This window comes from Povalibacter sp. (assembly GCF_036520495.1).
Taxonomy (GTDB): domain Bacteria; phylum Pseudomonadota; class Gammaproteobacteria; order Steroidobacterales; family Steroidobacteraceae; genus Steroidobacter.
Window position 1 is genome coordinate 1 of sequence record NZ_DATDJO010000004.1, and the last position, 57,671, is coordinate 57,671.

The window sequence follows — 57,671 nt, forward strand, 5'->3', positions numbered from 1 at the left end:
AACATCAACGATGGCAAGGTACGATCAGCGCGGGAGTGGAAGTTGGCGATGAACCAGTTCGCTGTGCTGTACGGAGATCGCTTCGTCAGACCCGCGAACTAAATGCAAACCGCCTCGAACACAGAAAATCTGACACGTCCCAGCGCGAGGCTCGCGCTATCCACTTTCAACTATCAATGATCAACTTCCCTCAGACCTGCACTTCCGCCTCGTACACGATCACCGCATCGCCGGTGATGCGCACGCTCTGCGCGACCTTGCCCGAGGACTCGACTTCGACCTGGACCAGACCCGGTCGGCGCACCCAGTGTCCCTGGCGTCCTTCGAACACGACGCGTCCATCCTGCGGCAGCAGCAGGCCCTGGTTGACGAGGTAGACACCGAGCATGCCGTGGGCATTGCCGCTCACGGGATCTTCCGGAATGCCCAGCGCCGGGCAGAACATGCGCGACTCTGTTCCATAGCCTTTGTCGTTCGGGCTCAGCGCGAACACGAAGTAGCCCTCCGCGCCGACATGCGGCGTGAGGCGGGTCAGTTCCTCGAAGTCCGGCTTGAGTGAGTTGAGCAGGTCGGGGGAGCGCAGGCCGATCAGCAGTCGCGATGTGCCCTTGCTCATGATCTGCAGCGGGCAGTCGTTGTGCAGGCTCGGGCTGGAAATGCCGAGCGCATCGAGCACCTGACGTCGATGGTGATCCGGAATCACCGGCCCCAGCGACGGCGGGTTCTGGGTAATCGCCACGCGCAGATCGTCGTCGACTTCCGTCACTTCGATCTCGACCACGCCGGCGCCCGTGAGCTGCCGCACCTTGCCGGTCGTCTTGCCCTCGACCGTGGCGCGCACGTACTGCGCAGCAATGGTCACGTGTCCGACGAAGGACGCCGAATGGCGCGGGGTGAAATAGCGCACCTGCATGTCATGGTCGCCGCTCTCGGACTCGAGCACGAAGCCCGTCTCGCAATTCACCTCGGTCGCGATCGTCTGCATCTCCTGCTCGGAGAGATGATCGCCGTCGAGCACCACGATGGCGGGATTCCCGCAAAAACGCTGCCGCGTGAATGCATCGACATGAAACAGCCGGCACCGGCGATTCGCCATGGAAATGAGAGCCTCGTTCGAATGAATTCCCCGCCGTTCTTATGGCGGAAGGGGCAAAAAAGAGCAAGCGGGGCACTGGCATGCGGCCAACTGGCCAACCGGCTAACCGGCTAACCGGCTAACCGGCTAACCGGCTAACCGGCTAACCGGCGCACTGGCCAACGGCTGGCTGGATCAGTGAGTCGATGCCTGGCTCCACTCTGGCCAGTCGGCCAGTCGGCCAGTGAGCCGGTTAGCCAGTTAGCCAGCCCCCAGTTGGCCAGTGGCGACGATTGTGTGACAATCGCCGCCGCCTTGGGGTGGCCCTGAATTGGGCCTGAGATGCCGAACCGCGAATGACCTTCGCTCATCGGTGGACCCGTTGAACCTGATCCGGTTAATACCGGCGTAGGGAGCAGGTCTTGCGATTGCGGAGAAGGTCCGCCTCGCACAAGCATTACGCTTCAGTCGTCCTCTGCTTCTCAGCGCCGTTTGCCGGATCTTCACTGAGGAGGATCTGAAGCATGCGTGCGTCTGTGTTGTTGCTGTTGGGGTTGTCGGCGCCGACGGCCCATGTGGTCGCTGCCAACGACATCGTGGAAGAAGTCATTGTGACCGCGACCTTGCGCAAGCAGGCGCTGGTCGATGCACCCATCAGCGTCACGGTCATGGATCAGACGATGCTGCGTGATGCGGGGCAACAGCACCTGGAAGACGTCCTGACCTCGGTGCCGAATCTTCATTGGGCTGGCGGCACGTCGCGTCCGCGCTATTTCCAGCTGCGTGGTATCGGCGAGCGCGAACAATACGAGGGCGCGCCCAATCCGTCGGTCGGATTCCTCATCGACGACATCGACTTCAGCGGCATTGGCATGGCCGCAACGCTGTTCGACGTGGACCGTGTCGAAGTACTGCGGGGACCGCAAGGCATGCGTTACGGCGCCAATGCGCTCGCGGGCCTGATCGTCATGCGCAGCGTGGATCCCGGCAACCAGTACGGATTTTCGACGGAGGCCTCCGTCGCCGACTACGGCACGCAATCCCTGGGAGCGGTCGCGACCGGGCCGGTCGAATCGCTCAACTCCGCCTGGCGCGTAGGTGTGCAGCGATATCGCAGCGATGGCTTTCGCGACGACGTCTACCTGAATCGCGACGACACCAACGATCGCGACGAACTCACGGCGCGGGCCAAGTGGCGCTGGCAGCCATCGGCAACGACGACCGTGGATCTCACCTGGCTGCACGCCGATCTCGACAATGGTTACGACGGCTGGTCGATCGACAACTCGCGACGCTCGCAGGCTGACCGACCGGGCAAGGATACGCAGCAGGCAGACGGTGGCTCGCTGCGTGTCGAGACTCAGGCGGGATCGCTCGGATCGCTGACTGTCATCGCCGCTCTATCGGATTCGCAAGGCGTATCCAGCTTCGATGGTGACTGGGGTAACGCGCATAGCTGGGCGCCGTACACCTACGACTATTTCTACGAGGCGCGCAGCAAGCGGCGCGCGCGCAGTTTCGAAGTCCGGCTCGCTTCGCCGGATTCGAATGAGGGCATTGCGTGGCTGGTCGGTGCCTACACGCTCGATCTCGATGAACGCATCGATGAAATCAGTGTCGGCGAGTACATCGATCCGTTCTCTCCCGAGTATTCGGGTTCGTCCGACGATTCACTGCAGAGCCGTTACGACGCGCGCAACGTTGCGGTCTTCGGGCAGCTCGATGGCGCAATCGGCAGCCGCTGGGGATGGTCGTTCGGTGTGCGCGCCGAGCAGCGCGAAGCGGACTATCGCGATAGCGGCATCCAGAGCGGACTGCCGCGGCTGACGGATACGGGCGAGAAAGACACGATGTGGGGCGGACAGGCCACGCTGCATGTCGATGCCAGCGACAACACACGCCTGTTCGCAACCCTGTCGCGAGGCTACAAAGCGGGCGGGTTCAACCTCGGTCGCGGGGCCGCGATCAAGGAGCGCTTCGAACCCGAGTACCTGTGGAGCCTGGATGTGGGCGCGAAGGGCGAGTGGCTGGATCGTCGCCTGTACGCCGACATCACGGCGTTCTACATGCGCCGCGAAGACATGCAGGTGGCCACCGGCGTCCAGCTCGATCCCATCGGCGATCCAAACAGCTACCTGTTCTTTACCGACAACGCATCCGGCGGTCGCAACGTCGGTATCGAATCGAGCGCGCGCTGGCGCATCAACGGGCAGTTCGAACTGGGCGGCTCGCTGGGCCTGTTGCACACGCGCTATTCAGGTTATCGCCCCGAAGGTATCGATCTGAGCGATCGCGATCAGGCGCATGCGCCGGAATACACCGCCTCCGTGAATGCCACCTGGCGCTCGCCGCTCGGCTGGATGGCGCGCGTCGATGTCTCGGCCATCGACGATTTCTACTTCGATGTGCCGCCGAACGACCAGCGCGCCGGCGCCTACTCGCTGACGAACCTCAAGGCCGGCTATGAAGCGCAGACCTGGAGTGCTTATCTGTGGGCGCGCAACGTGTTCGACGAGGACTACGTGGTGCGCGGCTTCTACTTCGGCAACGAGCCGCCAAACTTCGACAACAAGCGCTACACGCAGCTCGGTGAGCCGCGCCAGGTCGGCGTGAGTGTGAGGTGGTCGCTGCGATAGCAGCGACCGGCCAACTGGCGAACTGGCCAATTGGTCCGCTGGCCAGAATCAGAGCCGAATTTGAGGTGTGACTTTTCTTTTCTTCATTCTGGCCAGCGGACCAGTTAGCCCGTTGGCCAGTTAGCCGCGCCGGAGGCGCTTCCCCATGCGTACTGCCATCGAAATCAGTCTCTATCCGCTCGACGCCGATTACATTCCGCCGATCAAGTCGTTCATCGAGCGGCTCAATACGTACCCTGACATCCAGGTGACGACCAATGCCCTGAGCACGCAGATCGCAGGAGAGCATGCGCGCTTGTTCGAAATCCTGGCCAAGGAGACCGCGACGACATTCGCGGAAGCCGGGCGTAGGGTGTTCGTGATGAAGATCATTGGCGGAGCGGCTGCTGCGTCGTCATGAATGAACTGCTGGCGCAACTGCGCGCGACCTCGCCGGCGGAGGCCATTGGCGCTGCCATCGGTCTTGCCTACCTGCTGCTCGCGGTAAGGCGCAATCTGCTGTGCTGGCTGTGCGCCTTTGCCAGCACGGCGATCTACCTGGTGCTGTTCGTCCGCATCAACCTGTACATGCAGTCGGTGTTGCAGGTGTTCTACCTGGTCATGGCCGTGGTGGGTTTCATCGACTGGCGCAGGGGCCGGACGGAGGCCGGTGACGTGCGTATACGCACGTGGACGTTGTCGCAGCACCTTGCGGCGGCAGCGTTGGTCGTCGTCGCGACAGCGATCAATGGCTGGCTGCTGTCGGGCACGGATGCCGTGGCACCGTACGTGGATTCCTTCGTCACCTGGGGCAGCATCGTCACGACGTGGATGGTCGCGCGCCGTGTGATCGAGAACTGGTTGTACTGGATCGTCGTCGATGGCGTCGCCGCCTGGCTCTATTTCTCACAGGGCCTGCTGGTGACGACCCTGCTGTTCGTGATCTATCTCGGCATCGTCGTGCGCGGCTATCTCGTGTGGCGGCGCGACCTCGCGGTGCAGCGGGCGGAGGCGGTTCAGCATGCTGCCGCCTGACGTTCAGGACGCATTGAGAGGGATCGATCTCGGACGCATCGACAGCGTCGAGCGCATCAAGCATGGACTGACGAACGACAGCTGGCTCGTACGCAGCGACGCAGGGTCGTTCGTCGTCAGGAACAGCAATACGTCAGAGGACTCGCTGCAGATCAATCGACGCAGCGAGGCGCTGATCCTGGAGGCGGTTGCACGAGCCGGCATCGGCCCCGAAGTGATTTGCTGCGATCCCGCGCGACATCTGCTGGTGACGCGCTATGCGGGCACGACCTGGACCGAGGCGCACGCGCTCGACCAGGCCAACATCGGGCGTGTCGCAGCGCTGTTGCGGCGCCTGCATGCCGTGAAGCCGCCTCCTGGGATTCAGATCGTCGACCTCGGCAGCGTCGTGCATGGCTATCTGCGGACACTGGATGAGCATGGCAGGACGATGGAGTCGGATCATTCGCAGCTGCGCGCGCGTGCCGATCAGATTGCGTCCTTCCTGCGCGCCGAACCCGAACTGCGCCTGTGCCACAACGACATCCACGCGCTCAATATCGTGGACGACGGCACGTTGCGCCTGATCGATTGGGAATATGCCGGCCTGGGCGAACGCATGTTCGACCTGGCGTCGATCTGCGTGTATCACCGTTACTCGAAGCTGCAGCGCGAACAGATACTCGACGGCTATCTCGACGCACCGGACCCACTGGCGTGGCACCGGCTCGAACTGTGCTGCTGGCTGTTCGACTACGTCCGCGACCTGTGGACTGCAGTCAGGGAACTGGACGTTTCAGCGTAGGAAGAAGCGGGTACACAAAGGCGCACAGAAGAAACACGAAGGACCACAGAGTTACAGGCCAAAGGATCTTTGGATTCCCAGCCTTTATGCTCTTTGGTGCTGCGTATTTGTGCTCCTTTGCGTACCCGCCTCTACGGTGCCTATTTCTTTGCTTCGGCCTGACGAGCGACAGCTTCGGCCGCAGCCTTGATGGCTTCGGGGTCGCCGAGGAAGCGACGTGAGATGGCCTGCAGATCCTGGTCGAGTTCGTAGTGGATCGGCACGCCCGTCGGGATGTTGAACTCGACGATATCGTCGGTCGACATGTTGTCGAGCATCTTCACCAGTGCGCGCAGGCTGTTGCCGTGCGCGACGATCAGCACGTTGCGGCCGGCTTTGAGTTCGGGCGCGATCCGGCTGTTCCAGAACGGCAGGACGCGATCGAGCGTGGTCTTCAGCGATTCGGTGGCGGGCAGCTCTTCCGGTTTCAGCGCGGCATAACGACGGTCGAAACGCGGATGACGCTTGTCATCGAGCGCCAGCGCGGGCGGCGGAATGTCATAGCTGCGGCGCCAGATCTTGACCTGGTCGGCGCCGTGCTTCGCCACGGTCTGGGCCTTGTCCAGACCCTGCAGTGCGCCGTAGTGGCGTTCGTTGAGGCGCCAGCTGCGTTCGACCGGCAGCCACATCAGATCCATTTCATCCAGCGCGATCCACAGCGTGCGGATCGCGCGCTTCAGCACCGACGTGAAAGCGACATCGAACTCGAAGCCTTCCGCCTTGAGCAGCCGGCCCGCTTCGCGTGCTTCGTTGCGGCCCTGCTCGGTCAGGTCGACATCGACCCAGCCGGTGAACAGATTTTCGAGATTCCAGGTGCTTTGTCCGTGGCGGACGAGAACGAGTTTGCCGGGCATGGTGAGCAATTAATAATTCACAATTGACAATGTAGAGAGCGCCGAAGCCGAGCGGAAGCATACCAGCGCTGCTGGGCGGGAGTCCGGCAGCATGCGAGCGCCAAGCCCTCCCGCATTGTTAATTGTTACTTGTTAATTATCAATTCTCTTCATTCCGCCATCGACCGTACCGCCTGCAGCGCCACCGACAGTGTCGCGAAATCCATTTGCGGCAGGGCGCGCATGTCGTTGATTGTCTGGCGAACATGCGCGATCGCAGTGGATTTCTTCGCGAGCCATGCATCGACCGTTGCGTGCGACGGGGCCTTGGACGACTTGCCGAGGACCTGCAGGCACAGCTTGCGTTGCAGGTCGTAGATGTTGTCGCGCAGGGTCGAGCGCGCGACGGCCTGCCAGTGGCCTTCGACGCCCAGCGATTCGATCTGTTCGCGCAGCCAGTCGAGTGACAGTGACGTGCCGAGGTAGAAGTAGATCGCTGCCGCCGCTTCGATGGGCACGCGGGTCTGCTCGGAAATGTCGACCAGATCAGGTCCGGAGCGCAGTGCGGCCAGGCTCGCCATGCGCTTGCTCAGCACTTCCGGAACCTTCGCGGTGCGATAGGTCTCCAGCCGACGCTGGAACACATGCTGGTCCGATCCCGACAGGACTCGCGGCAGTGCCGCATCGAGCCGGGTCAATGCGGTTCGCAGACGACCGACCTGCTGTTCGATCTGCAGCGCGCCCGAGTGGCGATGGATCAGCCAGTGCGTGCAGAAACGCAGCAGCCGCGTCGTTTCGAACATCATCTCGTACTGCATGCTCGCGTCGATCCTGGCGTCGAGCGCCTCGATCGCGCTCCAGGTGTCGCGCATGCCGAACGACTCGCGTGCAATCGCGTACGCGCGAACCACGGTGGCCGCGCTTGCGCCTGTGTCTTCCTGAGTGCGACGCGCGAAAGATGCTCCCATGCGATTGACCATGCTGTTGGTCGTCGCCGTGGCAATGATTTCGCGTCGCAGCCGGTGCTGCTGGAAATAGCGGCCGAGACGCTGCTGCATTTTCGCGGGGAAGTAGCGTTCCAGCTCCAGGCCGAGGTACGGGTCTTCCGGGACGTCCGAATCCACCAGCAGCGTGTACAGCGCCATCTTGGCGTAGGCGAGCAGGATGGCGAGTTCCGGGCGCGTCAGGCCACGGCCTGCCTTGCGACGTTCCTCGATGTCCTCGCCGCTGGGCAGGAATTCGAGCGCACGATCCAGCAGCCCCGTCAGTTCGAGCGAGCGGATCGTATGCACGTGCTCGAGCAGGTCCTTCACCGAGCGTGCCTGCAGCATCGACAGCGCCTGGCTTTGCAGGTAGTTGTCGCGCAGTACGAGCGCTCCTACCTCTTCGGTCATCGACACCAGCAGCTTGTTGCGCTTTGCCAGCGTCAGGCCGGCGCGTTTTGGCAGCGAGTTGAGCAGGATCTTGATGTTCACTTCATGGTCGGAGCAGTCGACGCCGGCCGAGTTGTCGACGAAATCCGTGTTGATGCGGCCGCCATGCAGTGCGTACTCGATGCGGCCGCGTTGCGATACGCCGAGATTGCCGCCTTCGCCGACTACCTTGCAGCGCAGATCGCGTCCATTGACGCGCACGGCGTCGTTGGCGCGGTCGCCCACGTCCAGATTGGTTTCTCCGCTCGCCTTGACGTACGTGCCGATGCCGCCGTTCCACAGCAGGTCCACGGGCATGCAGAGGATGGCGCGAATGAGTTCCTGCGGCGTGAGCGTGTCGCGGTCCAGTCCGAGCATCGTCTGCGCGGGCGTTGAGATGCGAATGGACTTGGCGCTGCGCGGATAGATGCCGCCGCCCGCGGACAGCAGTTTGCGGTTGTAGTCCTCCCACGACGAGCGCGGCAACTCGAACAGGCGCTTGCGCTCGGCGAAGGAAGTTGCGACATCGGGATTCGGGTCGAGAAAAATGTGCTGGTGATTGAACGCAGCGACCAGGCGGATGTGTCGTGACAGCAGCATGCCGTTGCCGAACACGTCGCCGGCCATGTCGCCGATGCCGGCGACCGTGAAGCCATAGGACTGGATGTCGACGCCGATCTCGCGGAAGTGTCGCTTCACGCATTCCCAGGCGCCGCGTGCCGTGATGCCCATCTTCTTGTGGTCGTAACCGGCGGAGCCGCCCGAAGCGAAGGCGTCGCCCAGCCAGAATCCGTAGTCGATGGCGATGCGATTGGCGGTATCGGAGAACGTCGCCGTTCCCTTGTCCGCGGCCACGACGAGATACGTATCGTCACCGTCACGACGCACCACCCGGGCAGGCGGCACGACCTTGCCATCGACGAAGTTGTCCGTCACGTCGAGCAGCGCGTGAATGAATGTGCGATAGCACTCGATGCCTTCGCGCTGCGTATCTTCGCGGCTGGCATTTGCCGGCAGGCGCTTGGGCACGAATCCGCCTTTCGCGCCGACCGGCACGATCAGCGTGTTCTTGACGTTCTGCGCCTTCATGAGTCCCAGCACTTCCGTGCGGAAATCCTCGCGCCGGTCGGACCAGCGCAGACCACCGCGCGCCACTGCGCCCATGCGCAGATGCACGCCTTCGACGCGCGGCGAGTACACGAAGATCTCGAATGCCGGCCGCGGCTGCGGCAGGTCGGCAATACTGCGTGAATCCAGTTTGAGCGAGAGATAGGTCTTGTCGATGCTGCCGTCGGAATGCGGATGCGCGGCATCGGTCTGGTAGTGATTGGTGCGCAGGGTTGCTGCGATGGCGCTCGCGTAACGGCGCAGGATGCGGTCTTCGTCGAGGCTGGTGACACTGTCGAGCTGCTTCGCCAATTGCTTCCGCAGGCGCGTGAGATCGGCGTTGCGGCGTTGGGACGAGTGCGCCGGATCGAACTGGGTCTCGAAGATCGCGGACAACGTGGCGGTGATGTCGGGGTTCGAGACCAGCACCTGCTCCATGTACGCCTGGCTGAACGTCGTTCCCGCCTGCAGCAGGAAGCGGCAGTACGCGCGCAGCACCATCGCCTGGCGCCACGTCAGTCCGGCGCTGACGATCAGTCGATTGAAACCGTCGTTCTCCGCGCGACCACTCCAGATCACCACGAATGCCTGCGTGAAGCGAGCCTCCAGCTCGGCGGGATCGTTTTTGCCGCTCTCGCGACGCTGCATTTCGAAATCCTGCAGCCAGATTTCGCGGCTCGGTCCCGTGGCATGAGGCGGCGTGATGCTGTAGGGGCGTTCGCTGAGTACCGTGAAACCGAGATTTTCGAGGATCGGCAGCGCGCGCGAGAGCGGAATGGGCGAGGCCGTGCGCAGCAGGCGCAGATGGATTGCCTGATTCTCGCCGCGCGTCAGACGCATGACGATCCGTTCGGGATTGCGCAGCACTTCGTCGATCTGCGCGACATCGGCGACCGCTGTGGCAGCAGCGACGTCCTCGGTGTAAGCCGCCGGGAATGCGCCGACGAGCCGATCGGCCAGGGCGAACCCCTCGACCTCGCCGTGTTCGAGCGCCAGCGCCTCGCGCAACCGATCGTCCCACGTGCGCACGGTCTCGGTGATCTGCTGCTCCAGCGCGTCGACATCGACGCGCGGCCCACCGCCGGCGGGCAGACGCACGATCATGTGCACCCGTGCCAGCGCGGACTCCGAGAGCTGCACCTGCGATTCGATGGCGGTCGCATGCATGCGTTGGCGCACCAGCGCTTCGATGCGATTGCGAACCTGTGTGTTGTAGCGATCACGCGGCACGAAAATCATGCCCGAGTAGAAGCGGTTGAAGGAGTCGCGGCGCATGAAGACGCGTACGCGATGCCGCTCATAGAGATTCACGATACCGCGCACGATGCGGATGATGTCGGCGACGCTGGCCTGGAACAGTTCGTCGCGCGGATAGGTTTCCAGGACGTGCATGACCGCCTTGCCGTCGTGGCTGGCGGGATCGAGTCCGAAGTGATCCACGACGCGTTCGATCTTGTGGCGCAGCAACGGAATCTCGCGCGGACTGCGGCTGTACACGCCGGAGGTGAACAGGCCGAGGAAACGGCGTTCACCCGTGACCCGCCCGCTCTTGTCGAAGACCTTGAGGCCGACATAGTCGAGGTAGGTAGCGCGATGGACCGTCGACACCGAGTTGGCCTTGGTGATGATCAGCAGTTCGGCTTCGCGCGCATGTTCGCGCGATTCGCCGGTCAGTCGTGTCGGTTGCAGGCGCTGACCGCGGCGCTGACGAAGAATGCCGAGGCCGGACTCGGTAATCGGCACCAGCAGGTCTTCGGAGCGGCCGCGCTGCAACTTGTACTCGCGATAGCCAAGAAACGTGAAGTGATTGGCTTCCATCCATTCGAGCAGAGCGGCCACTTCGCGCGCCTCGTTTGCCGGCACGACGGATGAACTGATGTCCATCTCTTTCGCGATCGCGAGTGCCTGCTTGCGCATTGCCTGCCAGTCCTCGACAGCAAAGCGGACGTCTTCGATGACGCGCAGGATCTTCTGTTCGAGCTGTTGCAGGCGCTGCGGATCGCCGATGTGGTCGATCTCGATGTGTTGCCAGGATTCCCCCTGGAACTTGCCGTCCGGCGCGCTGCTGTCATCGATGTCACGCAGACGTCCCGCTGCATCCCTGCTGACGCGGATGATCGGGTGGATCATCAGTTGACTGGTGAGACCCGCCTGGCTCAGCACCATGCTGATGGAGTCGACCAGGAAGGGCATGTCCTCGACCACCACTTCGACGATCGTGTGGGTGGAGGTCCAGCCGTCGCGTGCAGGATCGCAGTTGAATACGCGCACTGCCGCGCGGTTGCGTTTACGCGTGGCCGCGAAGCGCATGTGACCGAGCGCGAGCGCGGCCAGGTCGCCGCGGGGGTAGGCCGCCATGTCCTCCTCCGCAACGCCGCGATAGTACTGGCGGATGAAGCGCGCCGCGTTCACGGCATCGCCGCGCTTCTGTGCGTGGCGGGCGGACGCGGCTATCTGTTCGATGAGCTTCTTGCGAGCAGCGGGAATAGTGCCGTGCATGGAAGTTTTTTCGACTCGTTGTTGTGGTGGTGGAGTGTGTAGGTGAGGATCGATGCGACTGCAATTCGTAGTCACCTCGGCCACCGCGTCCGCGGCAGCCGATTCTCAGGTTCCTGCCCGATTCCCTGGGCGGCGGAGAGAACGAGGCGGAGTCAATTCAGTCAGGGCTGGCGAGATCCCCGATGACGGCTCCAAGGAACCGGCAGGCCTCGCCTCCTGTAATGCAACGATGATCGAACGTCAGGGACAGCGGCAGACGCATGTGGATCTCGGGGCTCGATTTACCCGCCACGACATCGCGTTGCAGGCGTCCGGCGCCGAGAATCGCCACCGTCGGCGGCACCACGAGCGGCGTGGCGTAGCGACCTGCCAGCGTCCCGAAGTTCGACAGCGTGAATGTGTAGTCACGCATCTGCTCCGGGGTCACCGTGCGATTGCGTGTGCTTTCCTTCAGTTCGTTCAGCGCGGCACGTAGCTGCTCCGGCGTTTGTGAATCGATGTCCCGCAGCACCGGGACGAGCAGGCCCTCGCTGGTGTCGACGGCGATGGCGAGGTGTATCTGATCCATGATCCTGCGGGCCGGGACCGAGGGATCGAACAGTGCATTGAGGCCCGGTTCCGCGCGGACGCCGGCGGCGATGGCGCGAATCAGTCGGGCAGTGATGTCCGCACGGCCATACCACGCCTCGATGTCGGCATCGTCGAAGATCGTGCACATCGCCACCTGATCGCGCGACAGCGACATGCTGGCCGACATTGCTTTGCGCGGGCCCCGCAGCCGGTCCGCATCCGTGAGTCCGGCAACCGCTGGCGATGTGGCAGAACCAATACCGACATTGGCTCGCGCCAGGACATCGTCGACGCTGATCAGGCCATGACGCCCCGTGGGTCGGCAGGCAGCGAGATCGACCCTCAGGCGTTTCGCGAGCATGCGCACAGCAGGAGCGGCGCGGACCCGTCCGCCCGTCGAGCGCTGCGTGCGACGAATGATGGCGGTGTCGACGAACTCCCTGTCGCTCGCGGCCATGTGGCCCACGACCATGCCTTCGGCGGCGGAGCCGCCCGCTGACGGTTGACTGGCAGCTGGTGACTGGCCAGCAAGGGCAGTGGCAATCTCGAAATCCACCAGCGGTTTGCCCGTTTGCACCGTGTCCCCGGGCTTCGCGTGCAGGCGCACGATTTTCCCCGCATAGGGACTCGGCACTTCGACGACCGCCTTTGCGGTCTCGACGGAGAGCATCGGCTGATCGAGTTCGATCCGGTCGCCCTCGTGCACGAGCCACGATACGATCTCGGCTTCCGGCAAGCCCTCGCCCAGATCCGGCAGGTTGAATGTGGTCAGGCGCATTGTCATTGAGGCTCCAGCGTCGCCTTCACGGCATCGACGATGCGCGGAATGCTCGGAATGTTTTCGTTCTCCAGCCGGTACAGCGGCACGACGGTGTCATAGCCAGTCACGCGCTTGATCGGCGCAACCAGATCGAACAGGCCTTCTTCAGCCACGATCGCGGCGATCTCCGCGCCCACGCCGCAGTTGCGCGCCGCTTCGTGAACGATGACCAGTCGTCCCGTGCGCGCGACCGATTCGAGGATGGTTGCCGAATCGATGGGACTCACGGTGACGAGATCGAGCACTTCGGCGCTGATGCCCTGAGCCGCCAGCTGCTCGGCCGCGTGCAGAACTTCCACCGTCATGGCGCCCCAGGTCACGATGGTGACGTCGTCCCCTTCGCGCAGCACGTAACACACATCGAGCGGCAGGGCTGCGCCGTCGTCCGTGACTTCCTGTTTCACGTAGCGATAGATGCGCGTGGGTTCGAGAAACAGGACGGGATCGGGATCGCGGATCGCAGCGAGCAGCAGGCCATAGGCGCGCGCCGGAGAAGAGGGGCAGACGACGCGAATGCCGGGCACATGCGCAATCATGGATTCGACCGCTTCAGAGTGATGTTCGGGAGCGTGAATGCCGCCGCCATGCGGCATGCGCATGACGACCGGGCAACTCAGTCGGCCGCGCGTGCGATGGCGCATGCGACTCATGTGATTCACGATCTGGTCGATCGCCGGATACAGAAAACCCATGAACTGAATCTCGGCGACGGGCTTCATCCCCTGCGCGGCCATGCCGACGCACATGCCGGCGATCATGTTCTCGGCGAGCGGTGTGTCCTGGACGCGATCCGGACCGAAGCGTTCGAGGAGTCCGACTGTCGCGCGGAAGACGCCACCGCTGCGGCCCACGTCCTCGCCCAGCACCACGACGCTCGGGTCGTGCTCGAGTTCCCACGCCTGCGCCATCGTGATGGCTTCGATCATCGTTATTTTTGGCATGGTCGACGCGGCCTAATGCGATGGTCGGCCGGTGCCCGCATAGCGGCGGGCCAGGGCTTTCTGCGCCTCCACGTAAGGCGGCGGATTGGCGTACAGGTGATCGAACATCGAGTCCGTCGACTGTCTGGATGTGCCCAGATATTCCTGTACCGCGGCTTCGATCTCGCGCGCGAACTGCGCCTTGAGTGCTTGCTCGTGGGTTTCGTCCAGCGCGCCGCGCGCAATCAGCAGCTTGCGCAGCCGGATCATGGGTTCGATTTCCCACGCGGCGGCGACTTCGGCCGCGTCGCGATAACGGGTCGCATCATCGGCCGTCGTGTGATCGCTGAGCCGATAGCTCATGGCCTCGATCACGGTCGGGCCGCCGCTGCTGCGGGCTTCGGCGAGAGCCTGCTCGACACAGGCCCTCACGGCGATGACATCGTTGCCGTCGACCTGGACGCCCGGAATGCCGGCGGCGATCGCTTTCTGCGCGAGGGTCTGCGCGGCCGTCTGCTCTTCGATGGGCACCGAGATGGCCCATCTGTTGTTCACGATCACGAAGACGACGGGTAAGCGTCGTGCGCCAGCGAGATTGATGGCTTCATAAAAGGAACCTTCGGAGGTGCCGCCGTCGCCGATATAGGCGAGAGCGCAGCGGGGTTCCTTGCGAATCTTGAATGCCATGGCGGCGCCGGCGGCGTGCAGGGTCTGGGTCGCAATGGGTACGCACCACGGAAAATCATGGGCGGGACCGCCGAAATCGTTGCCGCGTTCATCGCCGCCCCAGTACAGCAGGACGTCCGTCATGCGCACACCGCGCCAGTAAAGCGTGCCGATCTCGCGGTAGACGATCGCCAGGCAGTCTTCCGGTCGCATGGCGGCGCCGACGCCGACGTGCGTGGCTTCCTGTCCCAGGCACGACGCATACGTTCCGAGTTTGCCAGTGCGCTGCAGGTTGACGGCCTTGGTGTCGAACATCCGCGCCCGCAGCATGGCCGCGTACATCTTCAGTAGTTCCGCGTCGTCGCTGGCAAAGGCCGGCAGGTCGCCTGTCGTGTTGCCCTGTGCGTCGAGGTGCTGCAGGTACTGAATACTGAACTCGGCAACCGTTCTCACCCGGTCGTCTCCTCTTACGTCCGTTGCAATTGATCGAAGTATAGCCAAGTCGACTGCGGTTTGATTCGCCGCGGACCGGGCTGATGATGATCTTGCAACAGGACTGCGTCAGGCCATCAGCCCGGCACGCGTCGACAGTTGTGTGATCAGTCGATCGAGCGCCTGTCGATCCGCCGGACTGAGTGTCGCCAGCAGTTTTTTTTCGTACGCCAGAGCCAGTGGGGCCACTCGTGTGTATACAGATTGGCCGCTGGTCGACAATCGCAGCACTGAGCGGCGTCGATCCTCGCTGTCATAGGTGCGCACGAGACGGCGCGCGTTCAACAGGCTCTGTACGGCGCGACTGACCGCAACCTTGTCCATGGCGGTGCGTTCGGCGACCTCCACGGCAGACAGCTGCGGATATCTCGCCAGCACCGCCAGCACGCGCCATTCCGGGATGGACAGGTCGAATTCCCGCGCATATGCGCGTGCGATGTTGATGCTCACGAGGTTGGAGAGCACCGACAGCCGAAAGGGAATGAACTGCTCCAGGTGCAGTTTGTCGGCAGTCCGCCTGCCCGAAGTTTTTTTAATGGTCACGTGCCGTCATGTCCGCTTATCGGCGTGGCTGCCGAATGGTTGCAATTGTAACTTGTTGCTGCAATATGACCGGCATATCTTCCCCTTTGTCCTCGCAGCGCGTCATCGCGGTATGCAATCTGCGCGTTGCGACGTTCACGTCAGGTGATCCAATGAGTCCGCAACAAAGCCCCCAGGTCTTCGACAATCCCATGGGTACCGACGGTTTCGAGTTCGTCGAGTACACGGCGCCCGATCCCGAGCTGCTTCGCACTTTGTTCGAACAGTTGGGTTTTCCGGCGACTGCGCGTCATCGCAGCAAGAACGTGACCCTGCACGCCCAGGGCGACATCAACTTCATCATCAACGCGGAGCCCGGCAGCTTCGGCCAGCGGTTCGCTCAGCAACATGGTCCATCGGCATGCGCGATGGGGTTTCGCGTCAAGGATGCATCGTTCGCGTTCCGGCGCTGCGTCGAGCTCGGTGCGAAACCGATGGAAACGCGCGTGGGCCCCATGGAGCTGCAGATTCCCGCGATCGAGGGGATCGGCGGCAGTCTGATCTACCTGGTCGATCGTTACGGCGATCGCACCATCTATGACGTCGACTTCGTTCCCATCGGCTCGGCCACGTCGACGCCATCGGCGGGCCTTTCCTACATCGATCATCTCACCCACAACGTCGCGCGCGGCAACATGAACAAGTGGTCGGGCTTCTACGAACGCCTGTTCAACTTCCGTGAGATCCGCTACTTCGATATCGAAGGCAAGAAAACCGGTCTTTTCAGTCGAGCGATGACGAGCCCCTGCGGCAAGATCCGCATTCCCATCAACGAATCGCAGGACGACAAATCGCAGATCGAGGAATATCTGCGCGAGTATCAGGGCGAGGGGATTCAGCACATCGCCCTCGGCACCAGCAACATCTTCCAGACCGTGGACGTGCTACGCGGTCGGGGCGTCCTGTTCCAGGATACGCCGGACACTTATTACGAAGGTGTGGAGGCGAGGGTGCCGGGCCACGGCGAGAACCTCGAAGAGCTGAAGCAGCGACGCATTCTGATCGACGGCAATCCGGCGCGGCAGGAAGGTGTGTTGCTGCAGATCTTCACTCAGAACGTCATCGGGCCGATCTTCTTCGAGATCATTCAGCGCAAGGGCAACGAGGGCTTCGGCGAAGGCAACTTCAAGGCGCTGTTCGAATCGATCGAACTGGACCAGATGAGGAGAGGGGTGATTTGAGCGGTCGCTGGCTGACTGGCCAACTGGTCTGCTGGCCAGAACAGGATTCTTCCGATCTTGCCAGCAGCCCAGAGCCCAGTACCCCGTCTTACTGCGGCGGCTCGGCGCCGGGGGCGCCGTCTTCCATCGGGTAGGTGGTGAACGCGCCTTCCTGCGCGGGCTGAGCCTGCGTGGTTGTCGGCGTCTGCGAGGGGGCGGTCGCTGGGGTCGCGGCCACGGGAGTTCCTGCCGAACGTTCGACTGCGGCGACTAAGTTCTGCGCGGCGGGCGGGGCCGCAGGTGCATCGCTGCGAATGATGTCGCTGGCAAGAATTCCCGAACGACCGTAGAAGGCTTCGTTTGAACGGTTGTCGATCGTCATGGCGGAGCCGTCGAGGGCGACGCCCGCGAACAGCCCGCTGGAGCGCGAATACGAATACACCTGCGCGGTCAGGCCGATGTCCGTGGCTGCAGAGCTCTGACGTCCCACCGGGCCGGCGGCCACGGCGGCGTCGGCACCGAGTGTGATCTTGCCGCCGACGATGCCTTCGATGCTCTGGCGCGATGTGAACACCAGCACGACATCGGTGGACTGGACGCCCACCTGGAAGCCGAAGCTGCCGCCGGTGAGATTGATGAATACGGGATTGCTCCATGCGCCGCTGTCGCGCCGCACGACCAGAACGCCCTTGCCGCGGCGGCCGCCGATACCGAGGCCAACCTTGATCACATCGGGCACGACTGCAACTGCATAGGCGCGCTGCATCAGCCAGCTGGGAATGTTCTGCTCAGGCATCATGAGCAGCTCTTCCATCACCTGCGTGGAAGTCAGCAGCCTTGCGCTCTGTCGCTCGTCTGCGACCGACATGGTGCTGACCAGCAGTGCCGCGGCAACGATCATCCACTGAGCCAGGGTCGTATGTGCTCGCATCGTCTCTAGATACCTCGATTCATGAATCCAATACGTAACGCCCAACGTGGGGCGTATAGCGCGGGTTCCGGCGCAACGCCTTACGTGCTCAGACTGTAGCAGATCGGAATTCGTTCAGCGGCCATGCCGGAAAACGGCCGCGGCACGCTTCAGTTGGGTTTGGCTGCGTCGGGAGCTGCATTGCGCAGTTCCAGAGACAGCGCTTCCATTTTCTGTCGTTGGCCACTCTCTTCGTAGAAGCGAGAGAGGCGATCGTGTGCCCGCTGGCGTGTGACGTTGTCGACGCCGCTTTCGGCGGTGAGTTCGCGATAACCGATGACCAGATATTTCTCGGCTTCGCGCAGGTGGCCTTCGCGATGCAGTGCCTCACCGAGTGCGCTGGCCGAACGGGCCGAACGCCACCCCGGAGCATCGGTGCGCTTCCAGCGATTCATCGAGGCCGTCAGCATGGCCTCGGCGTCCGGCAGCCGGTTGGTCGCCAGAAGCACCTCACCGAGCACGTACTCCGCCGCCGCGACGTACTGGTGATCGGGCGGCAGCGTACGAGCGTAGAGATCGAGTGCCGCGCGCACCGGCGTCTCCGCTTCTGCGAAACGGCCCTGTCGCATCAGGATCTGCGCGAGCGACGTCTGCAGGTAGCCGTTCATGTAATAGTTTTCGCCGCGCGCTGCCATATTGGTGTCGATGGCCTCGCGAGTGAGCTTTTCTGCTTCCTTGGTTTTATTCTCGGCCAGGCGTACCTGCGCCAGCGAGTCGAGCGAATCCGCGACCTGGCTGCTGTTGGGGCCGTACAGAACACGCTGCGCGTTCAGCGCGCTCTCGTAGAGCGGGCCCGCTTCGCTGACCTGGCCCTTGAGGAGCAGCACTTCCGCCATTCTGATATTGGCGATTACGCGGTCGGGGTGTTGTTCGTGAGTGGTGTTGCGATAAATGGCGAGGCTCTCGCGTGCGGCCCGTTCGGCGCCATCCAGGTCATCGCGCCATGCCAGGATATTGGTCAGGTCGAGCTGGATCGCTGCGACATCGACACTCGAGGGGCCGGCTACCTTGCGGGCGATGTCGAGGGCCTCCGACAGATACTTGTACGCCTGGTCGATATTGCTGCGCAGGAGTTCCAGTCGGCCCAGATCGACTAGCAGCCGGGAGTGCACGAGCGAGTCGTCGTCGCTCTGCGCCGATATGCGTAACGCCGTGCGGAATGCCTGATCGGATTCATCGAAACGGCCCGCATTGCGCAGCGCGATCGCCAGTTCCGTAAAGGCCTGGCCGGTTGGTGCGTCCTCGGGCAAGCCTGCCTGGCGACGAATGCGCAGGGACTCCTCGAGGTACGTCACTGCGCGCACAGGCTGGCTTTGACGGCGGAATGCGCGACCGATCGCCTCGAGCAGGCGCGCGCGCACTTCCGGCTGTTCGTTCAGTTCGCCCTGAATCGTTCCTGCGGCTCGCTCGAGCAATTCAGTGGCGGTGACCTGCTGGCCATTGTTCTCAAACGGGTCGGCTGCCGTGAACACGCGGAGCATGAATTCGGAGACGCGCTCGGCTCGCTGTCCTTCCAGCGTCGCCCGGTCACGTTCCTCCGCAATGTGCTGCCGCTGGACCGACATGACGATGCCGAAAGTGACGAGGAACGTGATGAACACGCCAGCGGCGCTCACGGCAACGGCGTTGCGACGCGCAAAGCGCTGCGAGTAGTAGATCCAGTTGCCCTGACGCGCCTGAACCGGTTCGCGGTTCAGATAACGACGGATGTCTTCGGCGAATTGCTCGACCGTGCGATACCGCGTCTCCGGTTCCTTGCGCAGCGCGCGCATGACGATGGCGTCGAGATCGCCCATCAGTCGCTGCTTCAGGCGCTCCGGCGTGAGGTGTCGTGCCCTGGCGATCTCTTCGATCGACGGTGCATTGGCTGCGTCATTCGCCTCGCCGACCCGCTGTACCGCGGCGCTGGGCCGCAGCGGGTCGGTGAAGCAGATCAGCTTCTCGAGGTCGAGCTGAGTGGCCTGTGCAGGCACGACGTAAGGCCGCAGGCCGGTCAGGAGTTCATAAAGCACCACACCGAGTGCGTAGACATCGCTCGCGGTCGTGACGGTGCGACCGAGGATCTGCTCCGGGCTGGCGTATTCGGGTGTCAGGACGCGATCGTTGAGACGCGTCATCGCCGCGGGCAGATCGGCCTTCTTGTCCTCCAGCATCTTGGCGATGCCGAAATCGAGCAGTTTGGGCTCACCTGCCTTCGTGACCAGGATGTTGGCGGGCTTGAGATCGCGATGTACCACCAGGTTCTGGTGGGCGTACTGGACGGCTGCGCATATCTCCACGAACAGTTCCAGGCGGCGCCGCAGGTCCAACTGCACCGTCGGATCGTCGCAGAAGCGATCGACTGGCTGGCCATGGATGTATTCCATGACCATGTAGGGCCGCCCGTCCTCGATTTCGCCGGCATCGAGCAGTCGAGCGATGTTCGGATGATTGAGGTTGGCGAGGATCTGCCGTTCGGATTTGACGCGCTGGCCGAGGCCGTAGGGTTGCGCGCCGCCTTCGATGATCTTGACCGCGACCTGGGCCGAATACTGCCGGTCGGAGCGTTCGGCGAGATACACGGTACCGGTGCCGCCGTAGCCAATCACCTTGGTCAGGCGATAGTTGGCCACGACGCGCCCGATCAGCGCCCGGCGTCGGTCGCGGGTGGTGAGATCGATGGCGGCGCCCAGTGCATTGGTCAGGGGAGAAGTGCCGTGTCCAGGGTCGTGGGCGAGGAGGTCGAGCACCTCGTCGTAAAGCTCCTGGTCATCGCCGGCTTCCCGCTGCAGGAAGGCCTGCTGTTCCGCTGGGGGCAGGTCCTTGGCAGCGTCGAAAAGATCCTGCAGGCGCACCCAGCGCGAACTGATGGTAGCGCCCGGCGGATCAGGCTCTGACGGCATCGTCCCTGAAGGCGTGCTCATGGACTTTCCGGCGCGCGGCTTTCCGGCCCGCGACTCCTGGAAGGGCGAATCTGGCGCAGGATCCAGGCTTTGGCCAGGCGCAGATCGCGATCGATCGTGGCTTCGGACACTTTGAGTGTTTCGGCCAGTTCCTGGTACGTCAGGCCACCGAAGTAGTGCAGTTCGACGATTTCCGCGAGCCGCATGTTATGGGTCGCGAGGCGCTGCAGCGCTTCGTCGATTTCCAGCACGTCGATTTCGCCGGACGTAATTGGCCCGCCCAGGAAATCGTCGTCGGGGAGCAGGTTTTCGACCGGAGCGGTGGTTGTCGATAGCCCGCCCCGCTTGCTGCGGAATCGTGCCTTGGCGTGGTCGACCAGGATGCGGCGCATCTGCCGGGCCGCCACGTTGAAGAAGTGGAAGCGGTCCTGCCACGGCACGCTCATTTCCACGAGCTTCACGAACGCTTCGTGCACCACGGCGGTGGCCTGGAGCGTATGCCCCGGCCGCTCGTTCTTCATGTAACGCCGCGCCCGCTCGCGCAGTTCTTCGTAAATGAGCGGGGTCAGCCTTTCCAGCGCGCGCACGTCCCCGGACTGCCACGCCGACAAAAGCCGCGTGACGGCCTGCTGCCGGTCAGCCGCCGGGATCGCCGCTGCAATCGTATTGCTCAGAGAACGCTCCGCTCCGTGCCCGTCCGGGAAGGTCCGGATATCCAGGTCGATTCTAGATTGAACTGACCGCCGGAAGGGGTCTCGGGCGCAATTCTCGCATGGACCTTCCCTCCCGGCCGCGTGCCGGTTCCCGCAATCCGTCTACGACAGTCCCCGAGGCGTCGAATTGGCGCGTTAGGGGATTTTCCCTATACAGGCGTGAGAGAGCGCCTGATTGTTGACGAATCCACCCTGAAGGACGGTTGCAGCGTGACGGCTTTCACGTTTGGCCGTCGCTTATGCCGGTGAACCGTCACAAAAATGAAGACGGGCTTATTACATATTCCATTCAGGTTTTTCGGCTCTCACTAGAGGTTCATGTCATGCGTAAGGTCATTGGTGCGTCGCTTATGTTCGCCACAGTCATCGCCGCTGGATCGGTTTGCGCAAGTAACGCACTCGATAGTCGCGTGTTGCAGCTCGCCGATGGTGCGATCAGCGTGAAGCGTCCTCAGATGCAGTTGGCTGACGGTGCGATCAGCGTGAAGCGTCCTCAGCTCGCCGATGGTGCGATCAGCGTGAAGCGTCCGCAGATGCAGTTGGCCGATGGTGCCATCAGTGTGAAGCGTCCGCAGATGCAGTTGGCTGATGGTGCCATCAGCGTGAAGCGCCCCCAGATGCAGTTGGCTGACGGCGCGATCAGCGTGAAGCGTCCCCAGATGCAGTTGGCTGATGGTGCGATCAGCGTGAAGCGTCCGCAGATGCAGTTGGCTGACGGTGCCATCAGTGTGAAGCGTCCGCAGATGCAGTTGGCTGACGGTGCCATCAGCGTGAAGCGTCCCCAGATGCAGTTGGCTGACGGTGCCATCAGCGTGAAGCGTCCCCAGATCCAGTTGGCTGACGGTGCCATCAGCGTGAAGCGTCCGCAGATGCAGTTGGCTGACGGTGCCATCAGCGTGAAGCGTCCGCAGATGCAGTTGGCCGATGGCGCGATCAGCGTGAAGCGTCCCCAGATGCAGTTGGCCGATGGTGCAATCAGCGTGAAGCGTCCTCAGCTCGCTGACGGCGCAATCAGCGTGAAGCGTCCGCAGATCGTTGCCTGATTACGCGTAAAGAATTCAAGCAATCTGACTATTCAAGAGATCAAGTAATGAAAACCCGAATTGCATTTGTTGGTACCGGCATGCTTCTGACCCTCGGCTCGGCAGTGGCCGGTTCGGTCATGTTCGCCCAGGGCAAGGGTGATGTTGCCGCCCCCGTCGCGGTTGTCGCTCAGCAGACTGTGTCTGCGGAAACGATTGCGATGTGGAAAGCCACGTCGGCGTCGACCGACTACATCGCCCCGCGCGTTCCGCTCTGATCCGCGGAGCGGGGCAGCGATCGAAATCGACGCTGAAGGCAGCAGAAGCTGTCTGCAGACACAGACAACGAAGCGAAGTGTGCGGAGAGTCACACGTCGTCGCAAATTTGCGCCGCTGACATCACACTTCGTTCGTTGACACATTTACGCGCCGTTTGGCACCCTAACTGCGCGCCATCAAGTGGCAGCCGCGACGTTCGCGAGGCTGCCCGCGCGAAGGCAAACTCACTGAAAGGTGAGGACGCAAAGCCACCGGTCTAAGGGAATTCCTACGACAGCGGGGTTGCCAGCGTTTCCGGAGGCAGTCTCCGGAACAAGTCTGTCAGCCTTGTGTCACGATCCGGCGGTCCTGCGTTTGCGGGCTGCAATTTCCTAACGTGATCGGGCGCGACCTCCAATCGATGCTGCACCAGATTCCGACTCGTGATGAGCGACCGTGCGCCAGCGCGCGTCGCGGTTACGCAATGCGTAGCCGCGCTGCAGTTCGTGCGCTGATTGCCGCGGCGCTGCTGGTGGTTGCTTCGCCGTCGCCCGCCGCCGATCTCCAAGGCCAGCCGGCTCCCGATTTCGCATTGCGCTCGCTCGAGGGCCAGAACCTGCGGTTGTCTGAACACCTGGGCGGTGTCGTCCTGATCAATTTCTGGGCGAGCTGGTGCGGGCCGTGTCGTCAGGAAATGCCGCTGCTCGATGAGCTGCACGTGAAGTACAAACTCGCCGGGTTGACGGTGCTTGGCGTCAACATCGACGACAGTACCGAGCGCGCCGCCGAGATGGCAAAAACTCTCAAGGTGTCCTATCCGGTGCTGTTCGACGAGCGCAAGGACGTCAGTCGCTCCTACGCAGTGAGCGCCATGCCGTTCACGGTACTCGTCGATCGCGAAGGCGTCGTGCGCTACGTGTCCGACGGCTTCAAGCCCGGCTACGAAAAGCGCTATGCCGAGCAGCTGCGTGAGCTTCTCAATGATGAGTAAACGGATCGGCGGTCTTTCCATGCTTCCTCTTACCTGCATTGCCCGGGTGCGCGTCATGCTTCGTCACGTCAGTCTGTTGTTGCTGTCGGTCCTGGCTCTGAGCGGTGCCGCTCATGCGCAGGAGGCCTCGGCGCCTGTCGCTGCTGCAGGCGACTTCAAGAGTCTCGATCAGGAGGTGCAGGCGCTGAAGAAGGAAGTGCTCGACCTGAATCGCGAGTTGTTCGTGCTGGAAGAAGAACTGCTGTTCCCCGCCAACACGCAGGTGGCGGTGTTCGTGTCGATGGATGTGGGCGAGTTCTTCGCGGTGGATTCGGTGACACTCAAGCTCGATAACAAGGAAGTGGCGAATTATCTCTACACCGAGCGCGAGGCTCAGGCCTTGCTCAAGGGCGGCGTGCATCGCGTGTATCTCGGCAATCTGAAGGCCGGTGATCACGAGCTGATCGCGCTGTTCACCGGTCAGGGCCCGCACGTGCGCGACTATCGCCGCGGCGCCACCATCAACCTGACCAAGGGCGTCGGCGCCAAGTACGTCGAACTCAAGATCAGCGACCGCGCCAGCAAGGCGCAGCCGGAATTCGTCGTCAAGGAATGGGAGTGAGGATGGCGTCGTCAGCCGGCCTGACGAAAGCTCTCGCGCTGCAATGTTGAACGTCCCATTCATTCGCATCGCATCGGCAGCTCTGGCGCTCGTCGTGGTGACGGCGCAGCCGGCTGCTGCGCGCGACGCAGTTGCCGACGAGAAACCTCTGATCGGCACGCCCCAGGTCGTGAAGGATCTGCACTGGGGCGATGTGCTGTTCTATTTCTATCAGGGCGACTACATGCAGTCGCTCACGCGGCTCGGTGCATCGCAGGATTTCAATCGCATCGGCAATCACGGCGTGGAGGCCGAGTTGCTGAAGGGCGGGTTGTATCTGTCGCTCGGGCAGCACGAAGAAGCCGGGCGCATCTTTCAGGCGCTGCTCAACGACAACGTGCCGCTGGACGTGCGCAATCGTGCCTGGTTCTACCTCGCCAAGGTCTGGTACCAGCGCAACTATCTGCAGGAAGCGGAAAGAGCATTGAGTTCCATCCACGGCGCATTGCCCGGTGAACTCGAGCCGGAGCGTCACCTGCTGCATGCGCAGGTACTCATGTATCTCGACAGGTACGACGACGCGATCGTGTCGCTGGAGCGCTGGCAGCCGGTCGGTAATGGCTCGGATGCCTGGTCGGCCTATGCCCGTTTCAATATCGGTGTGGCGCTGGTGCGCAAGGACCGGCTGGACGATGCGGCGAAGCTGCTGGATCGCGTTGGCCAGATGGCGGCGCCGAGCGAAGAGCTGGCGGCGTTGCGCGACAAGGCGAACCTGGCACTCGGATTTGCCTGGCTGAAGGCAGAGCGGCCAATGGACGCGAAGCGCGTCCTGCAGCGTGTGCGCCTCGAAGGGCCTCAGTCGAACAAGGCGCTGCTGGGCGTCGGCTGGGCAGACTCGGCCGACCAGCAGTTTACGAAGGCGCTGGTGCCGTGGCTGGAGCTGCGCGATCGCAACATGCTCGACGCAGCCGTGCAGGAATCGTATCTCGCCATTCCCTATGCCTACGCGCAGCTCGAGGCCAACAAGCAGGCGGTGGAGCAGTACTCACTCGCCGTGACGGCATTCGGCGAGGAGGCGTCGCGCATCGATGAGTCGATTGCGGCGATCCGCAGCGGCCGGTTGCTCGAAGCCATCGCCGACAATGACAAAGCGGACAAGGCGGGATGGTTCTGGCAGTTGCAGGAACTCCCGGACGCGCCGGAAACGCGTTACCTGTATCACCTGCTGGCGTCCAACGAATTCCAGGAAGGTCTCAAGAACTACCGCGACCTGCGGCTCATGCAGCGCAACCTTGCGACCTGGCAGCTCAGCGTCGCAGCCTTCGGCGACATGGTCGATACCCGTCGCCAGGCGTTCGAGCAGCGCCTGCCGTCCCTGCAGAAGACGCTCGACACCGTTGATCTCGATGCCATGGATGCGCGACGCACCGAACTCGAGTCGCGCGTCGCGGCCATCGAGCGCGACGGCGACGCGCCCGGCTTTGCGACAGGTCGCGAACTCGAGCAATGGCGCAAGGTGCAGCAGATCGAGCGGATCCTCGCGCGCGCGGACGCCTCTGATCCGATGGTGCAGGAGATGCGCGAGAAAGTGCGCCTGCTGCGCGGCCGGCTGACGTGGGATTTTTCGTCCAGCTACAAGGCCCGCCTGTGGAAGGCGCGCAAGGAATTGCGCGAACTCGATGTCGCCTACAAGGAGGCGCGTCGCCGCTGGGTACTGATCGAGCGGGCCCGCGAGGAGTACCCGGCGCGCACCGAAGAATTCGCAAGGCGTGTCGCCGGATTGCAGCCACGCATCGACGGTCTCATGACCCGTCTGGCTTCGGTGGCCACATCGCAGAACCAGTACCTGGCAGCGATTGCAGTGCGTGAACTCGAGTCGCAGAAGGAGCGGCTGGCGGCGTATTCGCTGCAGGCACGCTTCGCGCTCGCTTCGATCTATGACCGGGCCGCGAGTGGGACGGGTGGTCCCGCCGGCAGCCAGGGAGGCGGGCAGTGAACACGCGCGCCATCCCCGTAAGAATTCTGATTGCGGCGACGCTTGCGATCGCGTCCGTCGGCATCTCTGTCGCCGTCGCCGCGGAGAAGAAGCCGAAGCCGACCGGCACGATCAAGGATCTCGAGAATCGCACGATCCAGATCGATCGCGATCCGCCGACCAACGTCCAGCCGCAGCAGGCCATCGAGCAATACAAACGCTTTCTGGAGCTGCAGTCCGACAACGAGCAGATGCGTTCGGAGGCGATGCGCCGCCTGGGCGATCTGCAGGTGGAAGTCGACGAGGCCGCACGAGCTGCGGGTGGCGCCGACTTTACGGGACTGGAGAACAAGGAAGCGATCAAGCTCTACGAATCCTTGCTTGCGAAGTATCCGAAGTACGAACGCAACGACGCTGTCATGTATCAGTTGTCGCGGGCGTACGAGTCGGAAGGCCAGCCCGAGAAATCGCTGGCGGTGCTCGACAAGCTCGTCACGCAGTATCCGGACAGCAAGTGGATCACCGAAGCGCAGTTCCGCCGCGGTGAAATCCTCTTCAGTGCCACTCGCTACAAGGATGCTGAAGGCGCTTACGCGGCTGTCGTGGCGGCTGGTCCGCAGAGCGGCTACTACGATCAGGGTCTGTACAAGCACGGCTGGTCGTTGCTCAAGCAGTCGCGCGGCGAGGAGAGCGTAGGCTCGTTCCTCAAGCTGATCGACCGCGTGATGATCGAAAATGGCAGGTTGCGCGATCGCGATGCGCTGGATCGTCCGTCCCGCGAACTGTCCGACGACGCCTTCCGCGCCGTTGCAATCACGTTCTACGATCTGGACGGTCCGGAGTCGCTGGATGCATTTCTCAAACAGCGCGGCGATCCCGTGTATGCGCACCTGCTGTACGAGAATCTCGGCAATCTCTATATAGAGAAGGAGCGCTACCAGGATGCGGCGCTCGCGTACGAAGCATTCGCGAAGCGTCGCCCGGACGATCGTTTCGCGCCGTCGCTGCAGATGCGCACCATCGAGGCGTATCAGAAGGGTGGCTTCGCATCGCTCGTCCTCGAAGGCAAGCAGTCCTTCGTCGAACGCTATGCCTTCGGTTCCGCCTTCTGGGCGAATCGGACCGTCCAGGACGCTCCGGAAGTTGCGGCGCAGTTGAAGGCCAACCAGAAGGATCTGGCCGAGTACTATCACGCGCAGGCGCAGAAATCGAAGAAGGTCGAGGACTATTCCATCGCCGCGCGTTGGTATCGCGCGATGCTGGACTCATTCCCGCAGGACGCGGAGGCGCCCGCAACGCGCTACCTGCTGGGCGAAGTGTTGTTCGAATCCGGGCGCTTCGCCGAGGCGGCGAAGGAATACGAACGCACCGCGTATGACTATCCTGCGCATCCGAAATCGGCGGCCGCAGGTTATGCAGCGCTGGTCGCCTACACGAAGCATGAAGCGACCATCAGCGGCGAGTCGAAGGCGCTGTGGCATCGCCAGGGTATCGAGAGTCAGGTCATGTTCGCGACGAGCTTCCCGGAGCATCCGGAATCCGCTCGCGTGCTGACCAAGGCCGACGAGGAATTGTTCGCCCTCAACGATTTCGATCGCGTGATCGAAGTGTCGCAGCAGATTCTCGAACGCAAGCCCGCCGTCGAGCCCAGGTACCAGCGCACGGCATCGACGTTGCTGGCGCACTCGTTGTTCGATCGCGGTCGCTTCCAGGAAGCGGAAATCGCCTATATCCGTGTGCAGGGCTTCCTGCCGGCGGGCGATCCGGATCGTCCGGCGATCGAAGAGCGCATCGCTGCTTCCGTTTACAAGCAGGCCGAAGCCAGGCAGGCCGCCGGCGACGCGGCGGGTGCGGTCGATGACTTCCTGCGCGTTGCGGTCCTGGCGCCGAACGCCAAGGTCAGTGCGAACGCGGAGTACGACGCCGCCAGCATCCTGCTGCGCGACAAGCAGTGGGATCGCGCCTCGAAGGTGCTCGAAGGCTTCCGTCGCAAGTACCCGAGTCACGAGTTGCAACCGGAAGTCACGCGTTCGCTTGCGGTGGCCTATCTCGAGACCGGTCGGGCGGGCGAATCCGCAGCGGAGTTCGAGCGCATCGCCGCGCGGGCCGAGGAACCTGCGGATGTGCGCCGCGAAGCGTTGTGGCAGGCGGCGACGCTGTATGAAAAGGACGGTTCGCTGCCGAATTCAGCGCGCGTCTATGCGAACTACGTGAAGCAATTCCCGGCGCCGCTCGATCCGGCACAGAACGCGCGCCAGCGCCTCGCCGACATGGCCAAAGCGCAGAACGATGTGCGTGGTCGTTCGCAATGGATCAACGAGATCATCGTCGCCGACAAGTCGGCGGGTAGCGCGCGCACCGATCGCAGCAAGTACCTGGCGGCGCAAGCCACGCTCGAAACTGCCGAGCCGCAGGTGGCGATGTACAACTCCATCAAGCTGCTGGTGCCGCTCGACAAGTCGCTCAAGGCCAAGCGCAGTGCCATGGAGCGGGTACTGACGACGTACGGCCAGGCGCTCGACTACGGTGTTGCGGAAGTGACCACGGCCGCAAACTACGGCATGGCGGAGCTGTATCGCACGCTGGCGTCCGACCTCATGACATCCGAGCGGCCCAAAGGCCTGGATGACGAATCGCGCGAGCAATACGACGTGCTGCTCGAAGAGCAGGCGTTCCCGTTCGAAGAGAAAGCGATCGAGCTGCATGAAACGAACGCCAGCCGCACGGGCGACGGTGTCTACGACGAGTGGGTGCAGCGCAGCTTCGATGTGCTCGCGAAACTCAAGCCGGCGCGCTATGCGAAGGCCGAGATCGGTGAAGAGTATGTACAGACGATTCGCTAGCGTGGGCCACGGTGCGCTTAGTGCGGCCTTGCTGCTGACGCTCGCCGCATGCGGGTCGTCGCCACAGAAAGAACCAGCAGCGCCAGCAGTTGCCGCGGCACTGCCTCCAGTGACAACAGCTGCGGTTGCCCCGGTCGCGAATGTAACTGCTCAACCCGTGGCGGCGAATGCAGCGAAGTCCAAATCCGCTCTTGCCGATGCGGCGACCGCCGCTGCTACGGTCGAAGCGCCAATTCCTCCCGAAGCGCAGCAACGGTTCGACAGTGCAGTCGCCGCAATGAGCGCCGGCAATCTTGCCGGAGCCGAACAGACTTTCCGCGCGCTCGGCGATCAGTATCCGGCGTATGCCGGACCGCTGCTGAATCTCGGAATTCTGCAGGCGAAGGCCGGCAAGTTCGAGGCAGCCGGGCAGACGCTGAATGCCGCCATCGAGCGCAACCCGGCCAGCGCGGCGGCGTTCAATCAGCTTGGCATCGTCTATCGCCGGCTCGGCCGCTTCAAGGATGCCGACGAGGCCTATCAGCGCGCGATTCAGGTCGACCCAGGATACGCGCTGGCATACCTGAATCTGGGCGTGCTGTGCGATCTGTATTTGCAGCAGCCGCAGCGCGCGCTCGATGCCTATCAGCGCTATCTGGAACTGGCGGCGAGCCCGGATGCCAAGGTGGCGAACTGGGTGACCGAACTGAAGACGCGGCTGGGCAACCAGCAACGCAGCGCGAGGGCGGGATGATGCAAACGCCAACGATGGCTTTGATGCTTGTTCTCGTTGCGACGAGCACCGCCTTCGCAGCGGAGCCCGCTGCGCAAGCCGAAGACAGGCCGCTCTCCGAGACCGCTGCGCCGCGTGCGGCTACCTCTGAGCAGAAGCCGGCTGCCAGCAGCGCCGCGCCGGCCACAGCGGGACGCCGCGGCGATCGGCTCGATCTCGATACGACGATCGTGACCGGCAATCGCGAGCTGCCGAAGGTGCTTTACATCGTGCCGTGGAAGAAAGCCGATATCGGCGATCTGCCAGCGCAGCCGTTCAACACGCTCCTCGATGAGGCATTGACGCCGGTGGATCGTGACGTTTTTCGTCGGGAAGTGACGTACTACGGTGCAATGTCGTCGGGCGCGGACAGTGCGAATCCCGCATCCGCTGCGCCTGCTGCGGGTCCTGAGAAGTAGGTCGCAGCGCACGTTTTGACCTAAGGCGATAAATCGCCACAGGCACGCTCGATCGCAGGTCGACAGTCGCATGCGCGCAATGCAGGGCGCATGACACTCGCGGACGGTACTGCAGTCAGGCAACAGGTTTTCATTTCATCGCGCATCGCCTCACGGCAGCGCGGCACGGCACAGCAGAGGAGTCGAGCAATGAGCTTCATGGATTACGTGGTGGCCTTCTTCAAGGAAGGCGGACCATTCCTGTACATGCTCGCCGCCATTTTCGTGGTCGGCGTGGCCATCGCGATCGAACGGTTCATCTACCTGACCAAGGAAACGGTGACCAATCGTCGCGTCTGGGCTCAGGTCGTGCCGCTGATCAATCAGGGTAATTTCCGCCAGGTGATCGCGATCACGCAGAAGTCGAATGCCGCGATCGCCACGGCCCTCAACTACGGCATTGCCCGCCTTGCCAGCGCGCGTCGTCGCGATGACGTCGAGAAGGCCATGGACGAAAGCCTGCTCGAGATCATCCCCAAGATCGAGAAGCGCACGCACTATCTCTCTGCGCTCGCCAATATCGGCATGCTCACCGGTCTGCTCGGTACGGTGATCGGCCTGATCGCGGCGTTCGCCTCGATCGCCACCGCGAATCCGGCGGAGAAGGCCAGCCTGCTCGCGGCCAGCATCTCGGTCGCCATGAACAACACCGCGTCCGGTCTGTTCGTCGCCATCACGCTGCTGCTCGCACACATGTTCCTCGAAGCCAAGACCACCAAGCTGATCGACAGTCTGGAGATCGCGAACGTCAAGTTCCTCAATTCCGTGGTCGAACGCCGTCAGGACTCCGACGCCGATGACGCGCCGGCGCCCGCACCGCGTGGCCGTGCCTCGGCGCACGGCTAAGAGTCGCAAGCTCAACACGCTACGGAGACGGCCATGGCGCAGTCGAAAGTCGCGGGACGCGTGCGGCGCAACCACGCGCGTTATCGCGGACGACATGACATCAATGTCGTGCCGATGATCGACATGATGATCATCCTGGTGTTCTTCCTGATCTTCACCGCGGTGTTCACCAAGACGAATGTCCTGGAACTCAATCTGCCGGGCGCCGACAGTGCCGTGCCGGATCTGCCGAAGGGATTGAACCTGGAAGTCATCGTGCGCAAGGAGATCATCGAGGTTGCCGATCGTGGCACCGGCGTGCTGCGCACCGTGCCGCGGGCCGGTGATCACCATGACCTGAAGGGGCTCTCGGAATACCTGATGATGGTGAAGTCCAAGTATCCCGACACACTGAATGCAACGATCCTGCTGGAGCAGGACATCGAATACGACACGCTGGTGCAGGTGATGGACACGGTGCGCGTCTTCCAGGTGCCGGGCTCGCAGTGGGATCTGGCGGAGCTGTTCCCTGACGTTTCCGTGGGGGACGCGCCGACATGACTCCGTATCGCATCAAACGCCACCGCAAGCGTGGCCACAGCGGCAGCGCCGACGGCGGGGGGCACATGACCCTCGTGCCGTTCATCGACATGCTGATGATCCTGGTGGTCTTCCTGCTGGTGCACACCTCCGACGTCGACGTGCTGCCGAACTCGAAGAACATTTCGATCCCCGAATCGATTTCCGACAAGAAGCCGGACCCGAGTGTCGTGGTCATGATCACGAAGGACGATCTGCTGGTCGACGGCAGACTCGTCGCCAAGGTCGCCGACGTGATCGCGGCCAAGGACCCGGTGATTGCACCGTTGAAGCAGGCGCTGATGTCGGTCGCCGACTCGGTACTCGCCGATGCGGCGAAGCAGGATATCGCCGACCGCCAGGTGACGATCCTCGGCGATCGACACACGCCTTATGCAGTGCTGCGCAAGGTGATGGCGACCTGCACCGATGCCGACTACGGCAAGGTGTCGCTCGCCGTGGTGGAGCGGGAGTTCAACACGGGCCGCACGGCGTCGCTGACCGCGGCGAGCCGCAATTGATGGGGCGCAGCACATGAGCACGGCCATTGCCCCGTATTACCGTCTGTATGAGTTGCCCTGGTCGCCGACCGAGGCCGTCGAGAAACGCTTTCGCAACATTCTGCGCAATGCGTTCATCCTCGTCGGACTGCTGGCGCTGCTGATCACCTTCCTGCCGATGCCCGAGAAGACGCTGGTGAAGGCGCCGGAGATTCCGGATCGCATCGTCAAGCTGGTGATCGAGAAAAAAATTCCGCCGCCTCCGCCGCCACCTCCCAAGGTCGAGCCGAAGGAAACACCCAAGCCGATCGAAAAGATCGAGCCGAAGCCGCAGCCGCCGAAGCCGGATGCGCGCGAGAAGGCGCAGAACTCGGGCCTGCTGAAGCTGCAGGATCAGCTCGCGGATCTGCGCGACAACTCGGTGCTCGACAAGGCGGCGATGACCAGGAACCTGTCCGGCAAGGTCGGTGAAACGACCAGCTCGGAACGCTCCCTCATCACGTCGAAGATCGGTTCGAACAGCGGCGGAATCAATACGTCAGCGCTGAGCCGCGGTTACGGCAGTGGTGCAGGTTCGTTGACCGGTCATACGACGACGCAGGTGACGTCGTCGACGCTGGCGGCGCAGGCCGACGACGGAGTGAAGCGTGGCAGCGGCAGCACCAAGGCCGCCCGCAGTCGCGAAGAAATCGAACTGGTCTTCGATCGCAACAAGGGTGCGATCTATGCGCTCTACAGTCGTGCGCTGCGCGACAAACCGGATCTGAAAGGCAAGGTGGTGCTCGAACTCACGATTGCGTCGAGCGGCGAGATCACGCAGTGCCGCGTCGTGTCGAGCGAACTGGCTGATCCTGATCTGGAGCGCAAGCTGGTCGCGCGCGTGAAGTCGTTCCGCTTCGAAGCCCGCGACGTCGAGACGATCACGACGACCAAACCGATCGACTTCTTCCCGGCATAGCCGGGGAAGGGCTCTGGGTACTGGGCTCTGGGCTGCTGGCCGGAGCCCGGATCACGCTGGAGCGATATGCCAGATCGAGCGACCTGTCATATTCCGGTCGCCTTTTCTGGCCAGCGGCTCTCTTGCACCGCCTGTCGCAGTTACGGGACCGTCCGCCGTCCTGTCTTGCGCTTGTTCGCGGCCTCAGCAGATGATCCGGCAAAGCGAGGTCCCATGAACATCGACTCGGAAGTTCGCCATTTCGTCGACCTGTCAGCCAACGACAAGGCGCGATTCCTGTCGCGGTTCATGTACGAGCTCACGCTCGAAGCGCGCAATTATTACGGACCCGGCGGCAGCCAGGACATCGACGCCAACAAGCTGCGTTTCATCAACGAGATCCAGCACCGGCTGACGCGTTTCCTCGAACAGATCCTGATCGACGACCCGGCTCGTTCGACTGACGAGTCCATGCTGCGGCTACTGCTGGCCCCGCGCAGCGAGAAGACCATCGAATCACTGGTTCTCGGTGCCTATACGCGGACTATTCAGGCGTTGGGATAAAGAAGAGCCCAGCGGTACACAAAGGAGCACATGGCGGAACACAAAAGAGCACAGAGGGAGTCATTCGATGGAGATGGATTTTCTCCGCTGCCCGGCCACTTCATTTTTGTGATCGTTTGTGTTCTTCGTATGTGCTCCTTTGTGTACTGTCTTTTCCCTCCAGCGTTACTCCACTCTTTGGACGCGCGGCGTATCGTCCGCCGTGTCCTGCTCGAACAGCTGCTCCAGTTCGCGAGCGGCCTGTTGCGCCGACTGGATCAGCTTCTGTTCGTCGTCGTGTGCCTCGCGCTGCTGCTGAAGCGTGTGCTGATCGTGTTCGTCGAAACGACGGATGCTTTCGAGCGCGTCGGTGCGTGACATGCCCAGGGTCTCGAGCGCGTGTTGCGCCATGTCCAGACTGGACAGATAAGTTTCGCGGATGACGTAGCGGACCCCCAGGTCCATCAGCCGGATGGCGTGCTGGCGGTTGCGGGCACGGGCCAGCAGCTTCAGGTGCGGGAAGTGTTTGCCGACGATCTCCGCCGTGCGCACCGACAGGTCGATATCGTCCATCGCGAGAATGAAGACTTCCGCGCGGCTCGCGCCGGCGGCTTCGAGAACCTCGCGACGGGACGCATCGCCGTAGTAAACCTTGTTGCCGAAGCGGCGCACGAAATCGACCTGGGCGACGTCCGATTCGAGCGCCGTGAAGCGGATGCGGCGCATGCGCAGTATGCGGCCGATGATCTGCCCGAAGCGACCGAAGCCGGCGATGATGACGCGACTGTCGTTGCTCTCGATACGGTCGAAGCTACGTGTCGGCGCGGTGGACGCGAAGGTCGATTCGAGCGGCTTCTGCAGCATCATGAGCAGCGGACTGGCGACCATCGAAATCGTGACCACGATCACCAGCGTGTCGGCGAGCGCCTGATCGACGATGCCGTTGCTGACCGCAAGCGCGAACAGCACGAAGCCGAATTCACCGGCCTGCGCCAGCGAGAACGCCATGCCTCGCGCACTTTCGCTGTGGTAACCGGCCATGCGCGCGACAAGCCAGATTACCGCGAACTTGACGGCAATCAGCATCAGCACCAGCACGCCGATGCGCAACGGGTGATCTAACAGTGCGCCGAGATTTGCGGTCATGCCGACCGATACGAAGAACAATCCCAGCAGCAGTCCCTTGAAGGGCTCGATGTCAGCCTCCAGTTCGTGGCGGTACTCACTTTCTGCCAGCAGCACACCGGCGACGAATGAGCCGAGCGCCATCGACATACCGACCATGTCGAACAGCAGGCCGGTGCCAATGACCACGAGCAGCGCCGCCGCGGTGAACACTTCCTTGACGCGCGTCTCGGCGACCGTGCGCAGTAGCGGTCGCAGGACATGGCGACCGCCGAAGATGAGCAGCAAGAGGACGGCGATGGCCTTGCCGGCGCCCGCGAGCGTGCTGACCAGCGATTGCTCGGCACGGTGATGCGCCAGCAGCGGCAGCAATGCCAGCATGGGCATCACCGCAATATCCTGAAACAGCAGAATGCCGAACGCAGCGCGCCCGTGCTGTGTATTGAGCTGGTGTCGTTCGGCGAGTAACTGCAGCACCAGTGGCGTCGACGACAGGGACAGGGCAAATCCGATGACGATGGCGGCGTCGATGCTCAGGCCGAAGCACCAGCCGACGGCAGCGAACACCAGGGAAGTCACGGCGACCTGTGTGAGGCCGAGTCCGAGGACGACCTTGCGCATTGCCCGCAATCGCGACGGTTGCAGCTCGAGGCCAATCACGAACAGCAGCATCACGACGCCGAATTCTGCGATGTGCAGTACACCCTCGCCATCCTCGATGAGTCGCAATCCCCACGGGCCGAGCACCATGCCGGCCAGCAGATACGCGAGTACCGATCCCAATCCCAGCTTGCGGGCCAACGGCACGGCAAGAACGGTGGCTGCAAGGAAGATGGCCGCATACGCAAGCAGTGTCATGTAAGTGTGACCTCAGTCGCGATTGCCGACGCGTTCGGCTGGGGGTTCATCGGGTACAGGCATCGTAACAAGCGCAATGCGCGGGCGGATGCGCGGCCAATCAGGGCCAGCCTCATGGTTGCCTTTCTGGCCGATGCCGATGATGCCTCACAAGTTGGCAGCGGCGCTGCCCGTGGAAATTTCGATGCATCCTTCGACCGACACCCTCCCGCAACTCACGCTCGATGCGCGCAACCGAATTGCGTCGGTGAATCGTGCATGGGTGGATGCCACGCGATGCGATGGTCTGCGCGATCAGAGCCTGGAGGTGATCGATCGTACGCTCGCCGATTTCGTCAAGGGGGTGCAGGTGCGCCAGCTCTGGGAGATCCTGTTGGAGCGCGTCCGGGCGGTTGGTGCTCCCATCTTCGTCCCCATGCGTGCGGATACTCCCGGTCAGCGCCGGGTCTGGGATGTCGAAGTGCATCCGCTACCTGAGCGCGGCGTGCAACTCGTCGCGCATTGTGTCTGGAAGGAGGAGCGTCCGGCGCTCGCGCTGCTCGATCCGGCCGTGCCGCGCGGTGAGGAATCACTGCCGCACTGTGCATGGTGCAATCGGATCCAGATCCGCATCGGCGCCTGGGAGGAAGTCGAGGACGCGCAAATGACACTGCGTCTCGATGCCGCCGAATCGCTGCCGGCCCTGAAACAGGCTGTCTGCGACCGCTGCAAGCAGTCCTTGCTGAAGACGTTCCCGGCGAGGCTGGCATAGGAGGCTGCGAAGCGGCCGGCCAACGGGTCTGCTGGCCAACCCTTCAGCGGACCAGAGAGCGAACCATCGGCAGCCGGGCAGGGCACTGCTAGACTGCGCGCCCTTATGAATCGACTCCTCTCCGCTTCCGGCCAGTTCGCCAGCTAGCCAATTGGCCAGTCGACCCATCCCGATGCCCCGTCACGACCTTACTTTTCCCGCCAAAGACGCCGATCTGCGCGAAGACGTGCACAGGCTCGGTGCGCTCGTCGGCGATGTCATTCGGGAGCAGGGCGGCGAGGAACTGTTTCAGGCAGTGGAACGGGCGCGGCAGGCAGCCATTGCGCAACGCGAAGGCGATGCCGCGGGCGCTGTGCAGCTGCTCGTCTGCACACGCGACGTCGCCCCCTCGCTGTCGCGCGATCTCGTCCGTGCATTCTCGACCTGGTTTGACGTCGTGAACATGGCCGAGAAGGTGCATCGCATTCGCCGTCGTCGCCAGTACATGAACGAGGGTAAGTCGCAGCCCGGCGGTATCGAAGACGCGCTGTTCGCGCTCAAGGACAAAGGTCTCGATCTCGCCGACATTCGCCTCCTGATGCTCGAGCTGTGGATCGAGCCTGTGTTGACCGCCCATCCCACCGAATCCACGCGCCGCACGATTCTGCGCAAGCAGCAGAAAATCGCGCAGTTGTTGCTGAGCCGTATCGGACTGGCGGCCGCCGATGTGGAAACACATCGCATCTGGGATCGCATCCGCACGGAGATCACTTCGGGCTGGCAGACGGCCGACAACTCGCGCGAGCGCCTCACGGTCGCGGATGAACGCGAGCATGTGCTGTTCTTCCTGGTCGAGATCCTGTTCCAGATCGTGCCGGTCTTCTATGAAGAGATCTCCGCGGCGCTGGTCAAGGTATATGGGCCTGAAGCGAAAGGCTTCGAGCTGCCCGAGATCCTGCGCTTCGGTTCCTGGGTCGGCGGCGACATGGATGGCAATCCTGACATCCATGCCAAAACCATTCGCGAGACCATCGCGCGCCATCAGCAGCTCATCGTCAACAGCTACTTTCTGGAATGTCAGGGCATGGCGGAGTCACTGTCGCAAAGCGCGACCCGCACCGGCATTTCACCCGAGCTGCATGCGCGCATCGATCAGTATCAGACGCTGTTGTCGGCATCGCATTCGCTGTCGCCGGCCCGGCACGATCGCATGCCGTACCGGGTATTTCTCGGCCAGGTCATGGAGCGTCTGCGGGCGACTTACGACGGACGGCAGGCTCAATACGAATCGGTCAGTCACTTCCTCGCCGACCTGAATCTCATTCACGACAGCCTGATGGCGAACAAGGGTGAGCACGCCGGCGCATTCGCGGTCAGCCGTCTCATCCGGCGGGTCAGGACGTTCGGCTTTCATCTGGCGACGCTCGACATACGGCAGAGCTCGAGTGTGCACCGCGCCGTCGTCGGTCAGGGGCTGGGGGACGCCAACTGGCACAAGCGAAGTATCGACGATCGCATCGCGCGCCTGCGTGTCGCGCTGGAGCGCGATGAAAGCCCAAGTGCGCTGCTCGATGCGACCGGGAAGCGCAGTCTGTGGGTGTTCGAAGCACTGGCCCATTGCCGGCACCGCAACGGCCCGGACGCCATCGGTCCTTACGTTGTCAGCAGCACGCGCGGCGTGGACGATGTGCTGTCGGTGCTGCTGCTGGCGCGCTGGGCGGATACCGCTGATCGTCGTTCCGGTGACGTGCCGGTGGATGTCGCGCCGCTGTTCGAATCGGCGGAGGCATTGTCACGTTGCGGCGATCTCATGCGCGAGCTGCTGAACGAACCGCTGTACCGCCGGCACCTGGTGGGCCGGGGTAATCATCAGTACGTGATGATCGGCTACTCCGCCAGCAACAAGGACGCCGGTGTCGCCATGTCGCGCTGGCTGGTGCTCAAGGCCCAGGAAGCGGCAGTCGCAGCGGCCGCGGCTGCGGGTATCGATCTCACGCTGGTTCATGGCCAGGGCGGCAGCTTCGGCCGGGGCGGCGGTCGCGCTGAAATTCTGGTGCGTAGCGCACCGAAAGGCGGCAATCGGGCGCGACTGCGCATGACCGAAGCCGGTGAACTGATTCACGAAAAATACGGGCTGCGCCCCATCGCCCTGCGCGTTTTCGAACAAGCCTTCCACGCGCTGGCGCTGTCCGCCGGCAATGCCATGCCGCGGCAGGAGGCCGATCCGCGATGGATCGCTGCGATGGAGCGGGTCGCTGCCGAGAGCGAGCGTGCCTACCGCGCGATGATCGTGGACGACGCCGAGTTCTACGATTTCTTTCGTCAACTCGCCCCTGTCGACGTCATCGAGCGCATGCAGATCGGTTCGCGCCCGACGATGCGCAGTGAACGGGCGGCCGGTGTCGCCGCATTGCGTTCGATTCCGTGGGCGTATGCCTGGTCGCAGTGCCGCTACATGGTGCCGGGGTGGTTCGGCATGGGCAGCGCACTCGCGGCAGCGGGGCGGGAACTCGGTGATGATTTCCTGCGCGACATGGATCGACGCTGGTTCTTTTTCCGCAATCTCATGGACGACGTCGAGCTCGCGCTGGGGCGGGCGGATCTGCGCATCGCGGCTTTCTACGACGACCTGGTGGATCCGCGCTATGCGCGTTTCATTGCCATGATCCGTGCCGAGTTCGACCTGACGCGGCGGCGCGTGATGGAATTGCGCGGTCTCACGACGTTGCTGCAGGAGGAGCCGACGATTCAACGCTCCATCCGGTTACGCAGTCCGTACATCGATCCGATGCACCTGCTGCAGGTCGATCTGCTGCGGCGATGGCGCGCTGGCGGCCGCGAAGACAAGGAGATGCTGGCGGCGTTGCTGTCGTCCATCACGGGGATCAGCCAGGGATTGCAGGGCGCCTGAGCCGATCGGTGCGCAGGTCGTGCGCGGAGCCGCTCATCCTGCTTCCAGTTTCTGCAAATGCGGCAGCAACCAGGCCACGATCGTGTCGAGACTGGACTGACGGTTTTCACCCACGAGATCCGGGCGTTCCTGCAGCAGGCGGTAAGCGAATGCCACTACGTCGGTCGCATCGCGACGGCGTGATTCAGGCAATTGCAGCCACTGCTCCAGTACGCGTTTTTTTTCGTCGAGCTGTGACATGGCCCCTCCCGCAGCTCAGATCCGATTTGCGCGCAAAAAATATCAGCGTCACAGGCGTTGTGCACCCGGTTTTTCTTCCGTTGTTTCTACAACGTAACTCGTATTCCTGCCCCCTCATGCAGGCGTCGTGCTGGTCCATTCCAATCAAGCAGATAGCGATATTTCACGGCGGCCGAACTCCATCAGGCTGATGGGGTTGCGCAGGACTGATTGCCTCGCCGACGCCTCATGCCGCCGATCGTGCGCAGACCATCGAGCGAGTGGATTGAAACGGCAGTGACCTCAGGCGTCCGTGAACCGCGCGACGACCGTGGTAAATACGGATCTGGTATTGCTTGTCACTTGGAGTTTCATACGATTCATTGCTTCACGTTCAGCGCGCGACCGCGACTCAGTCTGTGTTCTCGGTGTTGCTGATTCATCGGCGAACGCAGGTCGCATTGATCGTGAACATGCACACGGATGGGTGCTTTTCCCTGAATTGCATCGATGTGACTACCCATTCTTCGTTGCAATGCGGCAGAATGCGCGCCCCCGAACTTGCCATTTCCGTGAGAGCTTTGAAAAAGCAAACCAAGAAACGAGTAGTGAAGCCAGCTTCGACACGCGCCGCGTGCCCGTGGCTGAGCTTGTCCCGTAACGGTGCAAACCTGCATACGGAAGATTTCCTGACGTTCCGGCTGACCCGCCTGTCGAACGCTCTGCGTAACAACATGACCAAGCCATATCTGGAGGAGTTTGATCTCAGCCTCCCGGAGTGGCGTTTGCTGGCGCTGGTTACGCGCTTTTCGCCGCTGCGATTCTCTGAATTGACCAGCCGCAGCAGTATGGACAAGGGCCAGGTGAGCCGCACTCTGCGTGTGATGACGAAGCGCGGTCTGACCAAGACCAAGATCATTGCTCAGCGCGGTTCGCGTTCGGCCGAAGCATTGGCTGCGCCAGTCAGTGTTTCCATCACGCCGAAGGGCAAGGCCCTCTACAAGTCGGTCCTGCCAGTGGCACAGCGTCATCAGGCGCAGATGCTGCAGACGCTGAACGAGTCGGAGCGAGTGGCGCTCTTCTCGACGCTCGACAAACTCTTCGCCGTCATCGGCGATTCGGACGCCGGCCAGGGCGACGTCTAAGCAGCACCGAGATAGAGGCAGGTACGCAAAAGCGCACGAAGGACACCAAGGTCGCAGGTAAATCTCCTGAACTTTTGCGTCCTTTGTGCTCCTTTGTGTACCTGCCTTTATTTTTTCAGGGCTTGAGTATTTCCGCAGCGACACCGAAACGTGAGCGGATCGCCGCATTCACCGTGTTGAGCAGCAGGCAGGCGATGGTCATGGGGCCAACGCCGCCAGGAACGGGTGTGATAGCTCCCGCGCGGGTGACTGCGGTCGCGAAGTCGACATCACCCACCACCTTCGGTTTGCCGCTGCCGTCGTCGATCCGGTTGATGCCGACGTCGATCACGATCGCTCCCTGACGAATCCAGTCACCGGCAATCGCCTTCGGCCGACCGATGGCCGCCACCAGGATTTCCGCTTCGCCGCACAGTGCCGGCAGATCGCGAGTACGTGAGTGCGCGATCGTGACCGTGCAGTCGTTCTGCAGCAGCAGTTGCACCATCGGCTTGCCGACGATGTTGGAGCGGCCGATCACCAGCGCGCGCTTGCCGCGCATGTCGGGCAGCACTTCGCGAATCAGGATCAGGCAGCCAAGCGGCGTGCACGGGACAGTCGCGTCCTCGCCCAGCGCCAGTCGACCGGCATTCAATGCATGAAAGCCATCCACGTCCTTCGCCGGATCGATGGCCGCCAGCACGGTGGCGCTGTCCACCGCCGCAGGTAGCGGCAACTGCACCAGGATTCCATGCACATCGGGATCGGCATTGAGTTTCTGAACCAGTTGCAGCAGCTCCGCCGTCGTCGTCGTCGCCGGCAGTCGATGATCGAAATGCCGCAAGCCGGCTTCCTGCGCCTGTCTGGTTTTGCTGCCTACGTAGATCCTGCTGGCGGGGTCGTCGCCCACCAATACGACGGCCAGTCCCGGAATCAATCCGTGGTCGCGCAGTTCGGTCGTCCGTTCGGCGACTCGTTGACGCAGGCGTTCGGCGGCGGCGCGGCCGTCAATGAGGGTGGCGGTCAAGAAGGAATTCTCCGGTTGAAAGGGCGGCTATTGTGCGGGCATCGCAGCCAACAGGCTACGACCAACGAAGGCCCGGTCAGAACGAGACCGGATTCGCACTTTGCGGCCGTTCTTCTGGTGGCTGGCAGTCGCCCCTGACTCGCAGCCCGTTGGCCTGTGAGCTGCATCGCTGTTTGCGTCCACCCGCTGCCTATACTGACGGTAATCGCCTGATGACGAAGATGACCCATGGAGCTTTCCGGGACTTCCAAAGAACTGGCCGTGCTCAAATCGTTCTCGCCGTTCGAAAACATGCGGCCCGAGAATCTTTTGACGCTGGCGCGCCGCGTGCGGCGTCTGCAGGCGCCCAAGGGGCGTCTGCTGTTCAGTGAAGGTGATGAGGAAAAGCAGACCTACTACCTGCTGAGCGGCACCATCGATCTCATGAGCGAGGGCGAGGTGGTCGGCACGATACGCAGTGGCACACCGAAGTCGAAGAACCCGCTGGCGCATGCGCTGCCACGTCCGTATTCGGCGGTCGTGACGTCGGATCGCATCGAATACCTGTATATCGACAGTGAATTCCTCGATGTGGTGGTGACCTGGGATCAGACCGGCAGCTACAAAGTGTCCGAGCTGCGCGGGACGGAAGAAGGCGACGCACCGCCTGCCAATGACTGGATGACTGCGTTGCTGCAGTCGAAAGCCTTCCACCGCATTCCGCCCGCCAATCTGCAGGCCGTGTTCATGCGGCTGCAACGAGTCGATTTCCGCGCCGGCGAGGTCGTCATCAAACAGGGCGCCGACGGCGACTGCATCTACATCATCGTCAAAGGCGGCTGTGTCGTTACCCGCGAGACGCCCCTCAACAAGGAAGGCATCAAGCTGGCGGAGCTGCGCATGGGCGATACGTTCGGCGAAGAAGCGCTGATTTCCGAAACGCGCCGCAATGCCACCGTGACCATGCTCACCGATGGCTGCCTGATGCGCCTGGCGAAGGAAGATTTCCACAAGCTGCTGCACGAACCGCTGCTGCAATGGGTCGACTACGGTGAAGCGAAAGGGGTCGTTGCCGCTGGCGGGCAGTGGATCGATGTGCGGCTGCCGTCGGAATTCGAGCACTACCGTGCCGACGGCGCGCTGAACATCCCTCTCTATTCCCTGCGCTTGAAAATGGGCGCGCTCGATCGCAAGCGTCACTATGTCGTCTGCTGCGATACCGGTCGTCGCAGCTCGGCCTGCGCGTACATCCTGTCCGAGCGCGGCTTCAATGCCAGTGTGCTCAAGGGTGGACTTTCAGCGACCGAGGTCGCGCGGAAGTAACAGGGAGCCCGAAGGTTCGCGCCTAGTCGGGGTTGTGCGTGGAGGCTCTTTCCGATTCGGGCTCTTTCCCTGCCCGCCACAGAATCAGCACGCCGATCGTCGCCGACAGTGTCGACGCGGCGAAGACCGCAATCTTGGCCGCGGCGAAATCGGTAGCCACCGGAAATGCCTCGCCGGCGATGAACAGCGACATCGTGAAGCCAATGCCGGCCAGCGCGCCCGCACCGCTGAGCTGCGCCCAGGAATACTCGCGCGGTTTGATCGCGATCCCCGACCACACGGCAAGAGCACAGGCACCGACGAGACCCAGTGGTTTGCCGAGTACCAGGCCGCCTGTGATGGCGAGCAGCAACGGATCGTGGCCCTGCAGCACCTCCGTCGTCATTGCCACGCCTGCATTGGCAAGTGCGAACAGCGGCAGGACCAGGTAGCTCGATCGCGGACCCATATGGCGGAGCATGCGATCCGCCGGCGATTCCAGCCGGTCATGAATCGCATCCAGCGCTTCCATGGCCGGCGCGGACGGTCCGTGGCGCAGCACTTCGTTGCCGTGACGCGCTTCGGAGGCGAGTATTTGATCGGCCTGTATCACGAGGGTCCGCAGATCCGGCGGCGGACGCGTGGGAATGAACAGCGCGAGCAGCACGCCGGCAAGCGTCGCGTGCAATCCGCCGCTGTACACACAGATCCACAGCAACACGCCCAGCAGCACATAGGGCGTGGCGCGATACACGTGGGCGCGATTGAGCAGGATCAGCGCCAGGACGATTGCCGCTGCGGCACCCAGAAAACCAAGGTCCAGATCGCCCGAGTAGAAGGCTGCAACCACGATGATGGCGCCGATGTCGTCGACGATGGCGGCGGCAGTCAGAAAGATGCGCAGTTCGATCGGCACGCGACGTCCCAGCATGATGATCAACGCGACGGCGAAGGCGGTGTCGGTCGCCATCGGCACGCCCCATCCGTGCGACCACGCGCCGGTTGGAACCAGCAGGGTGTAGATCGCTGCCGGCACGATCATGCCCCCGATGGCCGCAGCCACGGGTAGTGCGGCCGAGCGACGGCTGGCCAGGTGGCCGACCGTGAATTCGCGCTTGATCTCGAGCCCGACGACGAGAAAGAAGATCGTCAGCAGGCCGTCATTGACCCAGTGACGCAGCGACATTGCGAATTGCTGCTCGCCCAGCGTAAGCCCCAGGGGTTGCTCCCAGAAGGCGTCGAATGCCGCGGCGAAACCCGAGTTCATCAATACCACTGCGAGAATGCTCGCAAGCAGCAGCAATATGCCGGCGGATGGCGCCCATCGCGCGAAATCGAGTGCGGCGCTGCGCACGCGATGCCCCAGCGAGCCCAGCATGGCATCGGCAAATGAGCTCTCATCCCAGGGGCCGTCGTAGCGGCGGCCGTTCATGAAGAACGTCGGCGTGTACATGACGCCACTGTCCCGGGCGCTGGCGATATCCGCTTCGACCCGTCGATGATTTCGCGCGTCACCGGCGCGCCGCTGTTCATGATCCAGCCGATTTACGTCCAGATCGGCCGCGACGGCATCGAGATCTTCTTCGGAAAGTGTCTCGGAGCGCGTCATCAGCTTTATGTGCGCGGCCCAGAACGCCTCGGGCGTCGGCGCATATTCGATGAGTTCGGCAGCGCGCCGGGCGATGTCGCTGCCTGTTACCGGGCGATGCCGGAATACATATCGCAGTCTGTCGCCGAACTGATCGCGCACCTGGGCGATCCGATCATTGGCCGCGCGGCAATGCGGGCAGGCGTAGCTGCCGTACTCGACCAGAGTGATCTCCGCACGGTCGGGGCCGAGCACATGATCGTCATTGGATACCGGGCGGGAAATTCGATTGGTCGTTTGTGATTGTGACATCAGGAAGGCCACGGCAAGCGTGTGTGGTTATCGGTGCTTGTGTTTTGCGCGCATGGACCATTGATGACGCGCGTGCAGGCGCTCCGCCTCATCTGCGGACTCCTCGGGTGCCGATTTGACCAGCGACCGCAATTGCCCATGCGCCCCGGCGAGTTCGGGGTTCAGATGCAGCAGCGGCCGATAGCGTTCCAGGAATGTGTCGTTGCGCAGGTCGCCTTCACCGAACAGCAGTCCGCGTATGTGGGAGGCAACGATCGCGTGGTCGTACTGCGTCGGCGCCTGGGTTTCATGCAGCACGTGATCGATTTCCGCTGTCAGCAGCGAGAGCGGTCGCAGCCACGCCCACGCGGGATCGTTGATCAGCTGGTCGAGCAGTGCCAGGCCCGACGCCGGCGACTTGAACTGCCTTTCGGTCGCCAGAATCAGGGAATACAGATCCTGCAGCCGGCGGCTGAGCAGTTCTATCGCCGTTCTGGGAATGCTCATTGGACGGTAACCAGCGTCGTGGGATGTCGAGTGTAAGCCGTGCGCTGACGGCGGTGCAGATCAGGGCGGCGGTGCGGCGTTCCCCAGGGCAGCAAGCGCCTGGGGCAGGGTCTCGAAGTAGTTGGCCGGTCCGATCAGCTCGTACAGGCCGGTTCTGCGCAGCTTTGCATCGACTCGCTGGTTGGCGCCGGTCAGCATGACCCGGACCTGGCGGCGATGCAGGTCGCGAATGGCTTCCTCCAGCGTCTGCAGTCCCGTGATGTCCATGAAGGGAACCCACTTGAGTCGGATGATCAGCACGCGCGGATCGGTGTGCGTGCTGGCCAGGGCGCGCTCGAAATTCTCCACCGCCCCGAAAAAGAACGGACCTTCCACCGAATAGATCAGCACGCCCGCCGGCAGCGTCAGGCCTCGTTGCTCCAGTTCCAGGCTCAGTTCCTGGGCGGACTGCTGGTGCACATCGACGCTGCTGGCCATCCGTCGCAGGAAATGCAGCGTCGCGATAATGACGCCGATGTTCACGGCCACGACCAGATCGACGAGTACCGTCAGGAAGAACGTCACCAGCAGGATGACGACATCGGCCGCCGGCGCGCGTCGCACCATGTTTGCGAAATGGCGCGCCTCGCTCATGTTCCAGGCGACGACGAACAGAATGGCGGCCAGCGCGGCGAGCGGCACGCTGGATGCGAGCGGCGCGAGCAGAACTATGACCAGGACCAGCGTCACGCAATGCACGATTCCGGCGATCGGGCTGTTGCCGCCGTTGCGGATGTTCGTAGCCGTTCGCGCGATGGCGCCGGTGGCGGCGAAGCCGCCGAAAAGCGGTGCAGCCATGTTGGCGATGCCCTGGCCGATCAGTTCCTGATTCGAGTCATGACGCGTTCCCGCCATGCCGTCGGCGACGACCGCGGAGAGCAGTGACTCGATCGCGCCGAGCATGGCGATGGTGAAAGCGGGGCCGACGAGTTCGATCAGCCGCGCCGCGGTCACTTCCGGAAAATGCAGCGAAGGCAGGCTGCGCGGAATGCCACCGAACGCCGAGCCGATAGTGGCCACACCCTGCGGATGCAGCACGGCCATGATGACGGTCGCTGCGATCAGGCCGACGAGCGGTCCCGGAATGCGCTTCAGTCCCGGGATGCGGGGCGTAGCGATCACCAGGGCCAGCGTAAATACGGCCAGGGCCGTCGTTGCGACATGCAGCGAGGGGAATGCCTGCAGAGCGCTGAGGACTTTCTCAGGAAAATGTTCGCCGCTGACGCCTTGCAGACCGAAGAAGTCCTGCCACTGGCCCGTCCAGATGACGACCGCGATGCCGCTGGTGAAGCCGACGATCACCGGATCGGGAATGAACTTGATGATTGCGCCCAGGCGCGCCACGCCCAGAAGCAGCAGGATCACTCCTGCCAGCAGCGTAGCGATCTGCAGACCGTCGATCCCGTGCTTGGCAGCGATGCCTGCCAGAATGACGATGAATGCGCCGGTCGGGCCGGCGATCTGCACACGACTGCCGCCGAAGAGGGACACCGCGATGCCAGCCACGATGGCGGTATAGAGGCCCTGTTCCGGCTTGACGCCCGATGCGATCGCGAATGCCATTGCCAGGGGCAGAGCCACGACACCAACGATGACCCCGGCAACGATGTTGCGCGTCCAGTGGGCCTGCTTCAGCAGTCCGGCGCGATGAGCTTCGAGGAAGGCGATCATGAAGCAGGAGCGTGACGAAGCGACGGCGCGTCGAAGTGACGAACGTCATCCTCAGTGCGGGTAGCTGTGTCGCCTGGACTGTTCTTCATGTTGCTGCCGTAGCTGCAATCCGCGCTGACGGATCATGTCCGATCCTCGCGACCTGGTCACTCCTCATTCGTCATCGCTATCAGTGCTCCGGCAGCGGAATGAACTCCGTTTCGCCCGGCACTGGCTGGAACCTGCCGGCTTTCCAGTCGGCCTTGGCCTGCTCGATGCGTTCCTTGCTCGACGAAACGAAGTTCCACCAGATGTGGCGCGGCCCGTCGATCCCGGCGCCGCCCAGGAACATCAGGCGCGCAGTGCTCACGGCAGTCACCGTGATGCGATCGCCCGGACGGAATACCAGCAACTGCGGCGCGGCGAAGATCTCACGGGCAATCTCGATCTCGCCTTCCACGACGTAGATGGCGCGCTCTTCCTGGTCAGCCTCGAGCGGCGCGCTGATGCCAGGTTGCAGCACTACCTCGGCATAGAGCCACTCCGATGCCGTCGTGACGGGCGAGCGTTGCCCGAACGCGCTTCCGGCAATCACGCGCGCGAACAACCCCCGATCTTCGATGATTGGCAGCTGGTCGGCGGTGAAACGTTGGAAGGAGGGCGCCGTTTCTTCATGTGCGGTGGGTAGTGCGAGCCAGCTCTGCATCCCGGACAGCGGCGAACCCGACTGGCGCGCCGCGGTGGGCGTGCGCTCGGAGTGTGCAATACCACGGCCGGCGGTCATCAGATTCATGGCGCCGGGTGTGATCTCGAGCGCATTTCCCTCGCTGTCGCGGTGCATGAGGCTGCCCGAAAACAGATACGTGACCGTCGCGAGGCCGATATGCGGATGCGGGCGCACATCGACGCCCTGGCCGGCCGGAAACTGTGCCGGTCCCATCTGATCGAGAAATATGAAGGGTCCGACCATTTGCCGCTGCCGGTGAGGCAATGCGCGTCGCACCTGGAAGCCGCCCAGATCCCGCGTTGGCGGCACGATGAGCAGGTCGATGGCGGGATTGGATAGTTCGCTCATGCGCGTCACGCTCGTCGTCGAAGTAAGAGGAAGCCAATCAGATACGCTTCAATTTCCCTCATGCACGGTACAGATCGCGATACGTCTCGCGCAATAAGTTTTTCTGGACCTTGCCCATGGTATTGCGCGGCAGCTCGTCGACGAACAGCACTCGTTTTGGAAGTTTGAAGTTGGCAAGGCGCTGCTCGAGCGCGCGGCGTACATCGGTCTCGTCGATAGTCGAATCCGTGCGGCGCACGACGACAGCCGTCACTCCCTCGCCGAAATCTGCATGCGGCACGCCGATCACGGCGCTTTCGATAACGCCGGGCAGCGCATCGATCTCGGCTTCCACTTCGATGGGATACACGTTGTAGCCGCCGGTGATCACCAGGTCCTTGCCGCGCCCGACGATATGCACGTAACCCCGCGCGTCGATGCGGCCCAGGTCGCCAGTGATGAAGTAGCCGTCGCTGCGCAATTCAGCGGCTGTCTTTTCCGGCATGCGCCAGTAGCCGCTGCAGACATTGGGCCCGCGCACTTCGATCATGCCGATGGTATCGGGCTGCGTTTGTACGGCGCCGGATTCAGGATCGGCGATACGCACGTCGACCCCGGGCAGCGCAGGTCCGACGGAGCCGGGAATGCGATCTCCCTCGTACGGGTTTGACGTGTTCATGAGCGTCTCGCTCATGCCATAGCGCTCGAGAATGGCGTGCCCGGTGCGCTGGCTGAACTCGCGGTGCGTCTCCGGCAGCAACGGCGCCGATCCGGACACGAACAGGCGCACCGAGCGCGTCGTCTCGCGATTCAGGCCGGGATGTTGCAGCAGCCGGGTGTAGAACGTCGGCACTCCCATCATCACGCTCGCGTGCGGCAGCTGGGCCACGATGTCATCAGCGTCGAAGCGCGACAGGAACAGCATCGAGCTGCCCGAGGCGAGCACGGTGTTTACCGCGACGAACAGGCCATGCACATGAAAGATCGGCAGCGCATGCAACAGCACGTCGTGTTCGCTGAAGCGCCAGACCGAGGCCAGCGTGACTGCATTGGACGCCAGATTGCCGCGCGTCAGCATTGCTCCTTTCGAGCGGCCGGTGGTGCCGGAGGTGTACAGCAGCGCTGCGAGCGCGTTGGCATTGCCCTCGAAGCGGGCAACCGGTGCGTCGCTGCAACGTGCGGCGAGCTCCATCAGCGATCCATCACTCGCCGTACCGAGCGTCAGCAGTTGCGCGGAGGTGCCGATGGAACTGGCCTGTTGCCGGGTTTGCGGCCGAACCACGGCGACCCGCGGATCGGCATCCCGAAGGAAGTAGTCGAGCTCCGCGAGTGTGTACGCCGTGTTGAGCGGCACGAATGCCGCGCCGAGCTTGAGGCACGCGATGTACAGGGCAATCGCTTCGGGCGACTTGTCGACCTGCGCCGCTACGCGATCACCGGTGACCACGCCATGATCAGCCAGCGCGCGGGCCATGCAGTTCGCCAGCTGATCGAAATCGCCGTAGCTGCAGTCGCGGCCGCCGCCACTTCGCATGAATAGCCGTTGCGGCTCACGGACCAGCACCGCGTCGAGCCACTGCAGGGGATCGAGGGAAGATGGAGGTGTCGATTTCACGGCGGCGACCGGTGTTCGGGTCGCGCATCATAACTGCGTCGTTCCGGCGTGCAGCAATGCTCAGCGATGGAACTGCGACCCGTCCAGATCGCCGACATAGCGTACGCCGCTGGAAGCGCGCTTTTCCTCGTACATATCCGCGTCAGCGCGTGCGATCAGATCCTCGATCGACTCGTCGCAGGCCACATTCACCAGCGTGGTGCCGATGCTCACGTCCAGGGTATAGGGTCGATTCTGCGAGGCATTCAGCAGTCCCAGTTGCTCTCGCAGCCGCTCGCGCAGCACGCTGGTATCGCTCTGCACGTGGGCGAGGGCGACGAATTCATCGCCGCCAAGCCGCGCGACGATATCCGCTTCCCGAAAAGTCCCGCGCAATGCGTCTGCCGTCTCGCGCAATGCCTGATCCCCAATCAAGTGCCCCAGCTGGTCGTTGATCTGCTTGAGTCCGTTCAGGTCGATGAAGAACAGACCCAGTACGTAGCGCTCGCGCCGGGCGATTTTCAATGCCTGTTCGGCCAGTTCGAAAAAGCCGCGCCGGTTTCTCAGTTGGGTGAGTTCATCGACCAGTGAGAGGCTGGTGAGGAGGTCGGCGTTACGCCGCAGGGCCTCTTCGCGCTCGCGCGTGGCGATCTCGGCGCGATGCTTGTGGATCGCGACTTCGATCGAGCAGCGTAGCTCCACTTCCTGGAACGGCTTTACCAGGTATCCCAGCGGGCCGGTGCGAACTGCCCGTTCGAGAGTCTCGCGGTCGCGATGGCCCGTAAGGAAGATCACCGGAACGTGCGCCCGCTCCTGGATCATCTGCGCCGCCTGGATGCCATCGATTTCCCCACGCAAACCGACGTCCATGATGATCAGCTGCGGCTGCAGTTCTTCCGCCATGTAGACGGCCTGCACGCCCTCGCTGGCGACGCCAGCGATCTGGTAGCCGAGCCGCGAAATGGTCTCGAGCAGGTCCTGGGCGACGATGCCTTCGTCCTCCACAACCAGAATCGACACGTCCGCTGTGGGGGCGGCGGCCGGATTTTCGCTACTTTCGGCGTGATTATGGTCATCCGGGGTCAGCCGGTCGTGGAGATCTGTCATCGATGAGCATTCACTAGGCCACGTCCGGTTTGGGGCGCGTCTTTGCAACGCCTGAACCCGGTGCAGGGTTTCAGGCCAGAGGCCTAAGTGAACTATTTCCTCACCGGAGCGCATCGTCGTTGATACGGATGGCGATGCGGCTCCATATGGAGCACGCCTCACTGGCCGTCCGTCACGGCTGTATCCATTGTTGGGAAGGTTGGACGACCCGAGAGCCCTTGCGATAACCCAGCTGAACTACGTTGCAGCGTACTGGTTAATGCAGCGCGCGATATCGATTCAGCGACCCGCTCCGCTTCCAGCATCGTCACCCGCGTGCCATCGCGTGGCGAGGGCCGAATTGGCATGGAAAAACAGGGAAATCTTGAGAAAGTATTGCGCCGATTGCTGCAATCCCTGCCCCGAACGGGGGCCGTTCGTCCGGGTTTGCAGTTATGACCTCATTCCCGCATCGCCGTGTTGGCGCAGCAGTGCGCGGCAGCTGTAGCGCATGGCGTGTCCTCAGTCCGAAATCGTGCTTCGACGCAGCGGCTGCTTCCCTTACAATCCGCCGCTGATCCCTGCGGTTTCCAGCGAAATTTCCCATCTGCGAATCTGAATGACGAATCCAAACAAGCGCGCGTTGATCTGTGGCTCGGTCGCCTTCGACACCATCATGGTGTTCCAGGATCGATTCAAGAATCACATCCTGCCCGACAAAATCCACATGCTGAACGTGTCGTTCCTGGTGCCGCAGATGCGGCGCGAGTTCGGCGGCTGCGCGGGCAACATCGCCTATAACCTGAAGCTGCTCGGCGACACCGGTCTGCCGATGGCGACCGTCGGCAAGGACTTCGGGCCGTACGCCGACTGGATGGTCAAAACCGGCGTACCGACGGATCACATCAAGGTGATCGACTCCGAGCACACCGCGCAGGGCTTCGTCACCACCGATCTCGATGACAATCAGATCTGGGCCTTCCACCCGGGCGCGATGCAGTTGTCGCACCAGAACGAGGTGGGCCATGCAAAGGACATCGGTATCGGCATCGTCGCGCCGGATGGCCGTGACGGCATGATCCAGCACGCGGCGCAGTTCGCCGCCGCGGGTATTCCGTTCATCTTCGATCCGGGTCAGGGCCTGCCCATGTTCGGCGGCGATGAGCTGCGGGCGTTCATCAAGCAGGCCGCGTGGGTTGCCGTGAATGATTACGAATGGCAGCTCGTGCAGGAGAAGACAAAGCTGTCGGCGGCGGATATCGCCGGCCAGGTTCAGGCGCTGATCGTCACGCGCGGCGCCGAAGGTTCGGTGATCCATGTGAAGGGCCGCGAGATCGTCATTCCGACTGCCAGGCCGTCGGCCGTGGTGGATCCGACCGGGTGCGGCGATGCTTATCGCGCCGGCCTGATTCACGGCCTGTTGCACGGTCTGGACTGGGAAACCACCGGCCGCATCGCATCGTTGCTCGGCGCCATCAAGATCGAGTCGCGCGGTACGCAGAATCACAGCTTTACGCGGGCGGAGTTCGAGCAGCGCTATCGCGCAAGCTTCGGTACGGATCTGTCGTTGGGCTAATTGGGGGTGAATGGCCGCAAAAGGCGTGACCGACAGGGGATCCCGCGGAGCCAAGAGCACAAATGGACGCCCCCGGACTTTTGCGAGCATTCTGAAGTTTTCTGATTTTCAACTAGGACGTGCCATGAGCAGCAGCAGTTTCCTTTTTACTTCCGAGTCAGTTTCCGAAGGCCATCCGGACAAGGTTGCCGACCAGATTTCTGACGGCATCCTCGACGCCATCCTGGCGCAGGACAAGTACTCGCGCGTTGCCGCAGAGACGCTGTGCAACACCGGCCTCGTGGTACTGGCCGGCGAAATCACGTCGAACGCCGTCGTCGACTTTCAGTCGGTTGCGCGTGAGACAATCAAGCGCATCGGCTACGACAACACTGACTACGGCATCGACTACAAGGGTTGTTCCGTGCTCGTCGCGTACGACAAGCAGTCACCTGACATCGCGCAGGGCGTGGATGAAGGCCGCGGATTGAACCTCGACATGGGCGCCGGCGATCAGGGCCTGATGTTCGGTTACGCCTGCGACGAAACGCCGGAGCTGATGCCGCTGCCGATCTACCTGGCGCATCGTCTGGTCGAGCGTCAGGCGCAGCTGCGCAAGTCGGGCAAGCTGAACTGGCTGCGTCCCGATGCGAAATCACAGGTGACGATCAGGTACGTCGACGGCAGGCCGAAGGAAATCGACACTGTCGTGCTCTCCACCCAGCATCACCCCGAAATCGAACACGGTCCGCTGACGGAAGCCGTGATCGAGGAGATCGTCAAGCCGGTGCTGCCCGTGGAAATGATCGGCAAGAAGATCAACTACCTGATCAACCCGACCGGTCGCTTCGTCGTCGGTGGTCCGCAGGGTGACTGCGGTCTCACGGGTCGCAAGATCATCGTCGACACCTACGGTGGCTCGGCCCCGCACGGTGGCGGCGCGTTCTCCGGCAAGGACCCATCGAAGGTCGATCGTTCAGCTGCTTACGCAGCCCGCTACGTCGCGAAGAACATCGTGGCGTCGGGGCTGGCCACCAAGGCGCAGGTGCAGGTGTCGTACGCCATCGGCGTCGCGAAGCCGACCAGCATCATGGTGACCACGTTCGGCACCGGCAAGGTGTCCGACGAGAAGCTCGAGGAGCTGGTCGGCAAGCACTTCGACCTGCGTCCGAAGGGCATCATCCAGATGCTCGATCTGCTGCGTCCGATCTACCAGAAGACCGCTGCGTACGGCCACTTCGGCCGTGCGGAGCCGGAATTCACGTGGGAGAAGACGGACAAGGCCGCGGCGCTGGCGGCTGATGCCGGCGTGAAGCTGGTGGCGAACGGTTAAGTCGGATTCGTTGCGGGTCCGGGATCACCGGACCCGCAACTGGCAAGAATGTCGGCCTTTACCGGCCGACCGCTGAACAGAGTGCGAGCAATGGTTACATTGACCCACTCCCGCGTGCCGAGGGGCGCTGCAGCAGGCAGGGAGTTCTTCCTGTGTCTGCCAGGCTCGGTGCGTTTAGCCACACGGCAACGGCGCCCTCAATTTTTGAATGGAGATACGAATGAGCGCAGTTGCTAAACCTGCTTCGCAGGGTGACTTCCACGTTGCCGATATGTCGCTGGCCAGCTGGGGCCGGAAAGAAATCCTGATTGCCGAGACCGAAATGCCCGGTCTGATGGCGATCCGCAAGGAATTCGCCGAGACCCAGCCGCTGAAGGGCGCGCGCATCACCGGCTCGCTGCACATGACGATTCAGACAGCAGTGCTGATCGAGACCCTGCGGGCCCTGGGCGCCGAAGTGCGCTGGGCGTCATGCAATGTGTTCTCGACGCAGGATCACGCGGCCGCCGCCATCGCAGAGCGCGGCATCCCCGTGTTTGCGTTCAAGGGCGAGTCGCTGGACGACTACTGGGAATTCACCCACCGCATTTTCGAATGGCCGGACAATGGCTACTCGAACATGATCCTCGACGACGGCGGCGATGCGACATTGCTGCTGCACCTCGGTACGCGTGCCGAGAGCGATCTGAGCGTACTGGCGAAGCCGGGCAGCGAAGAGGAAACCTCGCTGTTCAACTCGATCAAGACTTACCTGAAGAAAGATCCGAAGTGGTATTCGACCCGCCTGAAGCAGATCAAGGGCGTGTCGGAAGAGACCACGACCGGTGTGAAGCGTCTCTACCAGATGGCGAAGGAAGGCAAGCTCGCGTTTCCGGCCATCAACGTCAACGACTCGGTCACCAAGAGCAAGTTCGACAATCTTTACGGCTGCCGTGAATCGCTGCTCGACGGCATCAAGCGCGCCACCGACGTCATGATCGCCGGCAAGGTTGCAGTGATCTGCGGTTACGGCGACGTGGGCAAGGGCTCGGCGCAGGCGCTGCGTTCACTGTCCGCCCAGGTGTGGGTCACCGAAGTCGATCCGATCTGCGCGCTGCAGGCGGCGATGGAAGGCTACCGCGTGGTCACGATGGAATATGCCGCCAGCAAGGCAGACATCTTCGTGACGACCACGGGCAACTACCATGTGATCACCCACGATCACATGAAGGCGATGAAGAACAACGCCATCGTCTGCAACATCGGCCACTTCGACAATGAAATCGATGTCGCCGCACTGAAGCAGTACACCTGGGAGAACATCAAGCCGCAGGTCGACCACATCATTTTCCCGGACGGCAAGCGCATCATCCTGCTGGCGGAAGGCCGCCTCGTGAACCTCGGCTGCGCCACCGGCCATCCGTCGTACGTGATGAGCTCGTCGTTTGCGAACCAGACGCTGGCCCAGATCGAGCTGTATGCGAACACGGCGAAGTATCCGATCGGCGTCTATGTGTTGCCGAAGTACCTCGACGAGAAGGTCGCACGGCTGCAGCTGGCAACGCTGAATGTGCAGCTGACCGAGCTCACGCAGGAGCAGGCGGATTACATCGGCGTGTCGAAGTCAGGTCCGTACAAGCCGGACCACTATCGCTATTGAGGCGAGCCCATCCCGCCCTGTCCGTCCGGAACGATCGTGACGGCAGACAAAGGGCGGGGTAGGTGGTGAAATAAGCGGCCGGGTTCGCAAGACCCCGGCCGTTTTCTTTTGCCAGTTCATCGAGTTCCCTATGTCTGACGGTTCCCCGCCTCGCCCCCCGCAGCGCAGCTCCGGCGCCGACAAGCCCGGCAGTGTGGTCCTGACCCTGTCCTGCCCGGACACCACAGGCATTGTCGCGGCGGTCGCCGGGTTTCTGGCCGCTCACAATTGCCTGATCACCGAGGCGCAGCACTTCGACGATCCGTACACCGTGAAGTCGTTCATGCGCACGGTGTTTCACCCCAATGGCCAGGGCACACCTGCGCTGACCGAGCTCGATCAGGAATTTGCCCGGACGGTCGGTGTCCGCTTCCAGATGTCCTACCGTTTCCATGAGGTGCGCCACCGCTGCCGTGCGGTGCTGGCGGTCTCGAAGCACGGGCACTGCCTCAACAGCATGCTGCATCGCTGGAGCACGGGCACTCTGCCGATCGAAGTGGTCGCCGTCGTGTCCAATCATCAGGACATGCGCAGCCTGACCGAATGGCACGGCATCCCCTTCCACTACCTGCCGGTGATCGACGGCCGCAAGGCCGAGCAGGAAAAACGCATCATCGACCTGTTCGAGAAAGTCGATGGCGAGCTGCTGGTGCTTGCCCGCTACATGCAGATCCTGACGCCACCTGCCTGTGACTATTTCGCGGGCCGGGCGATCAATATCCACCACTCGTTCCTCCCGGGTTTCAAAGGCGCGAAGGCGTATCACCAGGCGCATGCGCGCGGCGTCAAGCTGATCGGCGCGACCGCACACTACGTGACCACCGATCTCGACGAAGGCCCGATCATCGATCAGGAAGTGGCGCGCGTGGACCACACCATGACACCGGAGGATCTCGTCACCATCGGTGCCGACCTCGAAAGCGTGGTGCTGAATCGGGCCGTCAAGTGGCACGCCGAGCGCCGCGTCGTGATCAATGATGTGAAGACGGTGGTGCTTAGATAGGCGCCAGGTACCAGGCACCAGGTGCTGGGTCAGGTGAAACAGTATGTATCCGATTCTTCCGATTCCGTTTCCGGCCTAGAGCCTGCAGCCTAGCGCCTGGAGCCTTTTCCATGTCCGCCAAAATCATCGACGGTAAAGCCATCGCAGCGAAGCTCCGCGCGGAGTATCACGTGCGGGTGGATGTTCTGAAGGCGAAACACGGCATCACGCCGGGTCTCGCGGTCATCCTGGTCGGCGACAGCGCGGCGTCGCGTTCGTATGTGAGCGGCAAGATCAAGGCGTGTCGCGAGGCGGGTATTCATTCGGAGTTGATCGAGCTGCCGGCGACGGCTTCTGAAGTCGAGTTGCTGGATCGGATCGAGTCGCTCAATACGGATCCCGCGATCCACGGCATCCTGGTGCAGCTGCCGCTGCCGGCGCACATTGGCGTGTCGAGCGTCATCGAAGCGATCTCGGTCGAGAAGGACGTCGATGGCTTCCATCTGTACAACATGGGCGGGCTGGTTACCGGCAGCACGGTGTTCTCGCCGTGCACGCCGTATGGAGTGCAGAAGATTCTCGAGCACGAAAACATTCCGGTCGAGGGTCGCAATGTCGTGGTGGTCGGTGCGAGCAACATCGTGGGCAAGCCGACGGCATTGATGCTGATGCAGCAGGACGCGACCGTCGTCATCTGTCACAAGAAGACCCGCGACCTCGGGCATTTCACGTTGCTGGCGGACATCCTCGTCGTTGCAGCGGGTGTGCCGAATCTGATCGTGCCGCAGATCGTGCGCACGGGTGCGGTCGTGATCGACGTCGGCTTCAATCGCCTGCCGGATGGCCGGATCGTCGGCGACGTGGATTTCGAAGGCGTGAAGGAGAAGGCGTCCTACATCACACCGGTGCCCGGTGGTGTCGGGCCGATGACGGTCACGATGCTGCTGCACAACACGATCGTATCGGCGGAGCGGTTTGCGACGGCGATAACCTCAGGGTTTCGACGCTAGGGGCGGAAAGCAGTAACGGCCGCAAGAAGGCTCAAAACCCGCAAAGGATCAGACTATTCATTTGCAGTCTTTGCCCTGCGGGATTTGCGGCGATCACTCCTCAACGATCGGGCTCCGCGGTCCTGCCGTCGATCCACGTCTCGATCACGTTCAGCTGATCGTCCGTCTGGACCAGGCTCGCGCGGTAACCCGGCGCGATCTTGCCAAGTTCGCCATCGAGCCCCAGGAATGTCGCCGGGTATTCGCTCGCCATGCGGACGCATTGAGCGAGATCGAGGTGCAGCATCTGCTGCGCATTGGCAATCGCCTCCGACATGCTCAGGTGCGATCCGGCGAGCGTGCCGTTCTCGTCGAGGCACCTGCCGTCGCGCACGATGATCCGCCGTCCCTGCAGCATGAATTCATTGCCGTCGATGCCAACGCTCGGCATGGCGTCCGTCACCAGCATGAAGCGGTCGTGCGGCCTGCTGCGCAGGGCGATCCGCAGGGCGACCGGATCGACGTGCAGGCCATCCACGATGATGCCGCACCAACTCGTCGGATCGTCCAGTGCTGCGCCGACCACGCCCGGCTCGCGGCCCGTGAGCTGTGAC

47 protein-coding genes and 3 riboswitches (1 of these 50 running past the window's edge) are annotated in these 57,671 nt (G+C 62.7%); of the genes, 27 read left to right on the forward strand and 20 right to left on the reverse strand.

What is annotated here, in order from left to right:
* Window positions 1–190: 190 nt before the first annotated feature.
* Window positions 191–1,096: a PhzF family phenazine biosynthesis isomerase gene (locus VIZ63_RS00930; RefSeq protein ID WP_331607595.1), complete on the reverse strand. Its 906-nt coding sequence runs from the start codon at window positions 1,094–1,096 to the stop codon at window positions 191–193.
* Between the two features lie 285 nt (window positions 1,097–1,381).
* A riboswitch (TPP riboswitch) is annotated at window positions 1,382–1,509 on the forward strand.
* A gap of 90 nt (window positions 1,510–1,599) precedes the next feature.
* Between VIZ63_RS00930 and VIZ63_RS00935 the strand changes: the two genes are divergently transcribed.
* The 4 genes from VIZ63_RS00935 to VIZ63_RS00950 all read left to right on the forward strand — a co-directional run bounded on the left by VIZ63_RS00935 (window position 1,600) and on the right by VIZ63_RS00950 (window position 5,509).
* Window positions 1,600–3,711 carry a TonB-dependent receptor gene (locus VIZ63_RS00935; RefSeq protein ID WP_331607596.1) on the forward strand — a complete coding sequence of 704 codons (2,112 nt, stop codon included), beginning with the start codon at window positions 1,600–1,602 and terminating at the stop codon, window positions 3,709–3,711.
* A 145-nt stretch (window positions 3,712–3,856) separates the two neighbouring features.
* Complete coding sequence (locus tag VIZ63_RS00940; protein WP_331607597.1) at window positions 3,857–4,111, forward strand: YkoF family thiamine/hydroxymethylpyrimidine-binding protein; 255 nt, start codon at window positions 3,857–3,859, stop codon at window positions 4,109–4,111.
* Window positions 4,108–4,725 carry a nicotinamide riboside transporter PnuC gene (pnuC, locus tag VIZ63_RS00945; RefSeq protein WP_331607598.1) on the forward strand — a complete coding sequence of 206 codons (618 nt, stop codon included), beginning with the start codon at window positions 4,108–4,110 and terminating at the stop codon, window positions 4,723–4,725. The genes VIZ63_RS00940 and pnuC overlap by 4 nt, the downstream gene beginning before the upstream one ends.
* On the forward strand, window positions 4,712–5,509 hold the full coding sequence (locus VIZ63_RS00950) for a choline/ethanolamine kinase family protein (protein WP_331607599.1): 798 nt from the start codon (window positions 4,712–4,714) through the stop codon (window positions 5,507–5,509). Before pnuC ends, VIZ63_RS00950 begins: the two co-directional genes overlap by 14 nt.
* 140 nt (window positions 5,510–5,649) lie before the next feature.
* On the opposite strand, the gene gpmA is transcribed toward VIZ63_RS00950, so the two are convergent.
* The 6 genes from gpmA to VIZ63_RS00980 all read right to left on the reverse strand — a co-directional run bounded on the left by gpmA (window position 5,650) and on the right by VIZ63_RS00980 (window position 15,410).
* Window positions 5,650–6,402 (reverse strand): 2,3-diphosphoglycerate-dependent phosphoglycerate mutase, encoded by a 753-nt coding sequence (gene gpmA, locus VIZ63_RS00955; protein ID WP_331607600.1) that lies wholly within the window; start codon window positions 6,400–6,402, stop codon window positions 5,650–5,652.
* 149 nt (window positions 6,403–6,551) lie between these two features.
* Window positions 6,552–11,399, reverse strand: a complete 4,848-nt coding sequence (locus VIZ63_RS00960; RefSeq protein ID WP_331607601.1) for an NAD-glutamate dehydrogenase — start codon at window positions 11,397–11,399, stop codon at window positions 6,552–6,554.
* A gap of 157 nt (window positions 11,400–11,556) precedes the next feature.
* On the reverse strand, window positions 11,557–12,741 hold the full coding sequence (locus VIZ63_RS00965) for a dihydrolipoamide acetyltransferase family protein (protein ID WP_349261094.1): 1,185 nt from the start codon (window positions 12,739–12,741) through the stop codon (window positions 11,557–11,559).
* A gap of 8 nt (window positions 12,742–12,749) precedes the next feature.
* Window positions 12,750–13,730 carry an alpha-ketoacid dehydrogenase subunit beta gene (locus VIZ63_RS00970; protein ID WP_331607603.1) on the reverse strand — a complete coding sequence of 327 codons (981 nt, stop codon included), beginning with the start codon at window positions 13,728–13,730 and terminating at the stop codon, window positions 12,750–12,752.
* A 12-nt stretch (window positions 13,731–13,742) separates the two neighbouring features.
* Complete coding sequence (gene pdhA, locus VIZ63_RS00975) at window positions 13,743–14,828, reverse strand: pyruvate dehydrogenase (acetyl-transferring) E1 component subunit alpha (protein WP_331607604.1); 1,086 nt, start codon at window positions 14,826–14,828, stop codon at window positions 13,743–13,745.
* A gap of 108 nt (window positions 14,829–14,936) precedes the next feature.
* Entirely contained in the window at window positions 14,937–15,410 is a 474-nt protein-coding gene (locus VIZ63_RS00980) for a MarR family winged helix-turn-helix transcriptional regulator (protein WP_331607605.1), read from the reverse strand.
* A gap of 152 nt (window positions 15,411–15,562) precedes the next feature.
* On the opposite strand from VIZ63_RS00980, the gene hppD reads away from it, so the two are divergent.
* Entirely contained in the window at window positions 15,563–16,630 is a 1,068-nt protein-coding gene (gene hppD / locus VIZ63_RS00985) for a 4-hydroxyphenylpyruvate dioxygenase (RefSeq protein ID WP_331607606.1), read from the forward strand.
* A gap of 88 nt (window positions 16,631–16,718) precedes the next feature.
* Here the strand turns inward: hppD and VIZ63_RS00990 are convergent, their stop codons facing one another.
* The 3 genes from VIZ63_RS00990 to VIZ63_RS01000 form a co-directional block, all read right to left on the reverse strand.
* A complete protein-coding gene (locus VIZ63_RS00990; RefSeq protein WP_331607607.1) occupies window positions 16,719–17,540 on the reverse strand; it encodes a lipid-binding SYLF domain-containing protein in 822 nt (273 codons plus the stop codon).
* A 149-nt stretch (window positions 17,541–17,689) separates the two neighbouring features.
* Window positions 17,690–20,482: a serine/threonine-protein kinase gene (locus tag VIZ63_RS00995; protein ID WP_331607608.1), complete on the reverse strand. Its 2,793-nt coding sequence runs from the start codon at window positions 20,480–20,482 to the stop codon at window positions 17,690–17,692.
* A complete protein-coding gene (locus VIZ63_RS01000; protein WP_414703735.1) occupies window positions 20,479–21,174 on the reverse strand; it encodes an ECF-type sigma factor in 696 nt (231 codons plus the stop codon). Before VIZ63_RS01000 ends, VIZ63_RS00995 begins: the two co-directional genes overlap by 4 nt.
* A 203-nt stretch (window positions 21,175–21,377) precedes the next feature.
* Between VIZ63_RS01000 and VIZ63_RS01005 the strand changes: the two genes are divergently transcribed.
* The 13 genes from VIZ63_RS01005 (at window position 21,378) to VIZ63_RS01065 (ending at window position 33,457) form a co-directional block, all read left to right on the forward strand.
* Window positions 21,378–22,217 (forward strand): hypothetical protein, encoded by an 840-nt coding sequence (locus VIZ63_RS01005; protein ID WP_331607609.1) that lies wholly within the window; start codon window positions 21,378–21,380, stop codon window positions 22,215–22,217.
* A 47-nt stretch (window positions 22,218–22,264) separates the two neighbouring features.
* Window positions 22,265–22,474, forward strand: a complete 210-nt coding sequence (locus VIZ63_RS01010) for a hypothetical protein (RefSeq protein ID WP_331607610.1) — start codon at window positions 22,265–22,267, stop codon at window positions 22,472–22,474.
* A gap of 208 nt (window positions 22,475–22,682) precedes the next feature.
* A riboswitch (cyclic di-GMP riboswitch) is annotated at window positions 22,683–22,765 on the forward strand.
* A gap of 173 nt (window positions 22,766–22,938) precedes the next feature.
* Window positions 22,939–23,445, forward strand: coding sequence for a TlpA disulfide reductase family protein (locus tag VIZ63_RS01015; RefSeq protein ID WP_331607611.1), 507 nt, complete (start codon window positions 22,939–22,941; stop codon window positions 23,443–23,445).
* Window positions 23,446–23,500: 55 nt separating this feature from the next.
* A complete protein-coding gene (locus tag VIZ63_RS01020; RefSeq protein ID WP_331607612.1) occupies window positions 23,501–24,046 on the forward strand; it encodes a hypothetical protein in 546 nt (181 codons plus the stop codon).
* Window positions 24,047–24,089: 43 nt separating this feature from the next.
* Window positions 24,090–26,021, forward strand: a complete 1,932-nt coding sequence (locus VIZ63_RS01025) for a hypothetical protein (protein WP_331607613.1) — start codon at window positions 24,090–24,092, stop codon at window positions 26,019–26,021.
* Window positions 26,018–28,843 (forward strand): tetratricopeptide repeat protein, encoded by a 2,826-nt coding sequence (locus VIZ63_RS01030; protein ID WP_331607614.1) that lies wholly within the window; start codon window positions 26,018–26,020, stop codon window positions 28,841–28,843. The genes VIZ63_RS01025 and VIZ63_RS01030 overlap by 4 nt, the downstream gene beginning before the upstream one ends.
* A 109-nt stretch (window positions 28,844–28,952) precedes the next feature.
* Window positions 28,953–29,576, forward strand: a complete 624-nt coding sequence (locus tag VIZ63_RS01035; protein ID WP_331607615.1) for a tetratricopeptide repeat protein — start codon at window positions 28,953–28,955, stop codon at window positions 29,574–29,576.
* A 23-nt stretch (window positions 29,577–29,599) separates the two neighbouring features.
* Window positions 29,600–30,013 (forward strand): hypothetical protein, encoded by a 414-nt coding sequence (locus VIZ63_RS01040; RefSeq protein ID WP_331607616.1) that lies wholly within the window; start codon window positions 29,600–29,602, stop codon window positions 30,011–30,013.
* Window positions 30,014–30,202: 189 nt separating this feature from the next.
* Complete coding sequence (locus tag VIZ63_RS01045; RefSeq protein WP_331607617.1) at window positions 30,203–30,898, forward strand: MotA/TolQ/ExbB proton channel family protein; 696 nt, start codon at window positions 30,203–30,205, stop codon at window positions 30,896–30,898.
* Between the two features lie 33 nt (window positions 30,899–30,931).
* The gene (locus VIZ63_RS01050) at window positions 30,932–31,438 is read left to right on the forward strand and encodes a biopolymer transporter ExbD (RefSeq protein WP_331607618.1); all 507 of its coding nucleotides are present in this window, start codon (window positions 30,932–30,934) and stop codon (window positions 31,436–31,438) included.
* Window positions 31,435–31,977 carry a biopolymer transporter ExbD gene (locus VIZ63_RS01055; protein ID WP_331607619.1) on the forward strand — a complete coding sequence of 181 codons (543 nt, stop codon included), beginning with the start codon at window positions 31,435–31,437 and terminating at the stop codon, window positions 31,975–31,977. Before VIZ63_RS01050 ends, VIZ63_RS01055 begins: the two co-directional genes overlap by 4 nt.
* Window positions 31,978–31,990: 13 nt before the next feature.
* Window positions 31,991–32,914: an AgmX/PglI C-terminal domain-containing protein gene (locus VIZ63_RS01060; protein ID WP_331607620.1), complete on the forward strand. Its 924-nt coding sequence runs from the start codon at window positions 31,991–31,993 to the stop codon at window positions 32,912–32,914.
* A 213-nt stretch (window positions 32,915–33,127) separates the two neighbouring features.
* Window positions 33,128–33,457: a hypothetical protein gene (locus VIZ63_RS01065; RefSeq protein ID WP_331607621.1), complete on the forward strand. Its 330-nt coding sequence runs from the start codon at window positions 33,128–33,130 to the stop codon at window positions 33,455–33,457.
* 165 nt (window positions 33,458–33,622) lie between these two features.
* Here the strand turns inward: VIZ63_RS01065 and VIZ63_RS01070 are convergent, their stop codons facing one another.
* Complete coding sequence (locus VIZ63_RS01070) at window positions 33,623–35,419, reverse strand: monovalent cation:proton antiporter-2 (CPA2) family protein (protein ID WP_331607622.1); 1,797 nt, start codon at window positions 35,417–35,419, stop codon at window positions 33,623–33,625.
* Window positions 35,420–35,603: 184 nt separating this feature from the next.
* On the opposite strand from VIZ63_RS01070, the gene VIZ63_RS01075 reads away from it, so the two are divergent.
* Both VIZ63_RS01075 and VIZ63_RS01080 read left to right on the forward strand, forming a co-directional pair.
* On the forward strand, window positions 35,604–36,170 hold the full coding sequence (locus VIZ63_RS01075; RefSeq protein WP_331607623.1) for a hypothetical protein: 567 nt from the start codon (window positions 35,604–35,606) through the stop codon (window positions 36,168–36,170).
* A 172-nt stretch (window positions 36,171–36,342) separates the two neighbouring features.
* The gene (locus VIZ63_RS01080; protein ID WP_331607624.1) at window positions 36,343–39,060 is read left to right on the forward strand and encodes a phosphoenolpyruvate carboxylase; all 2,718 of its coding nucleotides are present in this window, start codon (window positions 36,343–36,345) and stop codon (window positions 39,058–39,060) included.
* Window positions 39,061–39,093: 33 nt separating this feature from the next.
* On the opposite strand, the gene VIZ63_RS01085 is transcribed toward VIZ63_RS01080, so the two are convergent.
* Entirely contained in the window at window positions 39,094–39,300 is a 207-nt protein-coding gene (locus VIZ63_RS01085; protein ID WP_331607625.1) for a hypothetical protein, read from the reverse strand.
* 587 nt (window positions 39,301–39,887) lie between these two features.
* On the opposite strand from VIZ63_RS01085, the gene VIZ63_RS01090 reads away from it, so the two are divergent.
* Window positions 39,888–40,424, forward strand: a complete 537-nt coding sequence (locus VIZ63_RS01090; protein ID WP_331607626.1) for a MarR family winged helix-turn-helix transcriptional regulator — start codon at window positions 39,888–39,890, stop codon at window positions 40,422–40,424.
* Window positions 40,425–40,539: 115 nt separating this feature from the next.
* Here the strand turns inward: VIZ63_RS01090 and VIZ63_RS01095 are convergent, their stop codons facing one another.
* Window positions 40,540–41,430, reverse strand: coding sequence for a bifunctional methylenetetrahydrofolate dehydrogenase/methenyltetrahydrofolate cyclohydrolase FolD (locus VIZ63_RS01095; RefSeq protein ID WP_331607627.1), 891 nt, complete (start codon window positions 41,428–41,430; stop codon window positions 40,540–40,542).
* A gap of 228 nt (window positions 41,431–41,658) precedes the next feature.
* Between VIZ63_RS01095 and VIZ63_RS01100 the strand changes: the two genes are divergently transcribed.
* On the forward strand, window positions 41,659–42,732 hold the full coding sequence (locus VIZ63_RS01100) for a cyclic nucleotide-binding domain-containing protein (RefSeq protein WP_331607628.1): 1,074 nt from the start codon (window positions 41,659–41,661) through the stop codon (window positions 42,730–42,732).
* Between the two features lie 22 nt (window positions 42,733–42,754).
* On the opposite strand, the gene nhaA is transcribed toward VIZ63_RS01100, so the two are convergent.
* From nhaA to VIZ63_RS01130, 6 genes are all read right to left on the reverse strand, one after another.
* Window positions 42,755–44,611 carry a Na+/H+ antiporter NhaA gene (nhaA, locus tag VIZ63_RS01105; protein WP_331607629.1) on the reverse strand — a complete coding sequence of 619 codons (1,857 nt, stop codon included), beginning with the start codon at window positions 44,609–44,611 and terminating at the stop codon, window positions 42,755–42,757.
* 27 nt (window positions 44,612–44,638) lie between these two features.
* Window positions 44,639–45,097: a hypothetical protein gene (locus tag VIZ63_RS01110; protein WP_331607630.1), complete on the reverse strand. Its 459-nt coding sequence runs from the start codon at window positions 45,095–45,097 to the stop codon at window positions 44,639–44,641.
* A 60-nt stretch (window positions 45,098–45,157) separates the two neighbouring features.
* The gene (locus tag VIZ63_RS01115; RefSeq protein ID WP_331607631.1) at window positions 45,158–46,807 is read right to left on the reverse strand and encodes a SulP family inorganic anion transporter; all 1,650 of its coding nucleotides are present in this window, start codon (window positions 46,805–46,807) and stop codon (window positions 45,158–45,160) included.
* Between the two features lie 169 nt (window positions 46,808–46,976).
* The gene (locus VIZ63_RS01120; protein ID WP_331607632.1) at window positions 46,977–47,861 is read right to left on the reverse strand and encodes a pirin family protein; all 885 of its coding nucleotides are present in this window, start codon (window positions 47,859–47,861) and stop codon (window positions 46,977–46,979) included.
* 58 nt (window positions 47,862–47,919) lie between these two features.
* Window positions 47,920–49,404, reverse strand: coding sequence for a malonyl-CoA synthase (locus VIZ63_RS01125; RefSeq protein ID WP_349261096.1), 1,485 nt, complete (start codon window positions 49,402–49,404; stop codon window positions 47,920–47,922).
* 111 nt (window positions 49,405–49,515) lie between these two features.
* Window positions 49,516–50,454, reverse strand: a complete 939-nt coding sequence (locus VIZ63_RS01130; protein WP_331607634.1) for a diguanylate cyclase domain-containing protein — start codon at window positions 50,452–50,454, stop codon at window positions 49,516–49,518.
* A gap of 685 nt (window positions 50,455–51,139) precedes the next feature.
* Here VIZ63_RS01130 and VIZ63_RS01135 point away from each other — a divergent pair.
* The 5 genes from VIZ63_RS01135 (at window position 51,140) to folD (ending at window position 57,078) form a co-directional block, all read left to right on the forward strand.
* Window positions 51,140–52,096, forward strand: a complete 957-nt coding sequence (locus VIZ63_RS01135; protein WP_331607635.1) for a carbohydrate kinase family protein — start codon at window positions 51,140–51,142, stop codon at window positions 52,094–52,096.
* Between the two features lie 124 nt (window positions 52,097–52,220).
* Window positions 52,221–53,408, forward strand: coding sequence for a methionine adenosyltransferase (metK, locus tag VIZ63_RS01140; RefSeq protein ID WP_331607636.1), 1,188 nt, complete (start codon window positions 52,221–52,223; stop codon window positions 53,406–53,408).
* A gap of 113 nt (window positions 53,409–53,521) precedes the next feature.
* Window positions 53,522–53,612: riboswitch (S-adenosyl-L-homocysteine riboswitch) on the forward strand.
* A gap of 16 nt (window positions 53,613–53,628) precedes the next feature.
* A complete protein-coding gene (gene ahcY, locus VIZ63_RS01145) occupies window positions 53,629–55,047 on the forward strand; it encodes an adenosylhomocysteinase (protein ID WP_331607637.1) in 1,419 nt (472 codons plus the stop codon).
* Between the two features lie 130 nt (window positions 55,048–55,177).
* Window positions 55,178–56,089 carry a formyltetrahydrofolate deformylase gene (gene purU / locus VIZ63_RS01150; RefSeq protein WP_331607638.1) on the forward strand — a complete coding sequence of 304 codons (912 nt, stop codon included), beginning with the start codon at window positions 55,178–55,180 and terminating at the stop codon, window positions 56,087–56,089.
* Between the two features lie 110 nt (window positions 56,090–56,199).
* Window positions 56,200–57,078: a bifunctional methylenetetrahydrofolate dehydrogenase/methenyltetrahydrofolate cyclohydrolase FolD gene (folD, locus tag VIZ63_RS01155; protein WP_331607639.1), complete on the forward strand. Its 879-nt coding sequence runs from the start codon at window positions 56,200–56,202 to the stop codon at window positions 57,076–57,078.
* A 100-nt stretch (window positions 57,079–57,178) separates the two neighbouring features.
* On the opposite strand, the gene nagA is transcribed toward folD, so the two are convergent.
* Window positions 57,179–57,671: the 3' end of an N-acetylglucosamine-6-phosphate deacetylase gene (gene nagA, locus VIZ63_RS01160; RefSeq protein ID WP_331607640.1), read on the reverse strand. Its footprint extends 659 nt past the window's final position; only the last 493 of its 1,152 coding nucleotides appear in the window; its start codon lies off the right edge, out of view; its stop codon occupies window positions 57,179–57,181.

Coding starts and splice junctions, on each gene's coding strand:
- VIZ63_RS01060 (WP_331607620.1), top strand. CDS start 31,991: ATGAGCACGGCCATTGCCCCGTATTACCGTCTGTATGAGTTGCCCTGG.
- VIZ63_RS01070 (WP_331607622.1), bottom strand. CDS start 35,419: ATGACACTGCTTGCGTATGCGGCCATCTTCCTTGCAGCCACCGTTCTT.
- VIZ63_RS01065 (WP_331607621.1), top strand. CDS start 33,128: ATGAACATCGACTCGGAAGTTCGCCATTTCGTCGACCTGTCAGCCAAC.
- VIZ63_RS00930 (WP_331607595.1), bottom strand. CDS start 1,096: ATGGCGAATCGCCGGTGCCGGCTGTTTCATGTCGATGCATTCACGCGG.
- nhaA (WP_331607629.1), bottom strand. CDS start 44,611: ATGTCACAATCACAAACGACCAATCGAATTTCCCGCCCGGTATCCAAT.
- VIZ63_RS00970 (WP_331607603.1), bottom strand. CDS start 13,730: ATGCCAAAAATAACGATGATCGAAGCCATCACGATGGCGCAGGCGTGG.
- VIZ63_RS01120 (WP_331607632.1), bottom strand. CDS start 47,861: ATGAGCGAACTATCCAATCCCGCCATCGACCTGCTCATCGTGCCGCCA.
- VIZ63_RS00960 (WP_331607601.1), bottom strand. CDS start 11,399: ATGCACGGCACTATTCCCGCTGCTCGCAAGAAGCTCATCGAACAGATA.
- VIZ63_RS01110 (WP_331607630.1), bottom strand. CDS start 45,097: ATGAGCATTCCCAGAACGGCGATAGAACTGCTCAGCCGCCGGCTGCAG.
- VIZ63_RS00940 (WP_331607597.1), top strand. CDS start 3,857: ATGCGTACTGCCATCGAAATCAGTCTCTATCCGCTCGACGCCGATTAC.
- VIZ63_RS01080 (WP_331607624.1), top strand. CDS start 36,343: ATGCCCCGTCACGACCTTACTTTTCCCGCCAAAGACGCCGATCTGCGC.
- VIZ63_RS01050 (WP_331607618.1), top strand. CDS start 30,932: ATGGCGCAGTCGAAAGTCGCGGGACGCGTGCGGCGCAACCACGCGCGT.
- VIZ63_RS01045 (WP_331607617.1), top strand. CDS start 30,203: ATGAGCTTCATGGATTACGTGGTGGCCTTCTTCAAGGAAGGCGGACCA.
- metK (WP_331607636.1), top strand. CDS start 52,221: ATGAGCAGCAGCAGTTTCCTTTTTACTTCCGAGTCAGTTTCCGAAGGC.
- VIZ63_RS01075 (WP_331607623.1), top strand. CDS start 35,604: ATGCATCCTTCGACCGACACCCTCCCGCAACTCACGCTCGATGCGCGC.
- VIZ63_RS00990 (WP_331607607.1), bottom strand. CDS start 17,540: ATGCGAGCACATACGACCCTGGCTCAGTGGATGATCGTTGCCGCGGCA.
- VIZ63_RS00935 (WP_331607596.1), top strand. CDS start 1,600: ATGCGTGCGTCTGTGTTGTTGCTGTTGGGGTTGTCGGCGCCGACGGCC.
- VIZ63_RS01015 (WP_331607611.1), top strand. CDS start 22,939: ATGCGTAGCCGCGCTGCAGTTCGTGCGCTGATTGCCGCGGCGCTGCTG.
- VIZ63_RS01100 (WP_331607628.1), top strand. CDS start 41,659: ATGGAGCTTTCCGGGACTTCCAAAGAACTGGCCGTGCTCAAATCGTTC.
- VIZ63_RS00995 (WP_331607608.1), bottom strand. CDS start 20,482: ATGAGCACGCCTTCAGGGACGATGCCGTCAGAGCCTGATCCGCCGGGC.
- pnuC (WP_331607598.1), top strand. CDS start 4,108: ATGAATGAACTGCTGGCGCAACTGCGCGCGACCTCGCCGGCGGAGGCC.
- VIZ63_RS01055 (WP_331607619.1), top strand. CDS start 31,435: ATGACTCCGTATCGCATCAAACGCCACCGCAAGCGTGGCCACAGCGGC.
- ahcY (WP_331607637.1), top strand. CDS start 53,629: ATGAGCGCAGTTGCTAAACCTGCTTCGCAGGGTGACTTCCACGTTGCC.
- purU (WP_331607638.1), top strand. CDS start 55,178: ATGTCTGACGGTTCCCCGCCTCGCCCCCCGCAGCGCAGCTCCGGCGCC.
- hppD (WP_331607606.1), top strand. CDS start 15,563: ATGAGTCCGCAACAAAGCCCCCAGGTCTTCGACAATCCCATGGGTACC.
- folD (WP_331607639.1), top strand. CDS start 56,200: ATGTCCGCCAAAATCATCGACGGTAAAGCCATCGCAGCGAAGCTCCGC.
- VIZ63_RS01040 (WP_331607616.1), top strand. CDS start 29,600: ATGCTTGTTCTCGTTGCGACGAGCACCGCCTTCGCAGCGGAGCCCGCT.
- VIZ63_RS01115 (WP_331607631.1), bottom strand. CDS start 46,807: ATGATCGCCTTCCTCGAAGCTCATCGCGCCGGACTGCTGAAGCAGGCC.
- VIZ63_RS01025 (WP_331607613.1), top strand. CDS start 24,090: ATGTTGAACGTCCCATTCATTCGCATCGCATCGGCAGCTCTGGCGCTC.
- VIZ63_RS00950 (WP_331607599.1), top strand. CDS start 4,712: ATGCTGCCGCCTGACGTTCAGGACGCATTGAGAGGGATCGATCTCGGA.
- VIZ63_RS01010 (WP_331607610.1), top strand. CDS start 22,265: ATGAAAACCCGAATTGCATTTGTTGGTACCGGCATGCTTCTGACCCTC.
- VIZ63_RS01085 (WP_331607625.1), bottom strand. CDS start 39,300: ATGTCACAGCTCGACGAAAAAAAACGCGTACTGGAGCAGTGGCTGCAA.
- gpmA (WP_331607600.1), bottom strand. CDS start 6,402: ATGCCCGGCAAACTCGTTCTCGTCCGCCACGGACAAAGCACCTGGAAT.
- VIZ63_RS01020 (WP_331607612.1), top strand. CDS start 23,501: ATGCTTCGTCACGTCAGTCTGTTGTTGCTGTCGGTCCTGGCTCTGAGC.
- VIZ63_RS01135 (WP_331607635.1), top strand. CDS start 51,140: ATGACGAATCCAAACAAGCGCGCGTTGATCTGTGGCTCGGTCGCCTTC.